The sequence below is a fragment of the Sulfitobacter sp. 1A15299 genome (assembly GCF_043556915.1).
Lineage (GTDB): Bacteria > Pseudomonadota > Alphaproteobacteria > Rhodobacterales > Rhodobacteraceae > Sulfitobacter.
Genome location: NZ_JBIFFJ010000006.1, coordinates 1 through 54,633, shown reverse-complemented (window position 1 = coordinate 54,633; position 54,633 = coordinate 1). Strand labels below are relative to the sequence as shown.

54 protein-coding genes, 1 tRNA gene, 1 pseudogene and 1 riboswitch (1 of these 57 only partly in view) are annotated in these 54,633 nt (G+C 63.6%); of the genes and pseudogenes, 35 read left to right on the top strand and 21 right to left on the bottom strand.

The window, feature by feature from the left end:
- The 3 genes from ACGYK7_RS09485 to metK all read left to right on the top strand — a co-directional run.
- Positions 1–519: the 3' portion of a hemolysin family protein gene (locus tag ACGYK7_RS09485; RefSeq protein WP_067261410.1), read on the top strand. The gene continues 384 nt to the left of window position 1, outside the view; 519 of the gene's 903 nt are visible here — the last part of the coding sequence; its start codon lies off the left edge, out of view; it ends in the stop codon at positions 517–519.
- The gene (gene lnt / locus ACGYK7_RS09480) at positions 516–2,015 is read left to right on the top strand and encodes an apolipoprotein N-acyltransferase (protein ID WP_394401447.1); all 1,500 of its coding nucleotides are present in this window, start codon (positions 516–518) and stop codon (positions 2,013–2,015) included. Before ACGYK7_RS09485 ends, lnt begins: the two co-directional genes overlap by 4 nt.
- A gap of 31 nt (positions 2,016–2,046) precedes the next feature.
- Positions 2,047–2,095, top strand: a riboswitch (SAM-SAH riboswitch).
- Positions 2,096–2,099: 4 nt separating this feature from the next.
- Positions 2,100–3,281 (top strand): methionine adenosyltransferase, encoded by a 1,182-nt coding sequence (gene metK, locus ACGYK7_RS09475; RefSeq protein ID WP_394401444.1) that lies wholly within the window; start codon positions 2,100–2,102, stop codon positions 3,279–3,281.
- 46 nt (positions 3,282–3,327) lie between these two features.
- On the opposite strand, the gene ACGYK7_RS09470 is transcribed toward metK, so the two are convergent.
- From ACGYK7_RS09470 to trmB, 4 genes are all read right to left on the bottom strand, one after another.
- Positions 3,328–3,954, bottom strand: coding sequence for a (d)CMP kinase (locus tag ACGYK7_RS09470; RefSeq protein ID WP_394401441.1), 627 nt, complete (start codon positions 3,952–3,954; stop codon positions 3,328–3,330).
- Entirely contained in the window at positions 3,951–4,454 is a 504-nt protein-coding gene (locus ACGYK7_RS09465) for a hypothetical protein (RefSeq protein WP_394401439.1), read from the bottom strand. The genes ACGYK7_RS09470 and ACGYK7_RS09465 overlap by 4 nt, the downstream gene beginning before the upstream one ends.
- On the bottom strand, positions 4,451–5,803 hold the full coding sequence (gene aroA / locus ACGYK7_RS09460) for a 3-phosphoshikimate 1-carboxyvinyltransferase (protein WP_394401436.1): 1,353 nt from the start codon (positions 5,801–5,803) through the stop codon (positions 4,451–4,453). The genes ACGYK7_RS09465 and aroA overlap by 4 nt, the downstream gene beginning before the upstream one ends.
- A 95-nt stretch (positions 5,804–5,898) precedes the next feature.
- Complete coding sequence (trmB, locus tag ACGYK7_RS09455) at positions 5,899–6,600, bottom strand: tRNA (guanosine(46)-N7)-methyltransferase TrmB (protein WP_394401434.1); 702 nt, start codon at positions 6,598–6,600, stop codon at positions 5,899–5,901.
- A 131-nt stretch (positions 6,601–6,731) separates the two neighbouring features.
- Between trmB and ACGYK7_RS09450 the strand changes: the two genes are divergently transcribed.
- The 5 genes and pseudogenes from ACGYK7_RS09450 to ACGYK7_RS09430 all read left to right on the top strand — a co-directional run bounded on the left by ACGYK7_RS09450 (position 6,732) and on the right by ACGYK7_RS09430 (position 11,152).
- Entirely contained in the window at positions 6,732–7,484 is a 753-nt protein-coding gene (locus ACGYK7_RS09450) for a response regulator (protein ID WP_394401431.1), read from the top strand.
- A 397-nt stretch (positions 7,485–7,881) separates the two neighbouring features.
- Positions 7,882–9,576, top strand: a pseudogene (rpsA, locus tag ACGYK7_RS09445) (30S ribosomal protein S1); the annotation flags it as partial.
- Positions 9,577–9,860: 284 nt separating this feature from the next.
- Positions 9,861–10,145, top strand: coding sequence for an integration host factor subunit beta (gene ihfB, locus ACGYK7_RS09440; protein WP_067261426.1), 285 nt, complete (start codon positions 9,861–9,863; stop codon positions 10,143–10,145).
- Positions 10,145–10,495, top strand: coding sequence for a lipopolysaccharide assembly protein LapA domain-containing protein (locus tag ACGYK7_RS09435; protein WP_067261428.1), 351 nt, complete (start codon positions 10,145–10,147; stop codon positions 10,493–10,495). The genes ihfB and ACGYK7_RS09435 overlap by 1 nt, the downstream gene beginning before the upstream one ends.
- Positions 10,496–10,504: 9 nt before the next feature.
- Positions 10,505–11,152, top strand: a complete 648-nt coding sequence (locus ACGYK7_RS09430; protein ID WP_394401428.1) for a phosphoribosylanthranilate isomerase — start codon at positions 10,505–10,507, stop codon at positions 11,150–11,152.
- Between the two features lie 76 nt (positions 11,153–11,228).
- On the opposite strand, the gene ACGYK7_RS09425 is transcribed toward ACGYK7_RS09430, so the two are convergent.
- The 5 genes from ACGYK7_RS09425 to ACGYK7_RS09405 form a co-directional block, all read right to left on the bottom strand.
- Positions 11,229–12,725, bottom strand: coding sequence for a phosphomannomutase/phosphoglucomutase (locus tag ACGYK7_RS09425; RefSeq protein WP_394401425.1), 1,497 nt, complete (start codon positions 12,723–12,725; stop codon positions 11,229–11,231).
- Positions 12,726–12,752: 27 nt separating this feature from the next.
- Positions 12,753–13,586 carry a 3-deoxy-8-phosphooctulonate synthase gene (kdsA, locus tag ACGYK7_RS09420; protein ID WP_394401422.1) on the bottom strand — a complete coding sequence of 278 codons (834 nt, stop codon included), beginning with the start codon at positions 13,584–13,586 and terminating at the stop codon, positions 12,753–12,755.
- A complete protein-coding gene (locus ACGYK7_RS09415) occupies positions 13,583–15,319 on the bottom strand; it encodes a capsule biosynthesis protein (protein ID WP_394401419.1) in 1,737 nt (578 codons plus the stop codon). Before ACGYK7_RS09415 ends, kdsA begins: the two co-directional genes overlap by 4 nt.
- Positions 15,297–15,956: an ABC transporter ATP-binding protein gene (locus tag ACGYK7_RS09410; RefSeq protein WP_067261436.1), complete on the bottom strand. Its 660-nt coding sequence runs from the start codon at positions 15,954–15,956 to the stop codon at positions 15,297–15,299. Before ACGYK7_RS09410 ends, ACGYK7_RS09415 begins: the two co-directional genes overlap by 23 nt.
- A gap of 230 nt (positions 15,957–16,186) precedes the next feature.
- Positions 16,187–16,780: an acyl-homoserine-lactone synthase gene (locus ACGYK7_RS09405; RefSeq protein WP_394401641.1), complete on the bottom strand. Its 594-nt coding sequence runs from the start codon at positions 16,778–16,780 to the stop codon at positions 16,187–16,189.
- Positions 16,781–17,203: 423 nt separating this feature from the next.
- Between ACGYK7_RS09405 and ACGYK7_RS09400 the strand changes: the two genes are divergently transcribed.
- Positions 17,204–18,679, top strand: a complete 1,476-nt coding sequence (locus ACGYK7_RS09400; protein WP_276154003.1) for a cell wall metabolism sensor histidine kinase WalK — start codon at positions 17,204–17,206, stop codon at positions 18,677–18,679.
- A 129-nt stretch (positions 18,680–18,808) separates the two neighbouring features.
- Here ACGYK7_RS09400 and ACGYK7_RS09395 read toward each other — a convergent pair whose 3' ends face one another.
- Together ACGYK7_RS09395 and ACGYK7_RS09390 are read right to left on the bottom strand one after the other, a co-directional pair.
- A complete protein-coding gene (locus ACGYK7_RS09395; protein WP_394401417.1) occupies positions 18,809–19,840 on the bottom strand; it encodes a permease in 1,032 nt (343 codons plus the stop codon).
- On the bottom strand, positions 19,833–20,174 hold the full coding sequence (locus ACGYK7_RS09390) for an ArsR/SmtB family transcription factor (RefSeq protein ID WP_394401415.1): 342 nt from the start codon (positions 20,172–20,174) through the stop codon (positions 19,833–19,835). Before ACGYK7_RS09390 ends, ACGYK7_RS09395 begins: the two co-directional genes overlap by 8 nt.
- 109 nt (positions 20,175–20,283) lie before the next feature.
- Between ACGYK7_RS09390 and ACGYK7_RS09385 the strand changes: the two genes are divergently transcribed.
- Complete coding sequence (locus ACGYK7_RS09385; protein ID WP_394401413.1) at positions 20,284–20,883, top strand: uracil-DNA glycosylase family protein; 600 nt, start codon at positions 20,284–20,286, stop codon at positions 20,881–20,883.
- Entirely contained in the window at positions 20,864–21,670 is an 807-nt protein-coding gene (locus ACGYK7_RS09380; RefSeq protein WP_394401410.1) for an SseB family protein, read from the top strand. Before ACGYK7_RS09385 ends, ACGYK7_RS09380 begins: the two co-directional genes overlap by 20 nt.
- A gap of 74 nt (positions 21,671–21,744) precedes the next feature.
- On the opposite strand, the gene ACGYK7_RS09375 is transcribed toward ACGYK7_RS09380, so the two are convergent.
- Positions 21,745–22,362 (bottom strand): GcrA family cell cycle regulator, encoded by a 618-nt coding sequence (locus tag ACGYK7_RS09375; protein ID WP_394401407.1) that lies wholly within the window; start codon positions 22,360–22,362, stop codon positions 21,745–21,747.
- Positions 22,363–22,728: 366 nt separating this feature from the next.
- Between ACGYK7_RS09375 and ACGYK7_RS09370 the strand changes: the two genes are divergently transcribed.
- The 3 genes from ACGYK7_RS09370 to ACGYK7_RS09360 all read left to right on the top strand — a co-directional run bounded on the left by ACGYK7_RS09370 (position 22,729) and on the right by ACGYK7_RS09360 (position 25,913).
- Complete coding sequence (locus ACGYK7_RS09370) at positions 22,729–23,904, top strand: aspartate aminotransferase family protein (RefSeq protein WP_394401404.1); 1,176 nt, start codon at positions 22,729–22,731, stop codon at positions 23,902–23,904.
- Between the two features lie 72 nt (positions 23,905–23,976).
- Entirely contained in the window at positions 23,977–24,882 is a 906-nt protein-coding gene (gene argF, locus ACGYK7_RS09365) for an ornithine carbamoyltransferase (RefSeq protein ID WP_394401401.1), read from the top strand.
- Positions 24,879–25,913: a 2-dehydropantoate 2-reductase gene (locus ACGYK7_RS09360; protein ID WP_394401399.1), complete on the top strand. Its 1,035-nt coding sequence runs from the start codon at positions 24,879–24,881 to the stop codon at positions 25,911–25,913. Before argF ends, ACGYK7_RS09360 begins: the two co-directional genes overlap by 4 nt.
- 19 nt (positions 25,914–25,932) lie before the next feature.
- On the opposite strand, the gene ACGYK7_RS09355 is transcribed toward ACGYK7_RS09360, so the two are convergent.
- Entirely contained in the window at positions 25,933–27,414 is a 1,482-nt protein-coding gene (locus tag ACGYK7_RS09355; protein ID WP_394401396.1) for an inorganic phosphate transporter, read from the bottom strand.
- A gap of 160 nt (positions 27,415–27,574) precedes the next feature.
- A complete protein-coding gene (locus ACGYK7_RS09350) occupies positions 27,575–28,003 on the bottom strand; it encodes an NUDIX hydrolase (protein ID WP_231886276.1) in 429 nt (142 codons plus the stop codon).
- 169 nt (positions 28,004–28,172) lie between these two features.
- On the opposite strand from ACGYK7_RS09350, the gene gndA reads away from it, so the two are divergent.
- Positions 28,173–29,621: an NADP-dependent phosphogluconate dehydrogenase gene (gene gndA, locus ACGYK7_RS09345; RefSeq protein WP_394401638.1), complete on the top strand. Its 1,449-nt coding sequence runs from the start codon at positions 28,173–28,175 to the stop codon at positions 29,619–29,621.
- Between the two features lie 147 nt (positions 29,622–29,768).
- Here the strand turns inward: gndA and truA are convergent, their stop codons facing one another.
- A complete protein-coding gene (gene truA / locus ACGYK7_RS09340; RefSeq protein WP_394401392.1) occupies positions 29,769–30,542 on the bottom strand; it encodes a tRNA pseudouridine(38-40) synthase TruA in 774 nt (257 codons plus the stop codon).
- 89 nt (positions 30,543–30,631) lie between these two features.
- Here truA and ACGYK7_RS09335 point away from each other — a divergent pair, with 89 nt between their 5' ends.
- Genes ACGYK7_RS09335 through ACGYK7_RS09325 form a run of 3 tightly spaced genes read left to right on the top strand, consistent with a single transcriptional unit; the run spans position 30,632 to position 33,524 of the window.
- Positions 30,632–32,059 (top strand): YcjX family protein, encoded by a 1,428-nt coding sequence (locus ACGYK7_RS09335; protein ID WP_394401389.1) that lies wholly within the window; start codon positions 30,632–30,634, stop codon positions 32,057–32,059.
- Complete coding sequence (locus ACGYK7_RS09330; protein WP_394401386.1) at positions 32,056–32,520, top strand: GNAT family N-acetyltransferase; 465 nt, start codon at positions 32,056–32,058, stop codon at positions 32,518–32,520. Before ACGYK7_RS09335 ends, ACGYK7_RS09330 begins: the two co-directional genes overlap by 4 nt.
- Complete coding sequence (locus ACGYK7_RS09325; protein WP_394401383.1) at positions 32,520–33,524, top strand: YcjF family protein; 1,005 nt, start codon at positions 32,520–32,522, stop codon at positions 33,522–33,524. The genes ACGYK7_RS09330 and ACGYK7_RS09325 overlap by 1 nt, the downstream gene beginning before the upstream one ends.
- Before the next feature lie 4 nt (positions 33,525–33,528).
- On the opposite strand, the gene ACGYK7_RS09320 is transcribed toward ACGYK7_RS09325, so the two are convergent.
- On the bottom strand, positions 33,529–34,308 hold the full coding sequence (locus ACGYK7_RS09320; protein ID WP_394401380.1) for a sulfotransferase family protein: 780 nt from the start codon (positions 34,306–34,308) through the stop codon (positions 33,529–33,531).
- 148 nt (positions 34,309–34,456) lie between these two features.
- Here ACGYK7_RS09320 and ACGYK7_RS09315 point away from each other — a divergent pair, with 148 nt between their 5' ends.
- Genes ACGYK7_RS09315 through ACGYK7_RS09300 form a run of 4 tightly spaced genes read left to right on the top strand, consistent with a single transcriptional unit; the run spans position 34,457 to position 39,732 of the window.
- Positions 34,457–36,508, top strand: a complete 2,052-nt coding sequence (locus tag ACGYK7_RS09315) for an HAD-IIB family hydrolase (RefSeq protein WP_394401377.1) — start codon at positions 34,457–34,459, stop codon at positions 36,506–36,508.
- A complete protein-coding gene (locus ACGYK7_RS09310) occupies positions 36,505–37,662 on the top strand; it encodes a glycosyltransferase (protein ID WP_394401374.1) in 1,158 nt (385 codons plus the stop codon). The genes ACGYK7_RS09315 and ACGYK7_RS09310 overlap by 4 nt, the downstream gene beginning before the upstream one ends.
- Positions 37,634–38,578, top strand: coding sequence for a glycosyltransferase family 2 protein (locus ACGYK7_RS09305; protein ID WP_394401372.1), 945 nt, complete (start codon positions 37,634–37,636; stop codon positions 38,576–38,578). The genes ACGYK7_RS09310 and ACGYK7_RS09305 overlap by 29 nt, the downstream gene beginning before the upstream one ends.
- Positions 38,575–39,732, top strand: a complete 1,158-nt coding sequence (locus ACGYK7_RS09300) for a glycosyltransferase (protein ID WP_394401370.1) — start codon at positions 38,575–38,577, stop codon at positions 39,730–39,732. Before ACGYK7_RS09305 ends, ACGYK7_RS09300 begins: the two co-directional genes overlap by 4 nt.
- Here ACGYK7_RS09300 and ACGYK7_RS09295 read toward each other — a convergent pair.
- Complete coding sequence (locus tag ACGYK7_RS09295; RefSeq protein ID WP_394401367.1) at positions 39,729–40,478, bottom strand: Crp/Fnr family transcriptional regulator; 750 nt, start codon at positions 40,476–40,478, stop codon at positions 39,729–39,731. The genes ACGYK7_RS09300 and ACGYK7_RS09295 overlap by 4 nt on opposite strands.
- A gap of 372 nt (positions 40,479–40,850) precedes the next feature.
- Here ACGYK7_RS09295 and ileS point away from each other — a divergent pair, with 372 nt between their 5' ends.
- Complete coding sequence (ileS, locus tag ACGYK7_RS09290) at positions 40,851–43,772, top strand: isoleucine--tRNA ligase (RefSeq protein ID WP_394401365.1); 2,922 nt, start codon at positions 40,851–40,853, stop codon at positions 43,770–43,772.
- A 258-nt stretch (positions 43,773–44,030) separates the two neighbouring features.
- Entirely contained in the window at positions 44,031–44,486 is a 456-nt protein-coding gene (locus ACGYK7_RS09285) for a methylated-DNA--[protein]-cysteine S-methyltransferase (protein ID WP_394401363.1), read from the top strand.
- Between the two features lie 15 nt (positions 44,487–44,501).
- Here the strand turns inward: ACGYK7_RS09285 and ACGYK7_RS09280 are convergent, their stop codons facing one another.
- Positions 44,502–45,197: a CDP-alcohol phosphatidyltransferase family protein gene (locus ACGYK7_RS09280; RefSeq protein WP_394401360.1), complete on the bottom strand. Its 696-nt coding sequence runs from the start codon at positions 45,195–45,197 to the stop codon at positions 44,502–44,504.
- Positions 45,198–45,466: 269 nt separating this feature from the next.
- Here ACGYK7_RS09280 and rpmB point away from each other — a divergent pair, with 269 nt between their 5' ends.
- Positions 45,467–45,766: a 50S ribosomal protein L28 gene (gene rpmB, locus ACGYK7_RS09275; RefSeq protein ID WP_067268014.1), complete on the top strand. Its 300-nt coding sequence runs from the start codon at positions 45,467–45,469 to the stop codon at positions 45,764–45,766.
- Between the two features lie 255 nt (positions 45,767–46,021).
- Complete coding sequence (locus ACGYK7_RS09270) at positions 46,022–47,662, top strand: BCCT family transporter (protein WP_394401357.1); 1,641 nt, start codon at positions 46,022–46,024, stop codon at positions 47,660–47,662.
- Positions 47,663–47,683: 21 nt separating this feature from the next.
- Here ACGYK7_RS09270 and ACGYK7_RS09265 read toward each other — a convergent pair whose 3' ends face one another.
- Positions 47,684–48,382 (bottom strand): NAD-dependent deacylase, encoded by a 699-nt coding sequence (locus ACGYK7_RS09265; RefSeq protein ID WP_394401354.1) that lies wholly within the window; start codon positions 48,380–48,382, stop codon positions 47,684–47,686.
- A 7-nt stretch (positions 48,383–48,389) separates the two neighbouring features.
- Positions 48,390–49,385, bottom strand: coding sequence for a LysR family transcriptional regulator (locus tag ACGYK7_RS09260; RefSeq protein ID WP_394401350.1), 996 nt, complete (start codon positions 49,383–49,385; stop codon positions 48,390–48,392).
- A 163-nt stretch (positions 49,386–49,548) separates the two neighbouring features.
- Here ACGYK7_RS09260 and ACGYK7_RS09255 point away from each other — a divergent pair, with 163 nt between their 5' ends.
- The 7 genes from ACGYK7_RS09255 (at position 49,549) to ACGYK7_RS09225 (ending at position 53,097) form a co-directional block, all read left to right on the top strand.
- Positions 49,549–50,424 (top strand): carbon-nitrogen hydrolase family protein, encoded by an 876-nt coding sequence (locus ACGYK7_RS09255; RefSeq protein ID WP_394401347.1) that lies wholly within the window; start codon positions 49,549–49,551, stop codon positions 50,422–50,424.
- Positions 50,425–50,505: 81 nt separating this feature from the next.
- Entirely contained in the window at positions 50,506–50,724 is a 219-nt protein-coding gene (gene infA / locus ACGYK7_RS09250; RefSeq protein WP_005978431.1) for a translation initiation factor IF-1, read from the top strand.
- Between the two features lie 89 nt (positions 50,725–50,813).
- Complete coding sequence (locus tag ACGYK7_RS09245; RefSeq protein ID WP_394401344.1) at positions 50,814–51,392, top strand: Maf family protein; 579 nt, start codon at positions 50,814–50,816, stop codon at positions 51,390–51,392.
- On the top strand, positions 51,389–52,423 hold the full coding sequence (locus tag ACGYK7_RS09240; protein WP_394401342.1) for a ribonuclease E/G: 1,035 nt from the start codon (positions 51,389–51,391) through the stop codon (positions 52,421–52,423). The genes ACGYK7_RS09245 and ACGYK7_RS09240 overlap by 4 nt, the downstream gene beginning before the upstream one ends.
- Positions 52,420–52,611, top strand: coding sequence for a DNA gyrase inhibitor YacG (locus ACGYK7_RS09235; protein ID WP_394401340.1), 192 nt, complete (start codon positions 52,420–52,422; stop codon positions 52,609–52,611). The genes ACGYK7_RS09240 and ACGYK7_RS09235 overlap by 4 nt, the downstream gene beginning before the upstream one ends.
- Positions 52,612–52,726: 115 nt before the next feature.
- A tRNA-Phe gene (locus ACGYK7_RS09230) sits at positions 52,727–52,801 on the top strand.
- Between the two features lie 122 nt (positions 52,802–52,923).
- Entirely contained in the window at positions 52,924–53,097 is a 174-nt protein-coding gene (locus ACGYK7_RS09225; RefSeq protein WP_394401338.1) for a CsbD family protein, read from the top strand.
- A gap of 60 nt (positions 53,098–53,157) precedes the next feature.
- Here ACGYK7_RS09225 and ACGYK7_RS09220 read toward each other — a convergent pair whose 3' ends face one another.
- Complete coding sequence (locus ACGYK7_RS09220) at positions 53,158–53,316, bottom strand: YqaE/Pmp3 family membrane protein (RefSeq protein WP_394401336.1); 159 nt, start codon at positions 53,314–53,316, stop codon at positions 53,158–53,160.
- Between the two features lie 167 nt (positions 53,317–53,483).
- Between ACGYK7_RS09220 and ACGYK7_RS09215 the strand changes: the two genes are divergently transcribed.
- Both ACGYK7_RS09215 and ACGYK7_RS09210 read left to right on the top strand, forming a co-directional pair.
- Positions 53,484–54,236, top strand: coding sequence for a mechanosensitive ion channel family protein (locus tag ACGYK7_RS09215; protein ID WP_394401333.1), 753 nt, complete (start codon positions 53,484–53,486; stop codon positions 54,234–54,236).
- Positions 54,184–54,363, top strand: coding sequence for a hypothetical protein (locus ACGYK7_RS09210; protein ID WP_394401330.1), 180 nt, complete (start codon positions 54,184–54,186; stop codon positions 54,361–54,363). The genes ACGYK7_RS09215 and ACGYK7_RS09210 overlap by 53 nt, the downstream gene beginning before the upstream one ends.
- Positions 54,364–54,633: the final 270 nt, after the last annotated feature.

The following is a 54,633-nucleotide window of genomic DNA, read 5'->3' as shown; positions in this document are numbered from 1 at the left end:
CTAAACCACGGTTTCAACGGCAAAAACACCAAGTTTGATCTGCGCACTCTGCTGCGGCCCTTGGTCTATGTGCCGCCGTCGATGACCATCGGCGTGCTGCTGACCAAGATGCAGGCCGAGCGGCGGCATATGGCCCTGGTGATCGACGAATATGGCGGTGTCGACGGGCTCGTGACCATTGAAGACCTGATCGAACAGGTCATCGGTGAGATCGAAGACGAACATGACGTGGACGAGGGCACCTATTGGACGGTCGAAAAGCCCGGCACCTATCTCGCGCTTGCCAAGACCCCGCTGGGGGATTTCGAGGCTGAGATTGGCCATTCCCTGACCGACCATGAGACCGTCGACGAAGAAGAGATCGACACGCTCGGCGGCTTGGTCTTTATGCTGTCGGGCCGCGTGCCCGCGCGGGGCGAGGTGGTCTTGCACCCCGATGGTCCGGAGTTCGAGGTGATCGACGCCGACCCGCGCCGCATCAAACGGCTGCGGGTCCGCACCCAAGGGGCCGGGGGATGAGGCAACGGCTGGCGATGCGGGGCCGGATGTTGCTGGCCCCCCTCGCCGGGGCCATCGCAGCCTTCGGGCAAGCGCCTTATGAGCTGCCTATTCTGCTCTTTGCCGGGCTGGTGGCGGCGTTTTGGCTGTTTCGGGCGCAATCCGGCGGGCCGATGCGCGCGGCGCTTTTGGGCTGGGGCTTTGGCTTTGGCTATTTTCTGCATGCGCTGCAATGGATCGTTTCGCCCTTCATGGTCGATGTGGCGCGGCATGGGTGGATGGCGCCTTTTGCGCTGATCCTGCTGGCTGCTGGCATGGCGCTGTTCTGGGGGCTGGCCTTTGGCCTTGCCCGTTGGATCGCGCCGAAACGCGGGCTGGCGCTGGCGCTGACTTGGGCGGCGGTGGAACTGCTCCGCGCCTATGTCTTCACCGGCTTCCCATGGGCCATGCCCGCTCAAGCATTGGTTGGCGTGATGGCGGGGCAGGGGCTCGCCTGGGTCGGCCCCTATGCGCTGAACCTCTGGCTATTCGCCATCGCCGCGATCTTGCTGCTGCGTGGCCCTTTGAGCCTGCGATTGGGGCAGGGGGTGCTGGCCTTCTCGACGGTGCTGCTGTTGCTGCTGCCCCCGCAAGCGCCGCCTGCGGTGCTGACCGAGAATGTGGTGCGTTTGGTGCAACCCAATGCCGCGCAGCGGGATAAGTGGAACCCCGATACCTTCGAATTCTATTTCTCCCGCCAACTCGACTATACCGCCGCCGCGCCGCAAGACGAAGGCGCCGCCCCCGATCTGGTGATCTGGCCCGAGACCGCGATCCCCTGGTCGCTGGACATGGCCGGAAGCGCCTTGGATGAGATCGGCGCGGCCTCGGACGTGCCGGTGGTGCTGGGCGTGCAGCGCCGGTCGAACATGCGCTATTTCAACTCCCTTGTTGTGTTGGACGAAGGCGGCGCGGTCGATCAGCTTTATGACAAACATCACCTCGTGCCCTTTGGCGAATACATGCCCTTGGGGGATCTGATGGGGCGTTTCGGGATCCACGGCCTCGCCGCGCAGGAGGGGAACGGCTTTTCCAGCGGCCCGGGCGCGCAGGTTTTGGAACTGGGGCCGCTCGGCGCCGCATTGCCGTTGATCTGCTACGAGGCCGTCTTTGCCCATGATGTGAACGCCGCTCCGGCCCGGCCCGCCTTCCTGATGCAGGTGACCAATGACGCTTGGTTCGGCAAGGCCGCAGGCCCACGCCAGCATCTGGCCCAAGCGCGGATGCGCGCGATCGAACAGGGGCTGCCCATGGCCCGCGCGGCCAATACCGGCATCTCGGCGATGATCGACCCGCAGGGGCGGGTGATCGCGTCGCTGCCGCTCAATTCCGCAGGCTTCATCGACGCGCCGCTGCCGGCGCCGCTGGCGCCCACGCTCTACAGCCGCAGCGGTGATTTGCCTTTGACGCTGCTGCTGGCGCTCTGCCTTGGCGGGCTTGCCGTGGCCCGCCGTCGCAGCCCGGGGAATGCCGATTGACCATCCACCAGCGGTTGTCTAAGCCGTTGGGAGAGCACCACAACGGCTTCCTGACGTGGTGCGTAATTTTTATTGGAGCACTACATGTCCCGTCAGAACTATACTTTCACTTCGGAATCCGTTTCCGAGGGGCACCCGGATAAGGTCTGCGACCGGATTTCCGATGCCATCCTCGACGCTTTCATCAGCGAGGAACCCGAAGCGCGGGTCGCCGCCGAAACCTTTGCCACCACCAACCGCGTCGTGATCGGGGGCGAGGTCGGGCTGGCCAACAAGGCCAAGCTCGATGAATATCTGGCGGGTGTCGAGGATATCGCCCGCGCCTGCATCAAAGACATCGGTTACGAGCAGGATGAGTTCCACCACGCGACATGTGAGATCACCAATCTGCTGCACCCGCAGTCCGCGCATATCGCTCAAGGCGTCGATGCCGCCGATGGCAAGGAAGAGGGCGCAGGCGATCAGGGCATCATGTTCGGTTTTGCCACCGATGAGACGCCCGAGTTGATGCCCGCACCGATCCACTACGCCCATGCGATCCTGCGCCGTCTGGCCGAGGTGCGCAAAGACGGGACCGAGCCGACCCTGCGGCCCGATGCGAAAAGCCAGCTTTCGGTGCGTTACGAGAACGGCAAGCCGGTCGGCGTAAGCTCCATCGTGCTGTCGACCCAGCATGAGAGCGAAAGCCAGACCAGCGCCGATATCCGCCAGATCGTGGAGCCCTATATTCGCGAGGTTCTGCCCGAGGGGTGGATCGACGCCGACACCGTCTGGCACGTGAACCCCACCGGCGTTTTCGTGATCGGCGGGCCGGATGGCGACGCGGGCCTCACGGGGCGCAAGATCATCGTCGACACCTATGGCGGGGCCGCACCGCATGGCGGCGGGGCGTTCTCGGGCAAAGACCCGACCAAGGTCGACCGTTCGGCGGCCTATGTGGCGCGCTATCTGGCCAAGAACGTTGTGGCGGCGGGGCTGGCGAACAAATGCACCATCCAACTTAGCTATGCGATTGGGGTGAGCGAGCCGCTGTCGATCTATTGCGACACCCATGGCACCGGTGACGTCCATGACGCGGCGATCGAAAAAGCGATCCGGCAGATCATTGACCTGACCCCGCGCGGCATTCGTGAGCATTTGCAATTGAACAAGCCGATCTACCAGCGCACGGCGGCCTATGGCCACTTTGGCCGCGCGCCCGACGCGGATGGCGGTTTCAGCTGGGAACGCCGCGATCTGGTCGATCAGTTGAAAGCGGCTGTGTAAGGATTGAGGGGGTGGGCGACAGCGCCCACCTTTTTCGCGGCGGAGGTCAGCCCCGTTTCGCCTCGACCAAGGCCACGGCGGCGGCCACTGCATCTTCAATCGCCATTTCCGTCGTGTCGATCTGCTTGGCGTCCTCAGCAGGTTTCAGCGGCGCTTGGTCCCGGCTCATGTCGCGCAGGTCGCGCTGGCGTACATCCTCCAACACGTCTTCATAGCTGGTCTCGATCCCCTTGCCCGACAGTTCGGCGAAACGGCGCTGTGCGCGCACTTCGGGGCTGGCGGTGATGAAGAGTTTGACCGGCGCGTCGGGGCAGATCACCGTGCCGATGTCGCGCCCGTCGAGCACCGCACCACCTGCGCGGGTGGCAAAGCTGCGCTGGAACCGCACAAGGGCGGCACGCACCGCAGGGATCACGGCCACTTTGCTGGCCTCTTGCGCTACCTCGGGGCTGCGCAGGCTGGGGTCTTCCAAATCGACGGGGGCGAGGGTCCGGGCCGCTTCCTCGGGGTCCATCCCGGTGAGGGTCTTGGCCGCGACCGCGCGGTACAAAAGCCCGGTGTCGAGATGCGCGAAGCCGAAATGCGCCGCCACCGCCTTGGCCACGGTGCCTTTGCCCGCCGCCGCGGGGCCGTCGATGGCAACGGTGATGCCGTTGGCTCTGTTATCTGTCATTGCAAATTCCTTTTGTTCCGGGCCCGCAGGCCAAGCAGCAGGGCCGCCGTGAAACAGCCCGCCAGTATCACCCATTTCGCCACTGTGAACAGGCTCGCCGTTGCGACGGCCTGTGCGGTGATCCGGTCCGGCCCCAATTCGACCAGCCGTCCGATCAGCATGTTTTCGGTGTAATCCGCCCCCAGATACAGCGCCACGGCCAGCGTCAGCCCCAGCCGCAGCCCGCCCGCCGACCAGCGCCGGAACCACAGCAGCAAGGCCAGTGCCAGAAGGGCGGGGACGGCGGTGTCGGCCAGCCGGAACTGGCCGAGATACAGCGCCGTCTGCGCGGGGCTGAGAGCGGCCAGATAGGCGCGCGCCTCGGTCAGATCATAGCCCAGAAGCCGCCCGTCCAAAACGCCCATGCCCGCCGCGCGCAGATGTGTCTCGGCAAAGCCCGCGAGGGCTGCAAAGGCCAGTGCAGCGCAAAGGCTGAGCCAGATCAGCCGGTCGCCTGTCACGCAAGCAACCGTTCGACCTGCGCACCCAAGGAGGCCATCAGCGGCTCGAAAATCGGGAAGGAGGTGGCGATGGGGCCGCCATCATCCACCTGCACGGGCTGTTGCGCGACCATGCCAAGGATCAGGAACGACATGGCGATGCGGTGGTCGAGATGGCTCTGACAGGTCGCACCCCCGGGGATATTGCCATGGCCCAGCCCTTTGACGGTCCACCAATCGGGCCCGTCCTCGACCGCGACCCCATTGGCGCGCAGCCCGCTGGCCATGGCCTCGATCCGGTCGCTTTCCTTGACGCGCAGTTCCTTGACGCCGCGCATCACGGTCTCGCCCGTGGCGCAGGCCGCCACGACCGAGAGCACGGGGTATTCGTCGATCATGCTGGCAGCCCGTTCGGGCGGCACTTCGATGCCCTTGAGGTTGGGCGAGAACTTTGCACGCAGGTCGGCCACGGGCTCGCCGCCCTCGGTACGTTCGTTTTCATACGTCAGATCCGCGCCCATTTCGCGCAGGGTGGTGAACAGCCCCGCGCGGGTCGGGTTCAGGCCGATGCCCGGCACCAGCACGTCCGAGCCGGGCACGATCAGTGCGGCGCAGACGGGGAAGGCGGCGGAGGAGGGGTCGCGCGGCACGTCGATATGCTGCGGCTTCAACTCTGGCTGGCCGGTCAGGGTGATGACGCGTCCTTCGTCAATCTCTTCGACCGTGATCTCGGCACCAAATCCTGCCAGCATCCGCTCTGTATGGTCGCGGGTGGCCTCGGCCTCGATCACCACGGTTTTGCCCGGCGCATTCAGCCCCGCCAGCAGCACCGCGGATTTCACCTGCGCCGAAGGCACGGGCACGGTGTAGCGCACCGGCACGGGCTCGGCCGCGCCCACGAGTGTCATCGGCAGGCGGCCCCCGGCGCGGCCCACCGATTGCGTGCCGAACAGCGCCAGCGGATCGGTCACCCGCGCCATCGGGCGGCTGTTGAGGCTGGCATCGCCCGTGAAGGTCACCGAGATCGGAGAGGTCGCCATCGCGCCCATCAACAGCCGCACGCCAGTGCCGGAATTGCCGCAGTCGATCACATTGTCCGGCTCGGCAAAGCCGCCGACACCCACGCCGTGCACGGAATAGGAGCCGCCGCCGTGGTCGACCACCTCGGCTCCGAAAGCGCGCATGGCTTTGGCGGTGTCGAGCACGTCTTGCCCTTCCAAAAGCCCGGTGATCGTGGTTTCGCCCACGGCCATGGCGCCAAGGATCAGGCTGCGGTGCGAGATCGACTTGTCGCCGGGCACTTCGGCGGTGCCGCTAAGCGGCCCGCAGGCGCGCGATGACATGGGAATGGGGCTGCCGTGACTGGACATGAGGTACCTCTGATCTGCTCAAGGTTCCTATTATCGCAGGCGGGCGGCAGCGTCCATCGCCGCGCGTGCGATGGCTGGCGATCAAGCGGCGCGGTTCAGTGTTTGCGGAAGGTCAGGTAATGCGGCGTGCGCCCTTCGCGCAGCGCCTTTTGCTCATAGCGGGTCGAAATCCAATCATCCCAAGGCGCGCGCCAATCGTCCGGCCCTTCGGCCAGCCAGTCAAACCCATGCTGCGGCACCTGTTCGAGCGTCTGGCGAACGTAATCCTCGATATCCGTCGCAACGCGGAAGATCGCGCCGGGTTTCAACACGCGGGCCAGCGGCTCAAGATGCTCGGGCGTGACGAAACGGCGGCGGTGGTGGCGGGTTTTCGGCCAAGGATCGGGATAGAGCAGGAACGCCCGGTCGATGGAGGCTTCGGGCAGCACATCGAACATATCGCGCACGTCACCGGGGTGAATGGCGAGGTTGTCCACGCCCGCGCGTCGGATTTTGCCCAGCAACATCGCGACGCCGTTGATATAGGGCTCGCAGCCGATGATGCCCACATCGGGGTTCTGCCCGGCCTGATGCACCAGATGCTCACCACCGCCAAAGCCGATTTCCAGCCAGACCTTGCGCCCGCCAAACAGCGTATCAAGGTCGAGGGGCTTGCGGTCGGGATTGCTCTCCCAATCGACGGCCCCCGGCGACAACGCGTCGAGGTCTTCGTCGATATAGGTCTTTTGCGACTTCTTCAGGGCCTTGCCTTTGAGGCGGCCATAGAAGTTGCGGCGGGGGCGTGTTGTATCACTCATGGCGGCTCATGTAGCGGCCCCGCCGCGCCACCGCAACATTCCTCTTTCAGAGCGGCGCGGGAATAGAGGGCGGTTAACCGTTTGTTAGGCTCCATGGGTCTAAATGCCCAGGCAAAGCAGGGGGACGGCTGATGAGCGTGGCAAAACGCGGAAGCGGTGCAGGCAATAGGGCGGATGGCGCGGCGAAACCTGTTGCGGCGGCGCGTATTCTGATCGTGGATGACCAGCGCTTTGACCGGATGCGGATCAAGCGGCTCTGCGGCGGGCTGGACTTTCCTGTCTCCCTGACGGAGGCAGAGAGCCTTGCCGCCCTTGGCCAGCAATTGGATGAGGGGGCGTTCGATTTGATCCTGTTGGACTATACCCTGCCCGATGGGGATGGTTTGCTGGGTTTGCAAATGATCCGCGCCCACCCGCGCAACGGCGGTGTCGCCACGGTGATGATCACCGGGACAGAGCAGAGCGAGGTCGCGATCGAAGCGCTGCGCGGCGGCTGTAGTGACTATATCGCAAAGGATGAACTGTCTCAAAGCACGCTGAGGCGTTCCGCCTTTCACGCGCTTCACAAGACCGCGCTGCAACTGGGCGTGGCCACGCAGGAACAAAGACGGTGTGAATTGCAAAGCGTTTTGCGGCGGTTCACCGAGGAATGCGCGCGGGATATCAAGCCGATGGTGACCGACAGCATGCACGCCCTTTCGGCCTTGGACCGGTCGAACCCCGCCGCCGTGGCGGAGGTGCTGACCAAGATCGACGACACCTTTCTGCGCCTTTGGGAGTTCGTTGAGGATTTGGCCAGCTATCAGGGCAGTGACCTTGCCGAAGGGGATCTGGCCAATCCGCCGAAACCCACGCCGGGGCTGGGCGCGGGCTGGGGCGGGTAAGCGGCAGGCTTACCGCGGCGGGGGGCGGTACAGATCGCTCAGAAAAGGGTGCAGCGCGGCGCTCGGCCTGATCCGTTGTGCTGCCCTCTTTCCCCGGGCACGCTACGGAACCCTTGCCCGGCAGAACCCCGCATATTCCCCGGCCAACACGCCATAGCCCTTGCAGGAGCGGCAAAATTCGCCTATACGCGCCCTGTCTAAGGGGCGGTTACAGCTTCGGGCGCGATATAACGGGCAGGGTCGGTACCAACCGGCCCTCTTTTGTTTGCGTTCGGCTGCGGGTCAACCGCTGTGCTTGATGTCGGAGCTTTTCTGACAAGAACGGCACGGTGCCACCACAACGACCAATTGCAACTCCAGACCGGCGGAGACAACCGCGCGGCCAGAAACATTTGATAAGGATACGAAAAGCTACATGACCAAAGCAATGGACGAATTCGAAGCGCTTCTTAACGAAAGCTTTGAAATGGACACGCCCCAAGAGGGCACAGTCGTCAAAGGCAAGGTGATCGCTGTCGAAGCGGGCCAAGCCATCATCGACGTCGGCTACAAAATGGAAGGCCGCGTTGAGCTGAAAGAATTTGCTGATCCCGGCGAATCCCCCAAAATCGAAGTTGGCGACGAAGTCGAAGTTTTCCTTCGCCAAGTCGAAAACGCGCGTGGCGAAGCTGTCATCAGCCGCGAAATGGCCCGCCGTGAGGAAGCCTGGGATCGTCTGGAAAAAGCCTATGCCGCAGAAGAGCGTGTCGAAGGCGCGATCTTTGGCCGTGTCAAAGGTGGCTTCACCGTCGACCTCGGCGGCGCAGTTGCATTCCTGCCGGGCTCGCAGGTTGACGTGCGCCCCGTGCGCGACGCAGGCCCGCTCATGGGTCTCAAGCAGCCGTTCCAAATCCTCAAGATGGACCGCCGTCGTGGCAACATCGTTGTATCGCGCCGTGCGATCCTCGAAGAGTCCCGCGCCGAACAGCGTGCCGAAGTCATTGGCAACCTGACCGAAGGTCAGACCGTCGATGGTGTGGTCAAAAACATCACCGAATACGGTGCCTTTGTTGACCTCGGCGGTGTTGACGGCCTGCTGCACGTCACCGACATGGCATGGCGCCGCGTGAACCACCCCTCCGAGATCCTGTCGATCGGCGAGACCATCAAGGTTCAGGTCATCAAGATCAACAAAGAGACCCACCGCATCAGCCTCGGCATGAAGCAGCTGCAGGAAGATCCGTGGGATCTGGTCGGCGCGAAATACCCGCTGGGTTCCGTGCACAGCGGCCGCGTGACCAACATCACCGACTACGGCGCATTCGTCGAGCTGGAGCCCGGTGTCGAAGGTCTGGTCCACGTCTCCGAGATGTCTTGGACCAAGAAGAACGTGCACCCCGGCAAGATCGTGTCCACGAGCCAAGAAGTCGAAGTCATGGTTCTGGAAATCGACAGCGCCAAGCGTCGCGTTTCCCTTGGTCTCAAGCAGACCATGCGCAACCCATGGGAAGTCTTCGCTGAGACCCATCCCGAGGGCACCGAAGTCGAAGGCGAAGTCAAGAACATCACCGAATTCGGTCTGTTCGTTGGCCTGCCCGGCGACATCGACGGCATGGTTCACCTGTCGGACCTCAGCTGGGACCAGCGCGGCGAGGAAGCGATCCAAGACTACCGCAAGGGTGACGTGGTTCAGGCCGTCGTCTCCGAAGTGGACGTCGAGAAAGAGCGCATCTCGCTCTCGATCAAGAACGTCGGCGGTGACAAGTTCGCCGAAGCCGTGGGCGGCGTGAAGCGCGGCTCGATCGTGACCGTGACCGTGACCTCCATCGAAGATGGCGGCATCGAAGTCGAATACGAAGGCATGAAGAGCTTCATCCGTCGTTCCGACCTCAGCCGTGACCGTGCCGAACAGCGCCCTGAGCGTTTCTCGGTCGGTGACAAGGTCGACGTGCGCATCACCAACGTTGACGCGAAAGCACACCGTCTTGGCGTCTCCATCAAGGCACGCGAGATCGCGGAAGAGAAAGAGGCGGTACAGCAGTACGGTTCTTCCGACTCCGGCGCGAGCTTGGGCGACATCCTTGGTGCGGCGCTGAAAGGCGACGACGAGTAAGCATATTCCGCGTTGAATATGTGACCTTAGCGAAGGCCCCGCATGGCGACATGCGGGGCCTTTTGCTGTTCCGGGGGCGCGGTCGAATCGCGAAGCGGGTTTTGCCCGTCGTGCCCAATCCCCGCGCGCCGCGGCCTTCAGCGCCGAAAGGCGGCGGAAAAAAGTTGAAAAAACAGGGGTTTCGCTGCGAAAAATCTATCGCGGCGCTGGCGGAACACCTTCCCGTGTGGGGCGTTATTTCCTATAGTCGGGTAAGACATCAATAAATTCTCGGGGGACGTGCCATGATCCGGTCGGAACTGATCCAGAAGATCGCTGACGACAATCCGCATCTTTATCAGCGTGATGTTGAGCGGATCGTAAACACGGTCTTTGATGAGATCACGGGCGCCATGGCGCGTGGGGACCGGGTCGAACTGCGCGGCTTCGGTGCTTTTTCCGTTAAGAAACGCGATGCCCGCGTGGGGCGCAACCCGCGCACGGGTGAGACGGTGAATGTCGAAGAAAAGCACGTGCCCTTCTTCAAGACGGGCAAGCTGTTGCGTGACCGGCTGAACGGGAAAAGCTGATGCGTTACATTCGTTATGCTTGCATCGCGCTTTTCGCGATTGCACTGGTTTCCGTTGCTTTGGCGAACCGGAATATCGTGACACTTCAAGTGCTTCCGACCGAGATTTCAGGTTGGTTTGCCGTGAACCCCTCTATCGAACTGCCGCTCTTTATCGTGATCCTTGGCGGGATCATCGTAGGGCTTTTGGTGGGTTTCGTTTGGGAGTGGATCCGCGAACACGGCCACCGCGCCGAACTGGCGCGGCAAGCGCGTGAGCGTCGTCGGTTGGAGCGAGAGGTGATCCGCCTCAAGGAAGAGAAGCATCAGGGCAAGGATGAGGTGCTGGCGCTGCTCGACGAAGCAGGCTAAACCCCACCCATGCCTGAGAACGTTAACGTAAAAATCTGCGGTTTGACCGACCCTGCCGATGTGCCCGCTGCCCTCTTGGCGGGCGCACGCACGCTGGGGTTCGTTTTTTTCCAAAAATCCCCCCGCCATCTGTCGCTGGAAGCCGCGGCCCATATGACCGAAGCCGTGCCTGACGGGATTTGCAAGGTCGCGCTGACCGTCAATGCCGACGATGCGGCGCTGGATGCGTTGCTGGCGGCGGTGCCCTTTCTGGACATGCTACAGCTGCATGGCAGCGAAAGCCCCGCGCGGGTGGCCGAGGTCAAGGCGCGCTATGGGCTGCCGGTGATGAAGGCTGTGGGCGTGGCGGATCGCGATGATTTGGCGCTGCTGAACGACTATGTCACCGTCGCGGATCAACTTCTGGTGGATGCCAAACCGCCAAAGGATGCGGTGCTGCCGGGCGGCAATGGGCTGGCCTTTGACTGGCGACTGATCGCCGGGCGGCGTTGGCCCAGGCCTTGGATGCTCGCCGGCGGTCTGAACGCCGAGAATGTGGCGGAGGCGATTGCTCTGACCGGGGCGCGGCAGGTCGATGTCTCTTCCGGGGTCGAAAGCGCGCCGGGGGTGAAAGATGCCGAGCGCATTCGCGCCTTCTGCGAGGCGGCGCTGAAATAACCCTCTTTAGTTAAAAGAAAAAAAGGCCCGGTGGCGATGCCCCGGGCCTTTGTCGTTCTGGTGCCAAAATTGGCGATCAGATCGATTGATCGTAATCGCCCACATCCGGCTCGGTGCGGATCACCGCGTCGATATCGGCGAAGATCGCGCGCATTTCCGCGTCGGATTCGGGGCTCTCGCAGACCACGACAAGGTTCGGCGTGTTGGAGGAGGCCCGCACGAGGCCCCAGCCGCCGTTGTCCAGCATGACGCGCGCGCCGTTGACTGTAATGACCTCGGCAATCGCGCGGCCACCGATCTTCTCCCCGGCATCGGCCTTGGCGACAAGCTTTTCCACAATCCGGTCGAGGATGTCGTATTTCTCGGTGTCCGAAGCATAGGGCGACATGGTGGGCGTCGAATAGGTCTGGGGCAGGGCGCGGCGCAGGTCCGACATGGATTTGTCGGGGTTGCGGTCCATCAGCTTACAGATTTCCACCGCCACGCGCATGCCACAGTCATAGCCCCGGCCAATTGGCTCGGCCAAGAAGTAGTGACCGGACTTTTCGAAGCCCGCCAGCGCGCCCAGTTCTTTGACCCGACGTTTCATGTGGCTATGGCCGGTTTTCCAATAGTCCGCCTTGGCCCCGTGTTTCTGCAATTCAGGGTCCGAGGCAAAGAGACCGGTGGATTTCACATCGGCGACGAAGGTGCTGTTTGGGTGCAGCTTGGCCAGATCACGGGCCATGATGACGCCCATCTTATCGGCAAAAATCTCTTCGCCCTCGTTATCTACCACGCCGCAGCGGTCGCCGTCCCCGTCGAAACCAAGCGCCAGATCGGCACCGGAGGCGCGGACGCTGTTGGCCATGTCATGCAGCATTTCCATGGCTTCGGGGTTCGGGTTGTAATGGGGGAAGGTGTAGTCGAGCGTGTTGTGGCTATCGACGACTTCGACCCCCAAGCGGCGGAAGAGTTCGGGCGCGAAAGCCGAGGCGGTGCCATTGCCGGTGGCGCAGACGACCTTGAGTTTGCGTGTCATTTTGAAGTCACCGACAAGGTCATCCAGATAGGCTTCGCGCACGCCGTCGACGAACTCATAACCCCCGCCCGGACGCCGTTCACCACGGCCATTCAACACGATGTCGCGCAGCTCGGCCATCTCGTCCGGGCCGTGGGTGAGGGGGCGCTGAAAGCCCATTTTGACGCCGGTCCAGCCGTTCGGGTTGTGGCTCGCCGTGACCATGGCAACGGCAGGGGCATCGAGGTGGAACTGGGCGAAATAGGCCATTGGGGAAAGCGCCGGGCCGATATCCTTGACCGTGATCCCGGCCTGCATCAGCCCCAGCATCAGCGCGTTTTTGATCGAGAGCGAATAGTCGCGATAGTCATTGCCCACGGCGATCACCGGTTCGATCCCGCGCGCATGCATCTGCGTGCCAAGGCCGAGGCCAAGGGCGGTGATGCCGGGCAGGTTGATGTCGTCGGGGTATTTCCAACGCGCGTCATATTCGCGAAAGCCTGTCGGGGTGATCATCGCATCGCGCAGAAATTCCCAAGTGTTCGGGGTCACGGTGGAGGCCGGTTTACTCACGTCAAATACTCGCTTTTAAGAATAAATTTAGAAAGTCAGCGGATGGCTTTTCGCCAGCGCGTCGAATTGCATCAACAGGTTGATCAGCCCCGGCATCTGATCGAGGTAGATCATATTGGGCCCGTCACTGGGCGCGCGGTCGGGGTCTTCGTGGGTTTCCATGAAGATCGCCGCCACACCGATGGCAGCCGCGGCGCGGGCCATGACAGGGGCAAACTCACGCTGACCGCCCGAAGAGCCGCCCTTGCCGCCCGGCTGGGCGACGGAGTGGGTCGCGTCCATCACCACCGGATAGCCGGTCTGAGCCATCTGCGGCAGGCTGCGCATGTCGGCAACCAACGTGTTGTAGCCAAAGGTCGTGCCGCGTTCGGTCAGCAGGATGTTCTTGTTGCCCGTGCTTTCGATCTTGTCGACGATGTTCTGCATTTCCCAAGGGGCGAGGAACTGCCCCTTCTTCACGTTCACCGCCTTTCCCGTCTCCCCGGCGGCGAGCAGCAGGTCGGTTTGGCGGCAGAGGAAGGCGGGGATTTGCAGCACGTCGACCACGTCACCGGCCTGCGCGCATTGCGCCTCGTTATGCACATCCGTCAGCACCGGCACGTCATTGGCGCGGGCGACAGATTGCAGGACTTGCAGCCCCTTCTCGATGCCCAGCCCGCGCTTGCCCGAAAGGGAGGTGCGGTTGGCCTTGTCATAGCTGCCCTTGAAGATGAACTGCGCGCCTGCGGCGTCACAGGCTTCTTTCAGAACCCCCGCGACCATCTGCGCGTGGTCTTCGCTCTCCAACTGGCAGGGGCCAGCGATCACGGTGAGGGGACGATCATTGCCGACGGTCAGATTGCCGATGCGCAGCTGGGTCATGAGGTTACCTGTTCTCTTAGAATGGACGCTGTCAGGGACAACATCAGGTAGATGCCTGCAAAGATAAGGAAAGCCAATATCGTGTTTTCGAACTTGCGGGGGTAGGTCGCCTCGTCCGGGGCGACGGGGTTGACCGCCACGGTGAGGTAGCGGACCTGCCGCCCAGCCTCGGTTCGGGCCTGTTCCATTGCGGTTTGCGCGCTTTGCAGCACCATGTCGGCAGAGGCCAGATCGGCCTGCGCAAGCTGTGCGGCGACCGCCTGTTGCGCCAGCGAGTTTTCGCCTTCACTGGCGGCGGTCATCCGCTCGCGCAGTTTGGTAAGCTGCTCGCGCAGCCTTCGCACATCACCGCGCGCACCATCGACCTTGGCTTGGTTCGGGCGCTGGTTGTCGAGCAGGGCGGCGAGTTCGAGTTCCTTTTCGATCAGCAGGGTCTCGTAATTGGTGATCTGTGTGCGGATCGAGGCGATCATCGCCTCGGGGTCGACGTTGTTGTCGACCTGCAATTTGATCAGCGCCTCCTGCGCTGCACGGCGGTTTTCCAACGCCGTTTCATAGCCCTCAAGCGCGTCGCGCATCCCGTCTTCGCGCTTTTGCTTGCTCAGGTTGTTCACACGCTCTTCGGCATAGGTGAGCAGACGTTTCGAGAATTGTTCCGAGACCTCGGGATCGGCGGCGATCACCTCCATCCGGATCACGCCTTCGGTCGGGTCGTAACCGATTTTGACGTTTTTCTTGTAGGTCTTATAGGCTTCTTCGTTGCTGGGGTCTTCGGAAAGCCGTTGGATGGGGTCGATCTCAGGATCGGCGAAATGGGCGCGAAACCCTGCGTCTTCGTCGAGCCGCAGCATCGCGTCTTTCGATTGCAGATAGGCCTGCGTGGCGATGCTGTCGGCGCTATTGGCGAATTGCGTGGGCAGCAGCCCGCCAAAGGGGCTGGAACCGCCGCCACCTTCGTTCTGAATGATCAGAAATTGGCTTTCGGTGGCATACATCGGCGTGGCGATTTTGTAGAAATAGTAACCCGCGGCAATAGTCGGCAGCATGACGAAAAAGGCGAGCCGGACCAGCAGCATGGCCGCTTTGCGGCGGCGGCGGCGGGTGATGTCGCGCTGAATGTCCGAGATCTCGCGCTGGCGGCGTTCGGCGGGGCTGACATCGGTCGAGGGCAGGCCGCGCGGGCCGCGGGGCGTGGTCTGGGGCAGTTGCACCTTTGGATCGCCGGGCTGGCCGCGGGTGGCGGGCAGACCGCTGCCCGCCGGATCGCCCGACTGCGGCACCACGAGTTCCAGCATGTTGGACCGCTGAAACGGGTCGACCCCCTTGGCCCGCAAAAGGCGCACCGCGTCGAAATCCGAGGTCGGCGCCAACCCGTGTTTCTGCGCCACGCGGCGCGCCATGCGCAATTGGCGGCCCGTCAGCCCCTCGCGGCGGATCGCGTCGATATCCTGCTCGGCCGAAACTTCATTGGCGGAGGACACCTCGCCCGAGCGGGCGCTCTCGGAATGGGGGGCTTTGCCGCTGCGCGCGGCATGTTCCAGGGCTTCCTTGCTGTGCGAGGGCTCTACCTCGGTCGCATCCGCGACGGCGCGCAGTTTGGCCTTGCGCGCGGCCTTTTCGGCGTCGCTCTGGGCGGCCTGCGCCTTCTCGGCGCTGCTCGGCGCGGCGCTGCCGCTGGAGGGGGGCGGCGCCTTGCGGATGCGGAATTTTCTAGCCTTGGGTTTCGTAGTCATAGAGCTGTTTCGCTTCTTCCAAGGTGTCGAACATATGTAGCTTGCCATCCAGAAGGACAGCGGCGGAGCGGGCAAATTTCTCAAGCGTATGGGCCTGATGCGAGACGATGATGATCGTCGTGGTGCGCAGCCGTTCTTTCAGAATATCGCCCGCCTTGCGGTTGAATTCCACGTCTGTCGTGCCGGGCATGCCTTCGTCAATCAGATAGATATCAAAATCCAGCGCCAACATCAGCGCGAAAGAGAAGCGCGCCCGCATCCCGGCGGAATAGGTGCCGAGCGGCTGATCGAAATACTCCCCCAGACCGCAGAGCCAGCGGCAAAAGCTTTCCACGTAATCGGGGTCGAGCCCATAGAGCCGCGCGATATAGCGGGCGTTCTCCATGGCAGAAACCTTATTGACCACGCCGCCCATAAATCCCAATGGAAACGAGATGTTACAGCCGCGCCTGATCTCTCCTTCGTCGGGTTTTTCCAGCCCCGCCATCATGTTGATCAGGGTCGTTTTGCCGGTGCCGTTGGGGGCCAGAATGCCCAAAGAGTTGCCAAGCTCCACGCGAAAAGACACCCGGTCAAGAATGACCTTGTGCTGCGATCCCGTCCAAAAGGACTTGGACACATTTTCAAATTCCAGCATTCGCTGCTCCGGTTGGTGCTAAGCGGGGCGTCGCGGCGCCTCTGGCATCAGAGGTATCATAACCGTTTATTCACGGAATTTGACCACAATATGTCGAAACGCAGGCGTTCACTGGGACAGGCCGCCGCGCAGGGCCGTGCAGCGGCGGTAAAAACTGTTGCCCGCAGGGCGGGAATCCTGCGGGGTTAGGGGCATGGCGGCAGGGCATGTCGCCCCGCGCCCGCGCGGGGTCAGTGCAGCGTGTGGGTGCTCTCGGTCGGGGCCATCTCGCCGATGTAGCTGACGTTCATCAAGGCCGCCTGCGTGCGGTCACCGTCGATGTTTTGCACCGGGCCGACGGGCACGGCGCTCATCAGCCCAAGCCGGGTCATCCAGCGGCTGAAGGTGGCGGGCACGATGCCCAGAACATGGCTTGCGCCCATGGCATAGGCCGCGCCGGCCATTTGGTTCATCAGCATACGCTGCACGGCGATGCGGCGCTGCGCGGGGACCGCGCTGGTCAGGAAAAGACGCGTCGCTTCCCAGATGTCGTCACGCGCGGGGGCTTTGAAGAACAGCACATCCTGCGGAATGTCCGGCAGCATCCCCAGTTGCGCGTCGCGCAGCATATAGCTGTATTGCGCGCAGGTCGAAGTGGTGGGCATCAGGCGCACGCCGCCCATGACCTCGCCATATTCGTGCAGAACGATCCAGCGGGCGCGGGGCGTGTCGTATTGGTCAAACTCCATCCCATCAACCTGAGGGAGATCCCATTGCTTGTCGTCGATGAAGATTCGGCGCCGCGCCCGGAGGAAATTAACGAACAATTCCCCATGCTGGTGCATGTTCAAAAATGACAAAGTTGTGGCACGCATATAGGGGTTGGCCCGCGCAAGGGCTTCGGGGCTATAGGGGTCAGTCTCTGTCGATTTGCTGCCAAGCAGCTTTCGCGGAAAGCGGTTATTCTTTACTTCCAACGCCTTAGCGTCCTGTGGGGTCAGTTCGGGAAGAACATCCTGCCAAGATTTTCCACTGAAGCTCCGTCCTTGCAGACTCATGTTGGACCTCAAAAATTCGCTGTAAAAATACCTCTTATCAAGAGGCTAACCTCTAGTTGCATGAAATGGCCATACTTATGTCCCATTTCCGGGTATAGAAAGGAAGATGATCGCGTCTAACATGTGCTTCGATGCCGAAATGCAACATGTTAAGAGCGTTTGTCGGCAGAATGCCGGCATTCGAGCAGCCGACCGAAGAAAACGAGAGCGATGTCGCAGGAAAAAGTAACATACGGCCCGATTCATACGCCGCATCTGGCAGACGCGACAAAGGTGCAGCAGATGCGGGACTACTCCCAAGTCGGCGTCAACCTGTTTTGGCAGCGGCAGATGATCTTTGCGGCGGCCATTTGCTTATCTGCGTTCTACTATGATCTGTGGCTGTCGATCTCGACCGTAATCCTGATCGCGATTTCCGAGACTTTCGACTATCTGCTTTTCCTGCGCATCACCCGCTGGCGGGGGCGCAGCCCACGTTTGGCGCGTTTGTTCATGAACCGGATCTATATCGGCACGGTGCTGAGCGCCGGGGTGATCAGCTATTTCGCTCTTGGGATTGCGCTGCAGCAGGGGGCGACGACGCATTTCCTGCCGCTGTTCTTCCTTTTCGCGGCGGCGCTATTCGCCTCGATGAACAACCATCATATCCTGCCGGTGTTGATGCTGCGGCTTGCGATCTATGGTGTGACATTCCTTTTCATCCCGATCTGGGACATCGTGCGCACGGGGGCAAGCATCGAATCCGAGCTTTGGACCCAGTTGTTCACCGTGGTCTTCGTGCTCTATTTCATCGTCGATTGCTCTCGCATCTTTTTGAAAATGTACCGCACCAACCTGCGCCAACTCGAAGAGTTGAAGGTCGAGCATGAGAAAACCAAAATCGCCTTTAAGGTGAAGACCGAGTTCGTCTCGACCATCAGCCATGAGCTGCGCACGCCGATGACCTCGATCAAAGGGTCGCTCGACATGGCCTGCGCCGGAGTTTTGGGCGAGATGACCCCGCAGATGGAGAAGGTTCTGAAGATCGCGCAGCGCAATTCGGCGCGGCTGACGTCGATCATTAACGAGATTCTCGACCTGCAGAAGTTTGAGGCGGGCAAGGTCAGCTTTGATATCGAGCCGCTTGAAGTGCAGACCATCATCGAAGACGCGATCGAGCTGAACCAGTCCTTTGCGGGTAACCTTGGCGTGACGCTGCGCTATGCCAAACCGTCGGAGCCTGCGGGGATCGCCACCGACGAAAAGCGGCTGCAACAGGTGATGTCCAACCTTCTGTCGAACGCGGCCAAATTCTCGCCCGCAGGGTCGACGGTCAAGGTGACCTCGGTCAACCTCGGCGACAAGGTGCGGATCAGCGTGATCGACGAGGGGATCGGCCTTGCCGAATCCGAGCGCGAGAAGGTCTTTGACGAATTCTCGCAGATCGACTCCTCTGACCAGCGGGCCGTGGGCGGCACCGGGCTGGGGATGAACATCTCCAAACGGATCATCGAAGCCTTGGGTGGGCAGATCGACTATTTCAAGAACGACGGCCCCGGCACGACCTTCTATATTGATATGCCCTTGGGCAACGGTACGGGGAAGGAACTGGCCCATGGGATGCACGTCAAGGACATGGTGAATGGTGAGGGGCCGATTGGGGATGAGACCTCCGAGAAACCTCGCGGGGAGCGCGCGGCGGCCTAAGTCAGGCGCGTTTCGCTGCCCCGGCCTCTCGGCGCGGGCGACATCGGCCTTCGCCCCAGTGACAATCTCAAACGGAAAAGGGGGCGGCATTTCTACCGCCCCCGCATTCGGATCGTCCGTTCGACGCGGTCACGCCACCAATTGCCAGATCACACCCGCAAAGATCGCCCCGACGAAGGCAAAGCCGATATAGGCGGCGAAAACATGCGGTTTCACCAGTGCCCAGACCGCGACAGCCGCTGGAATGCAGCTTACCCCGCCCGCCACGACAAAGGACATGGCCGCGCCTTGGGTCATCCCTTGCGCCAGCAGCGCGTCGATCAGGGGCACGGCGGCATAGCCGTTCAGGTAGGCCGGTGCGCCCACGAATGCGCCCAGAATGATCGGCATGATCCCGGTGCCGCCCAAGACATTGGCGATCCATTCGGCGGGCACATAGGTCAGCATGAGGGCTTCGACCACATAGGCGAGGGTCAGCCATTTGACGAGGAACAGCGCATTGGTCAGCGCCGTGTCGGCAAAGCTCGCGCGGCGCTCGGCCTCTTGCCAGAACTTCCAGACCGGCGCGCCGGAGAAGGGTTTGGCCGAAGAACAGCAGCTGCTTTTCGGGGGCTGGGGGCGCAGGGGGTCATTGAAAATCGGCGTGCGGGACAAGGCCATGACGGTGAAGCCCCCGAACATGCCCACGCCAAGCGCCGCGATGGTTTTCGCCAAGGCGAAGTCGAAGCCGAGCGTGCCCGAGGTGATCGCGAACATCGCCGGGTCCATCAGCGGGGAGGCCAGCCAAAAGGCCATCACCGCGCCGAGCGGGGCACCGACCGCCAGCAGCGCGGCGATGAAGGGGATCACCTCGCAACTGCAAAAGGGGGACAGGCCGCCAAGCGCCGCCGCCATTATCACCATCCGCGCCGGGTTGCCCTCAAACGCGCGGGCAAGCAGGCTCTCCGCCCCGCTGGCTTTGAGATAGGCCACCGCCAGCACCGCGAAGGCGATGAAGGGGGCGGTGTGCAAAAGCGCCTCAGCCGCGAAGATGACCGTCGGCAGGACCTGCGGTGGATCCAGCAGCGCGATCAGCGCCAAGAGCGCCAATGTGATGCCCCAAGCGCCTTTCAGAATGGCCAGGCGGTGCAGTGCGGGGAGGGTTTGGGTGGTATCAGCCATGGTTATGCTCCGTGCAGCCTTCGATTGCGTCCGCGCAGCATTCGGTCAGCAGGAAATTCGCCAGCGCCTGCACTTCTTCATAAGCGACGGCGGCGCAGATGGTGCTTCGGCCTTGTTTTTCCTGTTTCACCAGACCGGCAGAGGCCAAGAGTTTCAGGTGATGTGTCAGGGTCGAGCCGGTAACGCCGGTGCGTTCGCCCAGCGTGCCGATGTTCAGCCCCTCTGTTCCGGCGCGCACCAACGTGCGCAGCACCAGAAGGCGTTGTTCCGATCCAAGCGCCGCAAAGCTGCTGGCGGCGAGGGTGAGGGCGGGGGTTGCGGATTTTTGTTTCATGCTTCTAGAAATATCGAAACGTCAGCGCGATGCAAGTTTTATTTCGATAATTATCGAAATTAAGGCCCGCGGCCCTTTATCTTTTGGCCCTACCGCTTATCTCCTGCTCATGAAGGATATCCGAGATGATCTGGCGGCCTGCCGCCTTTGTGCCGAGCGCTTCGCGGTGACCGCCACCCAGCATCGCCCGCGGCCCATCGTCTGGTTCAAACCCGGCGCGCGGCTGCTGATCGCCAGCCAAGCGCCCGGCAAACGGGTGCATGAGGCGGGCAAGCCGTTCTGGGATATGTCCGGCACCCGTCTGCGCGACTGGCTGGGGCTGGATGAGGCGACATTCTATGACCGCGACAGGGTCGCGATCGTGCCGATGGGCTTTTGCTTTCCGGGCTATGACGCCAAGGGCAGTGACCTGCCACCGCCGCGTATCTGTGCGCAGACTTGGCGCAAACCGGTGCTGGAGATGCTGCCCGATCTGCGGCTCACGGTGCTGATCGGGGCCTATGCGATGAAGTATCACCTGCCCGGATTTCGCAATGTGACCGAAGCCGTGGCGGGCTGGCGAGATCACCCGCCGGGGGTCTTTGCCTTGCCTCATCCGTCGTGGCGCAATACCGGGTGGTTGAACAAGAATCCCTGGTTCGCGGAAGAGGTCTTGCCCCGTCTGCGCACCGCCGTGTCCGAGGTGATGAATGACCGACCGCCAAACTGACCCCAAGACCGAGCCGACCCCGCTCGACCAAGCCCATGCCGCGATGACCTCCGCCCCCGACGACGATACGGCGCGGCTACGGTTTTACGAGCGTATCGCGGATGTCGAACTGTTCATGCTGCTTGAGGATGAGCCGCAGGGCGATCAAATCAGCCCCGTGCTGCTCGACGACAGCTACGTCATGGTCTTCGACCGTGCGGCGCGGCTCTCGGCCCATGTGGGGGAGGCGTCTCCTTACGTGGCGCTGTCGGGCCGTGCGATTGCCGCGATGTTGGAGGGGCAGCCCTTGGGCATGGCGGTCAATATCGGTGTGGCTCCGTCCGAGATCCTGCTGCCTGCCGAGGCGATGGACTGGCTGCGCAGCACATTGGCCCATGCGCCGGGCGAGGTGGAGGCAGGCATCGACCGCCTGTTCCCGCCGCAGGGGCTGCCTGAGACGCTGATCGCCGCGATTGACGCAAAGCTTGCCACGGCCACGGGCATGGCGGCAGGGGCTTTCCTTGTCGGCGTCGAATACAGCGGCGGCGGGCGGGGGCATCTGCTGGCCTTCGTCGGGGCGATCCCCCGGGCGCAAGACGCGCTGGTGCGCGCGGCGTCCGAGGCGCTGACCTTTTCGGGGATCGAGGCCGGGGCGATGGATGTCGGCTTCTTCGGCCCCAATGATGCGGTGGTCGAGAAGCTGGCCCGCGTCGGCCTGCGTTTTGACCTACCGCAGATGGAGCCTTTGCAAAACACGCCTCGGATGGCCCCGGGCAGCGATCCGGCGAAACCGCCGAAACTGCGCTGATCTTAACCTCTGGCAAGAAAAAGGCGGGCAGGGCATTTAAGCCCGCCCGCCTTTCTTATTCCATCCCGCCCGCTTTAGCGACGACGGTCGCGCCGGGCGCTCATCGGTTGGAAGGCGACGCCGACATGGGCTTCGCAATAGGGTTTGCCCTGCTGCACGGGCAGGCCGCAGAACCAGAAATCATCGGTCGCCGGGTCGCCCACGGGCCATTTGCAAGTGCGTTCGGTCAGCTCCATCAGGCCGATCTTCTTGGCCTTCTTCTCGACTTCGCTGACCTTGGCCAGCGCCTCTGGGCTGATCTCATTCGCCGACGGCTGCGGTGGCAGGGGTTGGCCTGCGGGGATGATCTGCTTGCGCGCGGGCAGGTTGGGTTTGGGCGCCGGGGCTGCGGCGGGCTCTTCGGCTTCGGGCGCGGGGGCGGCCTCGGCCTCCGGCTCGGGCGCGGCTTTGGCGGCGGGCTTTGCCTTGGCCTCGGCCTTGGGGGCTGCGGGCTTGGCCTTGGGCTCCGGCTTGGCCGTCGCTGCCGCGGCGGCGGGCGCGCCTGCGGTGCGGTTCGACAGGCCCAGACGGTGCACCTTGCCGATCACGGCGTTGCGCGTCACCCCACCCAGTTCCTTCGCGATCTGGCTGGCGGACTGGCCTTCGCCCCACATCTTTTTCAGTGTCTCTACGCGCTCATCAGTCCAGGACATACGGGGTTCCCCAGTTAAAAAGCGGCCCCTTAGCCCGGACCGCTTTGTCAGTGTATCGGCCCCTATTTTATCTTCTGGGGCCGCAGGTGCAAGCGCCGATGCCCTCCGGGGGCGGGGCGTTGCGATTGGGGCTTTACGTGGGGGATGCAGGGCGGCTATGCAAGAGCCATGATCAAATCCGCCACATATTCCATCCGACGACGCTTCGTCCGATAACATGGTGCCCCCTCGTTGGGGGGCGGCGTGATGGCCTGATCTCGCAGCATGTGTGCTGCATCCTTTCAAAAACAAGCAAATCCCATTGACCCTGCGCCAGCCCCATGCCCTTTTACCGGCGTGACACGGCCCTCTTTCAAGGACAAACAGATGATCCCTTCCGTTCTGCCAACCTATAATCGCGCCCCTTTGACCTTCGTCAAAGGCGAAGGCACTTGGCTGATCGAGGCGGATGGGCGACGTTTCCTCGACCTTGGCGCGGGGATTGCGGTGAACGCCCTTGGCCATGCGCATCCGGCGCTGGTAAAGGCGCTGACCGATCAGGCGCAGGCCTTGTGGCATACGTCGAACCTCTACCACATCCCGCAGCAAGAGGCGCTGGCCGACCGGCTGGTGGCCGAGACCTTTGCCGACACCGCCTTCTTTTGCAACTCGGGGACCGAGGCCTGCGAATTGGCGGTGAAGATGGCGCGCAAGTATTTCTATGAGGCGGGCCAGCCCGAGCGGGTCGAGATCATCGCCTTCAACGGGGCCTTTCACGGCCGCTCTTCCGCCGGGATCGCGGCGGCGGGGTCTGAGAAGATGACCAAAGGCTTCGGCCCGACGCTGCCGGGTTTCGTGCATCTCGACCTTGGCGACAGCGCCGCGCTTGAGGCCGCCATCACCGACAAGACTGCCGCCATAATGGTCGAGCCGGTACAGGGCGAGGGCGGTATCCGCGCGGTGCCGGATGCCGAGTTGCAACAGATGCGTGCGCTGTGCGACGCCCACGGGCTTTTGCTGATTTGCGATGAGGTGCAATGCGGCGTAGGCCGGACCGGGCGGCTTTTTGCCCATGAATGGGCCGGGATCACCCCCGATATCATGATGGTCGCCAAGGGCATCGGCGGGGGCTTTCCGCTGGGCGCGGTGCTGGCCACGGAGAAAGCGGCCTCGGGCATGACCGCAGGCACCCATGGCTCGACCTATGGCGGCAACCCGCTGGGCTGTGCCGTGGGTTGCGCCGTGCTGGACGTGGTGGCCGACGCGGCCTTTCTGGCCGAGGTGAGCCGCAAGGCGGGGCTGCTGCGCCAACGTCTCGAAGGGCTGGTGGCCGAGCATCCGGTGGTCTTTGAAGAGGTGCGCGGCGCGGGGCTGATGCTGGGGCTGAAATGCAAAGTGGCGAATGCCGATGTGGTTGCCTCGGGCTATGCCCATGAGCTGATCACCGTGCCCGCCGCCGACAATGTGATCCGCCTGCTGCCGCCGCTGACCATTTCCGACGATGAGATTGCCGAGGCGGTGACCCGGCTCGACGCCATCGCGCGTGACCTGACCCCGGCCTGAGCGCCATTCACCGCCATCATTCCTCGGGCTTTCAAGGCCGTGGCCTTGGACCCCGCAAGACAGAGACGACAGATGAACCATTTCCTCGATATCCACCAAACCGCCCCTGCCGATCTGCGGCAGATCATCGACAATGCCGCTGCCATGAAAGCCGCGCGCAATGGCCGCCCGCGCGGCGCGCCGGATGATGACCAGCCACTGAAGGATCACATGGTTGCGCTGATCTTTGAGAAGCCCTCGACCCGGACACGTGTCTCCTTCGACGTGGGCGTGCGTCAGATGGGCGGGCAGACGATGGTGCTTTCGGGCGCCGATATGCAGCTCGGCCATGGCGAGACCATTGCCGACACCGCCCGCGTGCTGTCGCGCTATGTCGATATGATCATGATCCGCACTTTTGAGGAGCAGACCCTGCTGGAGATGGCGGAATATGCCTCCGTTCCGGTGATCAACGGGCTGACCAACCGCACGCATCCCTGCCAGATCATGGCCGACATCCAGACCTTTGAGGAACACCGCGGCCCGATCAAAGGCCGCAAGGTGGTTTGGTCGGGCGACGGCAACAATGTCTTTGCCAGTTTCGCCCATGCGGCCAAGCAGTTCGACTTCGATCTTGTCTTCACCGGGCCGGAGCCGCTCGACCCCGAGCGCGCGCTCGACGGGCTTTATACCACCGAGCGCGACCCGCAGAAGGCCGTGGAGGGCGCTGATCTGGTGGTCACCGACACATGGGTCAGCATGCATGATCCGCAGTCGGCGCGCGAGCGGCGGCACAACCAGTTGCGCGGCTATCAGGTTAACGATGCGCTGATGGCACTGGCCAAACCGGATGCGCTCTTCATGCATTGCCTGCCCGCGCACCGCGATGACGAGGCGACAAGCTCGGTCATGGACGGGCCGCATTCGGTGATCTTTGACGAGGCCGAAAACCGTCTGCACGCGCAGAAAGCCGTCATGCGCTGGTGTCTGGGCGCATGAGCGACGGCCCCCGCATCGTTGTTGCGGGCGCGGGGGCGGTGGGCTGCTTTGTCGGCGGGCTGCTGGCCGGAGCGGGCCATGCCGTGACCCTGCTGGCGCGGCCCCGCATTCAGGCCGAAATCCGCACCCATGGGCTGACCCTCACCGATTTCGGCGGCATGGCGCGTTACCTTTCGGCGGATGATCTGAGCCTTGGGGGGGATGAGACCTGTCTGCGCGATGCCGATATCGTGCTGGTCACAGTCAAATCGCGCGATACCGAAGACATGGCCCGGCTGATCGCCCGCCACAGCGCGCCGGGCGTGCAGGTCATCAGCCTGCAAAACGGCATGGGCAACCGCGCGGCCTTGGCCCGGCACCTGCCGCAGCATGATCTGCGGGCGGGGCTGGTGCCGTTCAACGTCGTGGCGATGGGGCAGGGCTGCTACCACCGGGCAAGCGCGGGCGATCTGGTGATCGAGGCGGGCCCGGCTGATCTGGCCGCGCGCCTGTCGCTGCCGGACCTAAAGGTAGAGGAGCACGCCAATATCACCGCCCTGCAATGGGGCAAGTTTCTGATGAACCTCAACAACGCGCTGAATGCGCTGAGCGGCCTGCCGCTCCAAGCGCAGTTGCAGGATCGGGCGTGGCGGCGTCTGATGGCCGATCAATGGGCCGAGGCGCTGGCGGTCTTGCGTGCCGGCAAGATCCGCCCCGTCCTGACCTCGCCGATCCCAGCCCGACTGGTGCCGACGCTCCTGCGTCTGCCGACGCCGATTTTCACCCGCGTCGCCGCGGCGATGTTGCAGATCGACCCGCAGGCGCGGACCTCCATGGCGCAAGACCTCGCCGCGCGCCGCCCGACGGAGATCGACGCGCTTCAGGGGGAGGTGCAGCGCCGCGCAAGGGCGCTTGGCCGGGCGACGCCGGTGACGGATATGGTGCTGCGGGTCATGGGCTGGGCAGAGCTCGCAGGCGAAGGGCTGCCGCATTTGCCGGTCGCCGCCCTGCGGGCCGAAATGGCGGCAGGGCAGGACCGACAAGAGGGGTGAGGCGCGCCCGCGCCTGACCTTAGTTCACAAAGGCGTTCAACACCCAAAAGACGATGCCAGAGAGCAGCGCCGCTGCGGGCACGGTGATCACCCAAGCCGCGACAATGGTCATGAAATGCGAGCGGCGCACCAGCTTGCGGCGGCGGCGCTCTTCCTTGGCGATGCGCTTGACCTCTCCGGTCTTGGCCCCGATCCGGCGCAGGCGGCGCTCCATATGCCACTCGCGGTAAAAGCCCACGCCAAAGACCCCGCCCACGGCGATATGGGTGGAGGACACGGGCAGGCCCAGCCACGATGCCACGATCACCGTGATCGCAGCCGAAAGCGCCACGCAATAGGCGCGCATCGGGTTCAGCTTGGTGATCTGGCTGCCGACCATGCGGATCAGTTTCGGCCCGAAGAGGAACAGGCCGAAGGAAATGCCGAAGGCGCCGATGATCATCACCCAGGTGGGGATGCTTACCTTATCCTCGAAACCGCCGAACTCGGTCGCATGGACGATCGCCGCCAGCGGACCCACCGCATTGGCCACGTCATTGGCCCCATGGGCAAAGCTGAGCAGGGCGGCAGAGAGCACCAGCGGCAGGCCAAAGAGCGTCTTGACCGAACGGTTGCGGTTCTCCATCCCTTCCGAGGCGCGGCGGATCAGCGGGGCGGAGATGGCATAGACCACCAGCCCCGTCACCAGCCCGATGATCAGGGCGACCGGCATGTCGATGCTGATGATCTTTTTCAACCCCTTCAGCGCCAGATAGGCGGCAAAGACCCCGGCCATCAGCCCCACCAGCACCGGCACCCAGGTGCGCGAAGCGGCGATCTTGTCATCTTGATAGAGGATGCGCGCTTTGATGAAGGCCAGGAACATCGCCGCCACGGCACCGCCCAACACGGGCGAGATCACCCAGCTTGCGGCGATCATGCTCATCGAGCTCCAGTTCACCGCGCCAAGGCCCGCTGCCGCGATGCCAGCCCCCATGACACCGCCGACGACCGAATGGGTGGTCGAGACCGGCGCGCCGACCCATGTGGCAAGGTTGACCCAGAGCGCGGAGGAGATCAGCGCCGCCATCATCGCCCAGATGAAAATACGCGTATCCGCCACGCTCGACGGGTCGATGATGCCCTTGGAAATGGTCGAGACGACATCGCCCCCCGCCAGCAAGGCCCCGGCGGATTCGCACAAGGCCGCAATGACAATCGCGCCGCCCATGGTCAGCGCATTGGCCCCCACAGCGGGGCCCATGTTGTTGGCCACGTCATTCGCGCCGATGTTCACCGCCATATAGGCGCCAAAGACCGCCGCCGCGATCACGACAAAGCTGGAGGGTTGATGCCCAAAGAATACTGCCGCAACGGCACCTGCCACCACGATAAAGGCCAGCGCGATGCCCGGCGCCACGAGGGGGCGGGCGACATAGGTCGCGGCCAGTTCGACTTGCGAAATGCGGTTGAGGTCTTTGTCCAGCGTCTTCCACTGGCTGCCCTGCGGTTCCGTTGCCATTCCTGTATGATCTCCGATCCTAACGTTCAGCGGGGGGTGACATAAGGCTACCGAGGGCGCAAGTCACCCTGTCACAAAATTGTAACATCCCGAAACGGGCAGGGGCGGCAATGGGGCAGGAGGGACAGGGCACCGGACAGCGGCCCGGTGCCGAAGGGGCTTAATGGAAGGCGGATAAGATTGCTTTAAGATCAGGCTCATCCACGAGTTCCGACGCCTCTTGCGGGGTGAACCACGCGCGTTTGCGCATGCCCGCTTCGGGGTATTCCTCGCTCAGATCGCGAACGCGGGTGAGATAGACCTGTGTGGTCACGGGCACGGTCAAGCCTTCGCCGAGACCCTTGTCATAGTCGAAAATGCCCATCGGATCGGATTCGATATCCGCTTTGGTCACGCCGGCCTCTTCCCATGCTTCCTGCAAGGCGGCACCGGCGCCGTCGAGCCCGTCGATCGGCCAGCCCTTGGGCAAAATCCAGCGGCCCGTGTCTCGGCTGGTGATCAGCAGAACCTTTTTGCCCGCCTCGGTGTCGCGGTAGCACAGGGCGGCAACCTGCACCCGGCGGGGACGTTTGAAAATAGGAAGGACCATATCCTCCCATGCGCGTCTAAATACTTGTGTCATTACAGAACTATGCCTCGGTCGGGTGTTTTTCTTGTTATCCCCGCATTATATAGTCTTCCCGAACGCAAATCAAACTGCAGCGCGCCGGATCGGCGGGCTTGGCAGTATGACCGGCTAGAAATGAGGCATGATCGTTATGGCAACTGGCACGCAGGCGGACGGACGCGCGGCACAGGGCGCAGGCGCCGATATCGGGGTATACGGGCTGGGCACCATGGGCTCGGCACTGGCGCTGAACTTGGCCGACAGTGGCTTTACCGTCGCCGTCAGCAACCGAGAGGCCGACTGGATCGCGCCGTTCCTTGACGAGGCCGGACCGCTGGCCGAGCGCCTGATCGGGACCGAGCGGCTTGAGGATTTCGTCGCCGCCATCGCCCGCCCGCGCAGCATTCTTTTCATGATCCCCTCCGGCGCGCCGGTCGATGGGATGATTGAGGCGATCAAACCGCTGCTGGACGAGGGCGACACTTTGATCGACGGCGGCAACGCCGATTTCCACGACACCCGCCGCCGCAGTGCCGAACTTGAAGGCACGGGGCTGCATTTCGTCGGCATGGGCGTGTCGGGTGGTGAGGCCGGGGCGCGCAATGGCCCGTCGATGATGGTCGGCGGCAGCGCGCATTCTTGGACCCAGTTCAAACCGATGGCCGAGAAGATTGCCGCGCAATTCGAGGGCACGCCTTGCGTGGCGCATCTCGGCCCCGATGGGGCGGGGCATTTCGTCAAAACGGTGCATAACGGCATCGAATATGCCGACATGCAGATGATCGCCGAAGTCTATGGCCTGCTGCGCGATGCGGGCGGGCAGGGCGCGGTGGAGATTGGCAACCTCTTTGCCGAGTGGCGCAAGGGGCCGCTGAACTCCTACCTGATCGAAGTCTCGGCCGCCGCGCTTTTGTCGGTCGACACCCAGACCGGCACGCCGATGGTCGATGTGATCCGCGATCAGGCCGGGCAAAAGGGCACCGGGCGCTGGACCTTGATCGAAGCGCTCAAGATGGGACAATCGGCCAATACCATCGAAGCCGCCGTCGGCGCGCGCGGATGGTCGAGCGAGAAGGCCGTGCGCGAAATGGCCGAACCGCTGCTGCCCGAAGGCGTGCAGGACGCGCCGCTGCCCGAGGTCGCGGATCTGGAGATGGCCCTTTTGGCGGGTCGGATCATCGGCCACGCGCAGGGCTTTCGTATTCTTTCGGCGGCGTCAGAGGAGTTTGACTGGTCGCTTGACATGGCGCGGATCTCCGAGATTTGGCGGGCAGGCTGCATCATCCGCTCGGCGCTCTTGGACGCGTTCGCCGATGCCTTCCGGGGTGAGTTGCCCGGCGGGCATCTGATCCTTGCCCCCGCTATGCGCAAACGCTTGGAAGAGAGCATTCCGGCCCTACGCCGGGTGGTGGCGGCGGGCGCATTGTTGGGCGTGGCGCTGCCCGCGCTGTCGGCGGCGCTGGCGTGGTACGACAGCATGCGCCGGGCGCGCGGCACGGCGAATATGATCCAAGCGCAGCGCGATTTCTTTGGTGCGCATGGGTTTGAGCGGATCAGCGAAGAGGGCAAGTTCCACGGGACGTGGACGCCTCTGCCGTAAGAGGGCCCATAAGTCCGGCAACAAGTCGAAAGCGCTAGACAATCGCCCGCCCGGTCGGGGAGGCGATTTAGCTATGGGCGGAACACGACTAAAAGCGCACCCATGGTTGCGCAGGATCACCACCCCGCGGGCAGGCGATGGTCCTCGTCACACCACAGCGAACGGGTCCACCGGATAGCTCACATGCGCCAGATATAGCCCCTGCGGCGGGCAGACCGGCCCGCAGGCGGCCCGGTCCTTTGCCGCGAGTGCTGCACCCATATCCGCCACGCTCCAAGACCCCGCGCCGACCCGCTCCAGCGACCCCACGAAGCTGCGCACCTGATTGTGCAGGAAGGACCGCGCGCGCACGTCGAAATGATACTCCGTCCCGGCCATGGTCTCGACCGGCGAGATCTGGAGCCGGTCGAGCGTTTTCACCGGGCTTTCCGCCTGACAGACTGTCGAGCGGAAGGTGGTGAAATCGTGTTTGCCCACCAAAAGATCCGCCGCCGCCTGCATGGCCGCGACATCTAGGCGGTGTTTGATCTGCCAGACCAGCCCCGCTTGATGCACCGCCGGGGCACGGCGGCTGAGGATGCGGAAGTGGTAGCGCCGCTCAAGCGCCGAAAAGCGGGCGTGAAAATCCTCGGGCGCCAGCACGCAATCGGTGATCGCGATGGGCTGCGGCTTAAGGTGATAGTTCAGCGCCTCGCCCAGCCGGAAGGGCGACCAATCGCGGGCCATGTCGCAATGCGCAACCTGCGCCAGCCCATGCACCCCGGTATCGGTGCGCCCGGCGGCGGCGATGGTGTGGTCACCGGGTTCCAGCTTGGCCAAAGCGGCTTCGATCGCGCCTTGCACTGTGGGCTGGTCAACCTGACGCTGCCAGCCGTTGAAGGGCGCGCCGTGGTATTCGATTTTCAGGGCATATCTGGGCATGACCGGGGCCTTAGCGCGGGCGGGCGCTTCTGGCAATCCCCGGCTGCCGACCCTATGTTGAGGCCAAAGAAAGAAGGACGGGCGCAGCTTTGGGTATCACAGGCATTGCCGACGGGATTTGGCGGCAGTTTGAGAATGTCACCGACACGGTGGGCGAGACGTTTTTCGAGCCGGTGATCCGGCTTGGGGTCACGGGGCTTGCGCGTTCGGGCAAGACGGTTTTCATCACCTCGCTGGTGGCCAACCTGCTGGACCGAGGCCGGATGCCGGGGCTGCTCGCGGCCTCCGAGGGGCGGATTGAGGCGGCGTTTCTGCAGCCCCAGCCCGACGATACCGTGCCCCGGTTCGAGTATGAGACCCACCTCGCCGCGCTGACCGGAAAGACGCCCCATTGGCCAGAAAGCACGCGGGCGATTTCGGAACTGCGGCTCTCGCTCAAGGTGCGGCCCAATGGTTTGCTGGCAGGTCTGCAAGGGCCACGCACCCTGCATCTGGATATCGTGGATTACCCCGGCGAATGGCTGCTGGATCTGGCGCTGATGGATGTCACCTATGCCGAATGGTCGGCGCAAGTCATTGAACGCATCGCCGCGCGTGAAGAGGCGGCGGGCTACCGCGCGCTGGCCGAGCAGACCGACCCCCATGCCGAGTTGGAGGAGACCACCGCCCGCAGGCTTGCCGACAGCTTTGCCGACTATCTGCAAACCGCCCGCGCCAAGGGCTATTCCGACTGCACGCCGGGGCGGTTCCTGCTCCCCGGTGATCTCGCCGGATCGCCGGTGCTGACCTTTGCGCCGCTGCCGGGATCGGAAGGCGCGCCGCGCAAATCGCTGATCCGCGAAATGGCGCGGCGGTTCGAGGCCTATAAGAAACAGGTGGTGCAGCCCTTCTTCCGCGATCACTTTTCGCGGATCGACCGGCAGGTGGTGCTGGTTGACGCGCTTGGCGCGATCCACCAAGGGCCGCAGGCGGTCGAAGACCTGCGCGGCGCCATGGCCGATATTCTGGGCGCGTTCCGGCCGGGAACGAACAACTTTCTGACCACCCTCTTGCGGGGCAAACGGGTTGAGAAAATCCTCTTTGCCGCGACCAAGGCCGACCATCTGCACCACAGCCAGCATCCCCGGCTGAGCGGTATCATGCAGGCGCTGATCCGCGAGGCGCGGGACCGGGCGCAATATGCGGGCGCGGGCACGCGGGCCATGGCCATCGCCAGCCTGCGCGCCACGACCGAAGACGTGATGACCCATGGGGGAGAGCCGCTTGACGTGGTGCGCGGGACGCTCTTGAACGAGGATGAGACGCGCGGGCGGCGAGCGGCCTTCTATCCCGGTGAACTCCCCGAAGACCCGGCCCATCTCCTGACCCCCGCGCGGCAGGGCGCGCAGGAATGGCTGGGGGCGGATTATCAGATCATGCGCTTTGCCCCGGCAGTGTTGGACCTGCGCCCCGGCGACGGGCCGCCGCATATCCGGCTCGACCGCGCGGCGGAATTCCTGATTGGGGATCGGCTGTGAGCGCGGTTGTGACACGCTCCGCCACCCTGCGCCCGGCGCAGCCGCTCGACGCGGGGGCCGTGGGCGGCATCATGAGCGATTTCGCCCGTTACACCGCTTGGTTGCCGCGCATTCATACCGGCGCCGAGGATATCGCCCATGCCGATGCGATGATCGCCCGGGGCTGGGTCACTGTGGCCGAGCGGGAGGGCCGCGTCGCCGGTTTCGCGGCTTGTCAGCGCGGCGCATTGGATGCGCTTTTCGTGGCGCGATCGGCCCGGGGGCAGGGCATCGGCTCGGCCCTTTTGGGCGCGTTAAAGACGCGGCATAAGTCACTGACCTGTTGGACCTTTCAAGCCAATGCGCAGGCCATCGCCTTCTACCGCCAACACGGGTTCGCCGAGACCGGACGCGGCGATGGCAGTGCCAATGACGAAGGGCTGCCCGATTTGACATTGCACTGGCAAAGGGAGGCCGCCTGATGGCCCGCGGACCGATCCTGTTCGACCTCGAAGAAGACGCCAAGCCACAGCCCTCGGTCGCCGATGCGCCCGCCGTGCCCGAGTTGGACGTCGAGGCTCCGCCGCCCAAGGGCCAAGCGATGCAGATCGCCGCCCGGCTTGCCGCGCGCAAACCGTCGCGCTTGGTGCGGCTGTTCTGGGCGCTGGCGGGGGCATTGGTCACGGCGCTGGTTTCGATCGCGGCTTGGACCTTCGTGACAGACCTGATGGCGCGCTACCCGCTGCTCGGCTGGGCGATGACGCTGCTGATCGGGGCGTTTCTGCTGGTCCTCTTGTTGCTGTCGCTGCGCGAAATGGCGGCCTTTGGACGGCTCGCGCGGCTCGACGGGCTGCGCCATGACGCGGGTCAAGCGCTGGCGCAGGGGGATCTGACCGCCGCGCGCAGTGTCACGGACCGGCTTGAGGCGCTTTACAAGCACCGCGAGGATACCCGCTGGGGCCGCGACCGGCTGACGGAGCTGCGCGGCGACCAATTCGATGCCGAAGCGCTTCTGGGGCTGGCCGAGAGCGAGGTTCTGGCCCCGCTGGACCGTGCCGCCACGCGTGAGGTCGAGGCCGCTGCCCGGCAGGTCGCCGCCGTCACCGCGCTGGTGCCTCTGGCGCTGGCAGATGTCGCCGCCGCCCTCAGCAGCAACCTGCGGATGATCCGACGCATCGCGGAAATCTACGGCGGGCGGTCGGGTTTTTTCGGCTCGTGGCGGCTGACCCGGGCGGTGCTGTCGCATCTGGTGGCGACGGGGGCCGTGGCCGTGGGGGATGATCTGATAGAGCCGCTCTTGGGCGGGTCCATCGTCGCCAAGCTGAGCCGCCGTTTCGGCGAGGGGCTGGTGAACGGGGCGCTGACCGCCCGCGTTGGCGTGGCCGCGATCGAGGTTTGCCGCCCGCTGCCCTTTGCCCGCGAAAAACGCCCCGGCGTGCGGGGCATCATCAAACGCGCGCTGACCGGCGTGCTGGGCGACGGTTAACCGGTCAGGCCGCGTCGACCGCCTCCCGCACCGCGCGCAGGGGGTGCTGGATCAGGCCGGGCCAAGGGGCGACCTGCAAGCCGGGGGCGTAGCCCCACTGCGCAGCCTCGCCCGCCTGTGCCGTCGTCATCTGCGTGGCCCCGGCGTAGGTCCGGTTTCCATCGGCGATACCTTCGGGCAATGCCGCCTCGGGCAGGTCGACGAAACGCGCGATCCGGCGCAGGGCGCGGGGGGCATCGGCGACGATATCCTCGTATCGTAGGACCATCACCGCATGCAGATAGGGCAGGTCATCCAGCATCTGCGCCTGCGCCGCGATCCAGTGGTCGATCAACGCCTGCGCCGGCGCATCGACCCATGACACGACCGAGGCGGCGACAGCCTCGGGGTGGCGCAGGACGACGATGAATTGCGACATGGGAAAGAGTTGTTGCATCAGCCGCATGCGGGTCAGGTTCACCGGCGATTTCTCGACCCGCCAATGCAGGTTCGGGGCAAACCACGGCGCCCAATCCTGCGTCAGCCGGGTCTTCGTCTCCAAACTGTTGAGCGGATGCGCCTCGGTCAGATGTTCCTCTGGGTTGGTCGCGAAATGCATGGGCCGCCCGGATTGCGCCGTATGGGGGATGGCCCCTTGCAGATAGACCCCCTCATTTTCGGGCGCTGCCGATCCGGTGATGCCGCCCGCGCCGGGCAGGGCATTGGCCAGGCGATTGACCAGCGAGGTGCCAGAGCGGTGCAGCCCGCCGATGAACAGGTAGCGCGGGGGGATTTCTGTGGGCATCGGGGTGGCTCTGATTGAGGAGAGAGGCGGGGTTCAGTGGCAGGCACCTAGGGCGGTCATGCCCCCTGTCCACAAATGTATGCATTAACATTTGTTATCGGAACGGATGGGCCGTGAGGGGGTCACCCCTGCATAAGGAGATCCATACATGTTCATTTGTCACATTGCCCTCGGGGGCTGCCTCACGGCGCCATCTGTTAACTACGGTGTGACTGAAGACACCGGCGGTCACATCGCCTATATCTTGGGGGCGGCCCACGCGCAGTCGGCGCGGGGGGATGTGGATGCGGTGCAGATCGTGACCCGCGCATTCGATGAACCGACCCTTGGTGCCGTACACGCCCAGACCGATCAGCAAGTTAGCCGTGGCCTGTCGATCCGGCGGCTTTGGACAGCGGAGCGGGGATATCTCAGCAAGGAAAACCTCGCCGCGGAGATTCCCGCGCTGGTCGAGGTGTTTTTAGAGGATCTGGCGCGGGCCAAACGGCTGCCGGATGTGATCCACGCGCATTTCGCCGATGCGGCGCAATTGGCGCTGGCAGCACGGGCGCGTTTCGGCATGCCGGTAATCTATACCCCGCATTCGCTGGCCCTGAGCAAATCGGGGGCCGAGGTGGACGCCGCCCGCGTCGCGGCGGAACGGCGCGCGCTGTTGGAGGCGGATGCGGTGGTGCTTTCTTCCCGCGATGAGGCCGAGGTGCAGGTCGCAGCCTATGGGGCGGATGCGCAGGCGCGGGTGCACCGCGTCTCTCCGGGCGTGTCGCTGCGCCGCCCGACTGAGGCCGGGGCAGGCCGTGCGCTCTTGGCTGATCGGTTGAGCGACCCCGACCGCCCCACGCTGCTCGCCGTGGCGCGCCCCGTGGCCCGCAAAAACCTTACGACCTTGGCGCGGGTCTATGCGCAAAGCCCCGCTTTGCAGGCGCGGGCGAACCTTGTGATCCTTGCCGGTCAGCATGGCGATGCGCTTCAGGCGAATGCAGAGGCGCGCGCGGAGCTGTCCCGCCTGCGAGAGACGTTGGAGGTGCCGAAGCTGCGTGGCAAAGTGGCGCTGCCGCCGCGCCATACGCAGGGCGATGTGGCCGCCCTCTATGACCGCGCGGCGCAAACCGGCGGGGTCTTCGTCAACCTCGCACTGCATGAGCCCTTTGGCCTGACCATGTTGGAGGCGGCATCGCATGGCCTGCCGGTGGTGGCCACGCGCGAAGGCGGGCCTGCCGATATCGTGGCGGACCTTGGCCATGGTCTCTGTGTGCCGCCTTGCGATGATACGGCCATCGAGACGGCCCTGTTGAAGCTGTTGGACGATCGCGCATTCTGGGCCGCGGCATCGGAAGCCGGGCGCGCTCATGTCGGGCGCTACGACTGGTCGAAATGGGCCGAGGAAGTGCAGCACATCTGCGAGGATATCCGCCACGCCGCGCCGATGACAACGCCCGCGCCGGTGCTGCTGGCCAGCGATATCGACAACACGCTGACGGGCTGCGCCCCATCCGCGGCCCTGTTCAACGCATGGATCGCCCGCGACCGCCCGCTTTTTGCCGTGGCCACGGGGCGCAGCCTGCCCGAGGCGCGCCGCATCCTGCGCGATTGGAACCTGCCCGCCCCGCGTGTCTTTATCACCTCTGTCGGGACCGAGGTCTATCTTCCCGATGCCGAGGGGCGGCTTTGTCTGGATGAGCGTTTCGCCCAAAAGCTCGACACCGGGTGGGACCGTGCCCGAGTGGAGCGGGCGCTGAAGGACTTCGGCTTTAACTGGCAAGCGCCGGTTGAGCAGCGGCGGTGGAAGCTTAGCGGTTTCGGCGACACGCGCACCGCGCGCCGGTTGGAGCGGCATTTGGCCCGGCGTGGTGCGGCGGCACAGATCGTCGCCTCGCATGGGCGGCTGATCGATGTTCTACCCTTGGCGGCGGGCAAGGGGCCTGCGGTCTGTGCCGCCGCGCGGCGGTTGGGCATGCCGATGGACCGGGTCGTGGTGGCCGGGGACAGCGGCAATGATTTCGACATGTTGCAGGCGGTGGAGGATGGCCCGGGCCGGGGCATCTTGGTGGGCAATGCGATGGATGGGCTGCGCGAACGTCTGAGTGGCAGACGGCTCTACCACGCGCGCGCGGCGCACGCCGCCGGTGTCTTGGAGGGGCTCGAGACCTTTGGCTTCGCCCTCAACGCGATGGAACCGCCCGTGAAGATGGTGGCGCAATGACGCGGCCCATCGGTTACTTCGTCCACCATCAAGGCCGGGGCCATGCGGAGCGCTGCGCCGCCGTGGTCAACGCGCTGCCCGAAAGCCAGCCGGTGACTGTCTTCTGCGCGAAACCGGACATTTTCCCCGCCTTCACCCGGGCGGTGGAGGTCATCACCCTGCCATCGCTTTTCGAGGCGACAGGGGCCGAGGACATCAACGACACCACCAGCGCTCCGGATACGGTGCATTGCGCGCCGCTTGGCTGGCCCGGCATTCGGCAGGCCATGGCGCAACTGGCCGCTTGGTTTGCCAGCGCCAATCCGGTGCTGATGATCAGCGATGTCTCGGCAGAGGTGGCGCAGCTTGCGCGGATCTGTTCGGTGCCGCATGTAAAGGTGCTGCAACACGGCCAGCGTGGTGATCCGGGGCATCAGGCGGCCTATGATGGGGCGGTCGGTCTGCTTTGCCCCGCCGCCAAGGCGCTGGCGCAGCCGGACTGGCCCGCGCGGCATATGGCCAAGACGCATTTCGCCGGAGGCTTGGGCGTCGATGTGAAACGCCCCGATCCGGCGCGGCGTGCCAAGTTGCGAGAAAGGCTTGGCGTCGGGCCAGAGCAGCGCATGGTGCTGGTCATGTCGGGCGGGGGCGGCACGGGGTTCGCCTCTGCGCCTTTCGGCATCGCGGCGCGGGCAATGCCTGAGACGGCCTTCATCACCATCGGGCGCATGGCGCGCGATTGGCACGCCACCGAACCCGCCAACCTGCGCCATCACGGATGGGTCGAGAACGCGGCGGATTATCTGGCGGCTGCGGATATGGTCGTGGCTTCGACCGGGAACACCACCTGCCACCAGATCCTTGCGGCAGAGACCCCGTGGCTCGCCGTCCCGGAGTGGCGCTATTTCGACGAACAGGTCGAAAAGGCCGAGGCGTTGGCGCGGGCGGGGGCGGCGCATCACCTGCCGCATTTCCCCTCGTCCGCCGCAGCGTGGCGCCGCGCGATCCAAACTACCTTCGATGCCCATGACCCGGCCTTGCAACGGGCCTTGGTCAACGAGGATGCCGCGACAGAGACGGCCAATTGGCTGATCGGCCTTACCGACCAGCTGCTATCAGAAACAACTAAAGATACCGGAGACTTACATGACGTCGTTCACCCCATCCGTGCCTGAGAATACCACAGTTAGCGCGCTGACGCTTGCGCGCGGGCGGGCGGCGCATCTGCGCAATGTGATCCTTGGCCTGACCCGTCAGACCCGGCAGCCGGATGAACTGGTGATCGGGGTCATGCAGGACAGGCTTTACGACGACCTGCCGCAGACCGATTTCCCGATCCGGCAGGTTCAGGTGACAGGCAAAGAGCTCCCGCTGTCGCGCGCGCGCAATACCGTCGCGGCAGAGGCCACGGGCGACTGTCTGGTCTTCCTCGACGTGGATTGCATTCCGGCGCCGGAACTGATCGCCGATTATATGGGCTATGCGGTGCCGGGCAACGGGCTGATCATGGGCGAGGTCAACTACCTCCCGGCGGGAACCGCCACCGAAGGTTGGAATTATCCCAAACTGGAGGCCGTGGCCGTGCGCCATTCCGACCGTCAGGGGCCGCCCGCCGAAGGCTTGAAACGCTGCAATGACTACCGCTGTTTCTGGTCGCTCAACTTTGCCATCCACCGCGAAGATTGGGACCGCTCCGGCGGGTTTGACGAGCGATACACCGGCTATGGGGGGGAGGATACGGACTTTGGCCGAGAGTTGGACGAACGCGGCGTGCCGATCCATTGGGCGAAGGGCGCGAAGGTGTTTCACCAGCACCACCCGCATTGCATGCCGCCGATCCACCACATCCCCTCGATCCTGCGCAATACAGAGATTTTCGCCGACAAATGGGGCCACCGGACCATGAACCATTGGCTCACCGCCTTTCGCCTGATGGGGCTGGTGGGGACGGATGGCGATGCATTGGTGCAGCTGCGTGAACCGGATGCAGATGACTTCGCGCTTTGCGAGCAGCAGTCGGACCAGCCTTACGCCAATACCGCGCGGGTGCTGCGCTATCTGCGCGGCGAAGAGCGGATTGCGGCGGAATGACCCTAGGCATCGCCATCGTCGGCCATATTCGCCATCCCATCGCCGCCCCCTTCAAGGGCGGGATGGAGGCGTTTACCCACGGGCTAGCCCGGATCCTGGCCGGTCGCGGCCATGAGGTGACCCTATTGGCCAGCGGGGACAGTGCTGCGAGCCTGCCGCCGGGGGTGAAGCTGCTGCCGGTCTGTGACGCGCATTACGACGCGCGTTTTCCATGGCATGACTTTCACGGCACCGATGCGCTGAACGACCATCTCGACGCCTGCTATGCCCGCGCCGCGCGGCTCTTGCTGGAGGGCGGCTTTGACGTGGTGCACAATAACGCGTTGCACCGCTTCCTGCCGCGCCTGTCGCGGGCGGAGCGCCTGCCAATGGTGACCTCGCTGCATATCCCGCCCTTCAAAGTGCTGCACGGCGCGCTGACGGATGGGGCGGCGCCTTGGCATCTGTCCTCCGTCGTCTCGGCCCGACAGCGGGGCATCTGGTGGCCCGAGGGCGCGCCCGAGACGGCGCATGTGGTGCACAACGGGATCGACCTTGACGAATGGCCTCAAGGCGGGGCGGGGGATGGCAGCGCCGTTTGGGCCGGGCGGATCACCCCGACCAAGGGCACCCATCTGGCGGCAGAGGCGGCGCAGATCGCCGGGGTGCCCCTGCGCATCTATGGGGTGGTCGAGCATCAGGATTACTTTAACGATATGGTAAGACCGCATCTTTATGGCGATGTGGCCTATGTCGGGCATCTGGAAACGGCGGCGCTTGGGGCGGCCTATGGGCGGGCCTCGGTGGCGCTCTTCACTCCGCAGTGGGAGGAACCTTTTGGCCTTGCTGCGGTGGAGGCGATGGCGACGGGGCTGCCTGTCGCCGCGACCCCGCATGGCGCGGTTGAGGAGGTGCTTGGCGAGGCGGGTGTCATCGCGGTAGAGGATAGCGCGGATGCCTTGGCGGGTGCTTTGTTGCGCGCGCGCGATATCGCCGCCGAAGTGCCCCGCGCCCGTGTGGCACGGCTCTTTGATGCGCAGGCGATGGTGACGAAGTTCGAACGGCTCTACCATGCCGCCCGGGCGCAAAAGGGTGTTGCCCTGCCGCGTAAAACCTACCCGGCGATTGCCTTGCAGGTGGAACATGCGCCGCAGCCTCTAGCAGAGGCGGGTTAAAGCGCCGCTTCCGCTTGGGGCATATAGAGGTAGGCAGGCTCGAACTGGCCGACCTTATGCAGCCCCGCACGGTCGTGGATCAGCAGCTTGCCGCCCGTCACGGCACAACAGCCATGTTCGCGCAGCTCGCGCAGGGTGCGGCTGACATGGACCGAGGTGAGGCCGGTGGCATCGGCGATATCGGTCTGGCGCAGGTTGAAGGGCAGGCTTTGACGCTCCATTCCATAGGCGGCGGTCATGCGGGCGTCGAATTCGCTCAGGAAATTCGCCACCCGCGCCAGCGCGCGCATGGCGCTGTTGCGCATCACCCAATGGCGATGGATGGAGGCATCGACCAAGGTCATTAGCCAGAGTTTCCGCGCCATCTCGACATCGCCATTAAGCAATTCGCGCAGCGGCTCGTGCGAGATGATGGCGACCCGTGTATCGGTCAGCGAGATGACATCGTGGTCGAGTTGTTTCAGCGGAAAGGCGTGCAGATCGACAAACTCCCCGGGGAATTGGAGGGCGACGAAGGTGCTGCGGGCGCGCTGTCCGCGTGGCACGCTGCGCGCGATCAACCCATCCAGCAACAGCAGGCTGTGATGCAGTAAATCGCCCCGTCGGCTGACCACGCTTCCGGCCGTGAAATGCTTGTGTTGGGTCATCAGCGGGGCAAGTTTGGCCCATTGCGCGCCGCTCAGGTGGTCTACCATGCCCGCAGGCTTCACGGACATGTCGTGATAAAAGGTGTCTTTAATCGTCACACGCAGGTCTTTCCGCCCATTAAAAATAACGCGGTAGCCACGATGCAGGGTCCGCGTGAATTCAGCTCTGTCGAATGCCCTATGATGCTGTTTTCGCCGAAAAATTCAAGCGAAGGCCGGGGATCATAAAAAATGTTAAGTTCGGCGGCCTGCGTTTTAGGTAGCGTTTTCCACCCTGATTGTCGCGCCTCTTCCGGGGCTTGTCGGGGCAGGGGGGGCTGTTTATAAGCGGGCGCATGACACGCCTCACCGCGATCATTATTCGAATTATATTCCCGGCGCTCTGAGCAATTGAGACGCCGGGCCGAGGTGCTTGAGCCATTCGCACCGACCGAGATCGAAACACCCCCAAATGCCTGAAGGACGCCCCCCATGTGCGCCGAGACCCCCGACTACAAAGCCACGCTGAACCTGCCCAAGACCGATTTCCCCATGCGCGCCGGACTGCCCAAGCGCGAGCCCGGCTGGCTGGAGCGGTGGGAGAAGATCGGCGTCTATGATCGCCTGCGCGAGAAAGAGGGGCGCAAGCCCTTCACGCTGCATGATGGTCCGCCTTACGCGAACGGCAACCTGCACATCGGCCATGCGCTGAACAAGACGATCAAGGACATGATCGTGCGCAGCCATCAGATGATGGGCTATGACGCGCGCTACATCCCCGGCTGGGATTGCCACGGCCTGCCGATCGAGTGGAAGATCGAGGAGCAATACCGCAAGAAGGGCCGCGACAAGGATCAGGTGCCGATCAACGAGTTCCGCGCCGAGTGCCGCGACTTCGCCGCCAAATGGGTCGATGTGCAGCGCGAGGAATTCAAGCGCCTCGGCATCACCGGCAATTGGGAAAACCCCTACCTCACCATGGATTTCCACGCCGAGCGGGTGATCGCCGAGGAATTCATGAAGTTCCTGATGAACGGCACGCTCTACCAAGGTTCCAAGCCCGTGATGTGGTCGCCGGTCGAGAAGACCGCGCTGGCCGAGGCGGAGGTCGAGTACCACGACAAGGAAAGCTTTACCGTCTGGGTGAAGTTCAACGTCGTCGGCACCGACAGCGATCTCGACGGCGCCAAGGTGGTGATCTGGACCACCACGCCTTGGACCATGCCCTCGAACAAGGCCGTGGTCTATGGCGAGGGGATCTCCTATGGCCTTTACGAGGTCACCGCCACGCCGGACGAATGCTGGGCCAATGTGGGCGACCGTTACCTTCTGGCCGACGATCTGGCCGCCGATGTGCTGGGCCGCGCACGGCTCGAAGATGGCATGTGGCAGCGTGTGCGCGGCGTCGACAATGACGAACTGGCCAAGGTCTCGCTCCAGCACCCCTTTGCGGGGGCCGAGGGCGCGAATGGCGAATGGGACGATCTCCGGGACTTCCGCGCCGCCGAATTCGTGACCTCGGACGAGGGCACCGGCTTTGTGCATTGCGCGCCGTCCCACGGTCTGGAGGAATACGAGCTTTACCGCGACCTCGGCATGTTGCCGCAGGTCATCACCTACAACGTGATGGAGGATGGCCGCTTCCGCGACGATCTGCCCTTCTTCGGCGGCAAGGCGATCCTCAAGCCGAACGGCAAGGAAGGCAACGCCAACAGCGCCATCATCGACAAGCTCGTCGAGGTCGGCGGCCTGCTCGCGCGCGGCAAGATCAAGCACAGCTACCCGCATTCCTGGCGCTCCAAGGCGCCGGTGATCTACCGCAACACGCCGCAGTGGTTCGCCGCCATCGACAAGAAAGTGGGCGACGGGCTGGACCAGAACGGCGAGACCATCCGCGAACGCGCGCTGACCTGCATCGACACAGTCAACTGGGTGCCGAAATCCGGCCGCAACCGGCTCTATTCCATGATGGAGGCGCGGCCCGACTGGGTGCTGAGCCGCCAGCGCGCCTGGGGTGTGCCGCTGACCTGTTTCGTGCGCAAGGGCGTGGCGCCGACGGATGAGAACTTCCTGCTGCGCAATGAAGAGGTGAACCAGCGCATCGTGGAGGCCTTCGAGGCCGAAGGCGCGGATGCCTGGTATGCGGAAGGTGCCAAGGAGCGCTTCCTCGAGGGCATCGTCGACCCGGCGGCGTTCGATCAGGTAACCGACATCCTCGACGTGTGGTTCGACAGCGGCTCGACCCATGCCTTCACCCTGCGCGACCGTGAGGACGGGACCGAAGACGGCATCGCCGATGTCTACATGGAGGGCACCGACCAGCATCGCGGCTGGTTCCATTCCTCGCTGCTGCAATCTGTCGGCACCACGGGCCGCGCGCCCTATCGCAACGTGGTGACCCATGGTTTCACGCTGGATGCCAAGGGCATGAAGATGTCCAAGTCGATCGGCAACACCATCGTGCCCGAGAAGATCGTGCAGCAGTATGGCGCGGATATCCTGCGGCTCTGGGTGGCGCAGACCGACTATACCGCCGACCAGCGGATCGGGGATGAGATCCTGAAAGGCGTGGCCGACAGCTATCGCCGCCTGCGCAACACCATGCGCTACATGCTGGGCGCGCTGAGTGACTTTTCCGAGGCGGACCGCGTCGACCCGGCTGAGATGCCGGAACTGGAGCGGTGGGTGCTGCACCGGGTGGCGGAACTCGACAAGGTGGTGCGTGACGGTTTCGCGCGTTTCGACTTCCAGGGCGTGTTCCAAGCGGTCTTCACCTTTGCCACGGTCGATCTTTCGGCCTTCTACTTCGATATCCGCAAGGACGCGCTTTATTGCGATGGCGACACCCTGCGCCGCCGTGCCGCGCGCACGGTGCTGGATATCCTCTTCCACCGTCTGACCACATGGCTGGCGCCGGTGCTGGTCTTCACCATGGAAGAAGTCTGGTTGGAGCGCTTCCCGGGCGACGATTCCTCGGTGCATCTGGTCGACATGCCCGAGACGCCCGAAGCATGGCTGAACCCGGAACTCGCGGCGAAATGGGCCAAGGTCCGCGCCGCACGCCGCGTGGTGACCGCAGCGCTCGAGGTGCAGCGGACAGAGAAGGTGATCGGCGCGTCGCTTGAGGCGGCACCGGTGGTACATGTCGAGGACGCGGCGCAGCGGGAGGCGTTGGAGAGCGTGTCCTTCGAAGATGTCAGCATCACCTCCGACATCACCGTGACCGGCGATCCGGCGCCGGCCGAGGCGTTCCGCATGCCCGAGACCGATGGCGTGGCCGTGGTCTTTGAAAAGGCCGAGGGCGCGAAATGCGAGCGCTGCTGGAAGGTGCTGCCGGATGTCGGCACGCATGAATACCCCGGTGTCTGCGGGCGCTGTGATGAGGCTGTGCGCGAGGCGTTGGTGGAAGCCTGAGGGTTTCTAAGAGAGTGATCGAACGGGCGTCGGGGAACCGGCGCCCGTTCTTGTTTGTCAGGTCGCCAATGCCCCGCCCGTGGGCACCACGGGCATCGCCATCCCTCCCCCCGGAGGGCGATTTTGCGGCGTTTGCGCAATTCGCCCCTTTAGCGTCTCTTGCAAGTCCACACCCGCCAGATCGGGCGTATCGCCCCCAGGGAGGGCGATGCCCTCAGCGCTCTTTCGCAGGCGTGATTTCTGACGCAGAATGGGGCGATGAAACAAGCCTCCCTCTCCACGCCCTTCGGCGATCTGACCGTCACTGAAGAAGACGGCGCGATCACGGTGCTCGGCTGGGGGCAGGCGGCGGGGCAAGACCGCTCGGAATTGCTCGACACCGCTTTGAGGCAGATTAACGAATATGCGACAGGCCAGCGTCAGCGCTTTGACCTGCCGCTGCGCGTCACCGGCAGTGACTTCCAACGCGCGGTCTGCGCCGCCATCGCGGCCATTCCCTTCGGTCACACCCGCACCTACGGCGAGATTGCCCGTGATCTCGCCGTGCCCGCGCAAGCCGTGGGCGGGGCCTGTGGCGGCAATCCGATCCCAATCCTGATCCCCTGTCACCGCGTTATGGGGGCCAAGGGGCTTACTGGTTTCAGCGGCGCGGGTGGGGTGGAGACCAAGGTCGCCCTGCTGCGCCATGAAGGCGCGGCGGGGCTGTTGATTTGAGGGACTAAGGCGGGTTCAGTCGTCGCCCGACGGGATCAACTGCTGCGCGGCGCCGGCGCAGATCAGGTAGACAGAGGTGATCACCAGACCCCAATGCGCCCAGCTTTCGGGGTGGAAGTTCACCCAAGCGGACCAGCCCGCAAAGAAGGTCCATGCCAGCGCCATGGGCAGCGTCACGGGACGCCAACGCTCAGTCCGAACGGGGTGGACGAATTTGATCGGCAGAAACATCGCCGCGGCAAGGATGGTGACCACGATCAGGCTGACCCACCATTGGGGCTGCAAGGCAAAGAGCACCAGCACCAGCATGTTCCAGCAGCCGGGGAAACCTTTAAAGGAATTGTCCTTTGTTTTCATCCGCGTGTCAGAGAAATACATGACGCTGGCGAAGGTGATGATAATGATCATCGCCCAGCCGCTCCAGCCATCCATCAGTCCCGAGGTGAAAAGCGCGAAGGCCGGGATGAAGACGTAAGTCAGATAGTCGATGATCAGATCCATCAAGACGCCATCGAACTCGGGCGCGTTGGTCTTCACGTCATATTTGCGCGCCAATGGCCCGTCGATCCCATCAACGAAAAAGGCGATCACCAGCCACAGGAACATGAGGTCCCATTTCTCTTCCACGGCGGCAAGCATGGCGAGCATCGCCAGCACCGCTCCGGTGGCAGTGAAAAGGTGAACGAAGAGGGCGCGCATCTGTATGGTCATGCGTCTGCATCGCAAATCCGTCGGAGGGATGCAAAGGAAACTCTGGCGTCGATGGCAAAAACCAGCGTAGCGGGGGCAGGGCGTGGCAGCTGCGCTTGACGCGATTGGCGGCGGGTGCAGGAAATATGGCCAAGTCCCGCGCACCGGGTTGACGGCTACCGCGATTCCCCTTAAAGCCAGCGAACCAATTCAGGGTCGGCTCTGCGCGGCCCCCACGTTATGTGTGTTTCCGGATCGCTGGAAAGACACAACAGCAAAAGGATGAACCCATGTCGCGCCGTTGCGAATTGACCGGAAAAGGCCCGATGACGGGCAACAACGTAAGCCACGCCAACAACCGTACACGCCGTCGGTTCCTGCCGAACCTCAACGACGTGTCGTTGCAGTCCGAAGCATTGGGCCGCGCGTTCAAGCTGCGCATCTCTGCCGCAGCTCTGCGCAGCGTTGACCACCGCGGTGGTCTGGACAAGTTCCTGGCGAAAGCCAAGGACGTTGAACTGTCCGACAACGCGTTGAAAATCAAAAAGGCCATCGCGAAATCCAGCGCGACCGCCGATGTGCTGAGCTAAGGCTTACCGCATAGAGATTGGGGCCTCGATCCGAAAGGATTGGGGCCTTTTTCGTTTTGGGCTTAGGAATTTGTTAGGGTTTTCTGCTTATCGGAAGATGGGGCCGTGGCGGCCCGGGGTAATTTTCTTGCGTAGGGGCATGTTTTTATTCGGGAAACCTTGGAGCGGCGCGCTAATTGATCTTCCGGCAATTGTTGTTCTGGCCATGCTACCTGCCGAGCGGGGGTCAGACAGTGCATCAAGAGGGGAGGATTCATGACTGACCCCACACCCGGCACGCCCAGTTCCACTACGCCACCCGACACGAACGAGATCGAGACGGACTTTGAGGTTGGCCAAGACAATATCGACGGCACCCTGGGGCCCTTGGGTTTTGACATTCACAACCCGGTTTTCATGGTCTCCGGCCTGACGGCGGTGGCCTTTGTGCTGCTGACCATGCTCTTTCCCGATCAGGCCGGGGTGGTCTTCCTCGCGGTTCGTGATTTTGCCACCACCAAGCTGGATTGGCTGTTCATGATCATCGTGAACATCTTCGTTCTGTTCTGCATCGCGCTGATTTTCCTGCCGATTTCGAAGGTCCGGCTTGGCGGGCAAGAGGCCGTGCCGGAGTATTCCTATCTGGCGTGGTTCGCCATGCTTTTTGCCGCGGGCATGGGCATCGGCCTGTTGTTCTTTGGCGTGCTCGAACCGGTGTATCATATGAACGTCTCCGGCCCGCTGGGGGTGCCCCTGCCGATTGCCGAGGATGGCTCGATCATTCCCGAGAATGTAGAGGCTGCCCGCGCCATGGGCCTTGCGGCGACCTTTTATCACTGGGGTCTGCACGGTTGGGCGGTCTATGCGATCATGGCGCTGGCCTTGGCGCTCTTTACCTATAACAAGGGGCTGCCCTTTTCGATCCGGTCCTGCTTCTACCCGCTGCTGGGTGACCGGGTCTGGGGCTGGCCGGGGCATATCATTGATATTTTGGCGGTTTTCGCGACGCTCTTTGGTCTTGCCACATCGCTGGGCCTTGGCGCGCAGCAGGCCAATGCGGGGTTCAACTTCGCCTTCGGGCTTGAGATTTCGACCAATGTGCAGGTGATCATCATCCTGATGGTGACCGCCGTGGCGCTGGTGTCGGTCTGGCGCGGGCTGGATGGCGGGGTGAAGATCCTGTCGGAGGTGAACATGATCGTGGCGGTCCTGTTCTTCCTCTTCGTGCTTTTCGTCGGGCCTACACTGGTGGGGCTGGACGGGTTCTGGACCGGTCTGCTGGCCTATACGCAAGAGATCATCCCGCTCTCCAATCCCTTCGGTCGCGAGGATGATTCCTACCGCGAAGGGTGGACAGCATTCTATTGGGCGTGGTGGGTCTCTTGGGCGCCTTTCGTTGGCATGTTCATCGCGCGGGTCTCGCGCGGGCGCACGGTGCGGGAGTTCATCATCTGCGTGTTGCTGATCCCGTCGCTGATCATCTTCATCTGGATGGGCGTCTTTGGCGGCATCGCAATCGATCAGATCCTTGCCAGCCCCGAGACATCGCTGGTCAAGGCCAATGTGATCGACAGCTATTCGCCGGAACTGTCGCTGTTCGGAATGCTGAATGAGCTTCCCTTTACCAAGATCGCGTCGACCATCGCGATTCTTCTGGCGCTGGTGTTCTTCGTCACCTCCTCGGATTCGGGGTCGCTGGTTGTCGATACGATCACGGCGGGGGGCAAGATCGACGCCCCGGTGCCGCAGCGCATCTTCTGGTGCATCGTCGAAGGGTTGATCGCCATCGTGCTGCTGATCGGCGGCGGGCTGTCGGCGCTGCAGGCCGGGGTCACCGCGACGGGGGTGCCTTTTGCGATCCTGATGCTGGTGATGTGTTACACGATCTACAAAGGGCTGCGCAGCGAACCGCGCTGACAGCCCGTGGCGCGCCGGTGATTAGCGGCGCGCCCCAAGCACCTCGGCCACCCATTCCGGCACGGTCTGGCTGGCTGGCCCGATGCGATGTTCGGCGAACTGATTGCCCACGGCGGAACGTTCGAGGTTGAACTCAATCGTATGCGCCCCGGCGCGGCGGGCCTCAGCGACGAAACCGGCGGCGGGATAGACATTGCCCGAGGTGCCGATGGCGGCAAAGATATCTGCCTCGGCCAGGTGATCGAAAAGCGCGTCCATCTCATAGGGCATCTCACCGAACCAGACGATATCGGGCCGCGCGGCGGGGGCACCGCAGGCGGGGCAGGGATCACCCGGGGCCATGACCATGGGCGCGGGCCAACGATGATCGCAAGCGGCGCAGAGCGCGCCTTTGAGCGCGCCATGCATATGCATGACCTTTTGCGAACCGCCCTGTTCGTGCAGATCGTCCACGTTCTGGGTGATCACCACCACCTCGCCGTCCAATTCGGCCTCCAGCCGGGCGAGGGCGCGATGCGCGGCGTTGGGGGCCACTTCGGCGGCCTGCGCGCGGCGGGCGTTGTAGAAGTCGAGCACCAGTTTGGGGTTGCGGGCGAAACCTTCGGGCGTGGCCACATCTTCGACCCGGTGCTGCGCCCAGAGGCCATCGGAGGCGCGGAAGGTCTCAAGCCCGCTTTCGGCAGAGATGCCCGCGCCGGTGAGGATCACGATCTTGGTCATGGGGGGATTATTCTCCGATCGGGGCCGTGTCTTCAAGCAGGTGAAAGCCCTCGGCCAGCCAGGGCAATTGCGCGATGGCGGGGGCGATCATATGGGTCTGCATCAACTGCCGCAGGGTTTGAGCAATGTCGCGCGGCACCGGGCCGGACCATTCAGCCCCCGCAAAGAGCGAGATGGTGCGCGCAGGCGGTTGGGCCTGTGCCGCTGCGGGCAGGGGATGCGCGGCGAGGCGGTCGTGGAAGCGCGCGGCGCGCATATAGCCCAAGGGCGTGGTCACCGCCCAGCCGATGCCGCGCGCCACCATGGCCATCAGCGCCAGATGGCTGCCAATCTCAAAACGGGCGGGCAGGTCGTGGCCCTCGGATGCAAGATGCGCCTCGATCTGCCGCGCGATCAACTGATCGGCGGCATAGCGCAGGAAGGGCAGGTCGGTATCGCCGCGCAGCAGGGCGTCGGGGTCGGCGGAGGTGCCCGCGGGGGTGATGAGGATAAAGGGATCGCGGGCCAGCGGGTATTCCAAAACCCCCGCCATCGGCCCGTCGATCTGCGCCGATAGCGCCATATGCAGGCTTTTGTCGCGCAGCGCCTTGGCCAATTCATTGCTGCCTGCGGTGATCATCCGAAAGCGGCATCCGGTCAGGCTGTCGCCAAGGATCGTGGCTAGGCGCGGGGTCAGGTCATCGTCGAAATCGTCGATCACACCGAGGTTCAGCGCCTCCAGATGGGCCAGATCCATCACCGTGACTTCGCTCTGCGCTAGGCGCAATTCGCCGAGCGCCTGCTCGGCGCGGCGCAGAAACATCTGCCCGGCTGGGGTCAGCCGCATGGGGCGGCGGGTGTGGTCGACCAGTTCCGCGCCGATGGCGGCCTCGAGGTTGCGCATCTGCTGGCTGACGGCGGGCTGGCTGAGCCCCGTGGCCTCGGCCGCCTGCGCCACCGACCCGCTTCGCGCCAACGCTTCAAACACTTCGATGCCCCGCAGGGTGATGCCCTTGTTCAGCATATGGTCCCATCTCTTTCGGAACTTGTGAAACCATGGGCAGGTCAGGTCAAGCCTTTGCCCAAGCAAGCGGCAGCCCCTCGGGCGGTTCCATGAAAGCGGTGCTGCCTGTCTTGAAGCCAGCGGCAAAGCTGCGCAGACTGCGCGGAAACTAGGAGCCATTCAAATGAAGATCGCCACAGCCGCCTATCCGCTCGATGTTCTGACATCATGGGCGCAATACGAAGACAAACTGGCCCATTGGGTCGCCGAGGCGGCGGTGCAGGGGGCGGAACTGCTGGTTTTTCCTGAATACGCCGCGATGGAACTGGCCACGCTCGACGGGGCCGAGGTGGCGGGCGATTTGGAACGGTCGCTCTTTGCGGTGTCGGACAAGCTTGAGGAGGCGGACCGGCTGCATGTGAAACTCGCCGCCGCGCATAACGTGCATATCGTGGCAGGCTCCGGCCCCGCCGCGACCGAGAGCCGCCCCGTGAACCGCGCCCGGCTGATCACGCCCGCGGGGCAGGTCGGGGTGCAGGACAAGCAGATCATGACCCGTTTTGAGCGTGAGGAATGGGGCGTGATCGGGGGCAATGCGCTTCAGGTCTTTGACACGGCGATCGGCAAGATTGGGATTCTCATCTGCTATGACAGCGAGTTTCCCCTGCTGGGCCGCGCGCTGGCAGAATGCGATGTGATTTGCGTGCCCAGTGTAACCGAAACGCTCGCGGGCTATTGGCGGGTGCGCATCGGCTCCATGGCACGGGCGCTTGAGAATCAGTGCATTACCGCCATGTCATCGGTCGTCGGCAAGGCCGATTGGTCCGACGCCCTTGGCCAATCCTATGGCGCGGGCGGGATTTTCTGCCCCCCGGATCGGGGCTTCCCGCCCACGGGGATTTTGGGCCTGCGCGAGGTCAACGCCCCCGGCTGGACCGTGGCCGACGCCGATTTGGCGCAGGTCGCCGAGGTGCGCGCGGATGGCATCGTGCTCAACCGAAGGGACTGGCAAGACCAGATTGGCCGCGACGGAAAGGCGATAAACGTCGCTTTGCGCTGAATCCCCCTTGAAAAAGCGCGAAAATGCGCCCATTTAAGCCTGCGCCCTCGTTTTGGAGGGTTTTGTGCTCAAGGAGAGACCATGGCCAAGGAAGATACGCTCGAATTTCCCGGTGTCGTGAAGGAACTCCTGCCTAACGCGACGTTTCGGGTCGAGCTGGAAAACGGCCATGAGATCATCGCGCATACGGCAGGCAAGATGCGGAAAAACCGCATCCGTGTTCTGGCTGGCGACAAGGTTCAGGTGGAAATGACACCCTATGATTTGACCAAGGGTCGGATCAACTATCGCTTCAAGTAAGCGGCACCGCGTTCGCGCGTTGCGCGGCGCAGGCGGGGCCGTGCGCGGCCCCGACCGGGCCGCCGGCCTCAGGCAAAGAGGCCCATAAGATGCAATTCATTCTTGGATCAGGATCGCCGCGCCGGTTGGAGCTTTTGGCCCAGATCGGCGTGACCCCCGATGCCATTCGCGCCCCCGACATTGACGAGACGCCCCATAAGGCCGAACTGCCACGCCCCTATTGCGCCCGTATGGCGCGCGAGAAAGTGGCGGCGGTCCCCGCGGGTGCGGATGACATCGTGCTCTGCGCCGATACCACCGTGGCGCTTGGCCGGCGCATCCTCGGCAAGCCCGAGGATGAGGCCGAGGCCGAAGCCTTTTTGCGGCTGATGTCGGGCCGTCGGCATAAGGTGGTTACCGCCGTCGCCGTCAAGCGGGGCGAGAAGCTGTGGCAGCGCGATGTGCAAAGCAGCGTGAAGATGAAATCCCTGTCTGAGCCCGAGATTCGCCGCTACCTCGCCACCGGCGATTGGCGCGGCAAGGCGGGCGGCTATGGCATTCAGGGCCCCGCGGGCGCGTTGATCCCTTGGATCAGCGGGTCATTCACTGCAATCGTCGGCTTGCCATTGGCCGAGGCTGCGAACCTGCTGCAAGCGGCAGGCTACCCATTTGACGGAAGGACGCCATGAAGGGCCGTACGATCATTCTCGACCATCTCGGTGATATCGAAGCCGCCGCCCTGATGGTGGACGGCAAACTTGACGACTTTCTGATCGACAGCCACGGGCCGCGTGTCGGCACCGTGTACCGCGCGGTTGCGGATCGTCCGGTGAAGGGGCAGGGGGGCATGTTCCTCAAGACCCCCGATGGCGCGGCGTTTCTGCGCCAGATCAAGGGGCTGGCCCCGGGGCAGACGATTCTCGTGCAGGTCTCGGGCCATGCCGAGCCGGGCAAGGCGATCCCGGTGACCAATAAGCTGCTCTTCAAGTCGCGCTATGCCATCGTGACGCCGGATGCGCCGGGGCTGAACATCTCGCGCTCGATCAAGGACGAGGAAGAGCGCGACCGGCTGCTGGAAATCGCCCATGAGGTTGCGGGTGGGGCCGATCTGGGCCTGATCCTGCGGTCCTCCTGCGCTGGTGCCGATGCCGAGGATATCGCCGAGGATATCGCCAATATGCTGAGCTTGGCGGATACCGTGGCCAATGATGACGCGCAGCAGATGGAGGTGCTGAGCGAAGGTGACGGTCCACATCTACTTGCCTGGCGCGACTGGACCGCGCCTGCCGAGGTGGTGACCGAGGCTGGCGGCTTTGACGACCACGGCATTCTGGAAGAGCTCGACCGTGTGGCCTTGGCGCAGGTGCCGCTGGGGGGCGGCGCGTCGATCTTTGTGGAGCCGACGCGCGCGCTGGTGGCCGTTGATGTAAATACCGGCAATGATGCCTCGCTCGCCGCCGGTGTGAAAGCGAATATGGCCTGCGCCAAAGCGCTGCCACGTGCCCTGCGCCTGCGCGGGCTGGGCGGGCAGATCACGCTTGACCTCGCGCCGATGCCCAAGAAGGACCGCCGGACGTTTGAAAGCGCCCTGCGCGCCGCTTTCCGCGCCGACGATGTGGATACGACGCTGGTCGGCTGGACCCCTCTGGGCCATTACGAGTTGCAACGCAAACGCGCCCGCCCGGTTCTGGCGGAGGTGCTAACAGGGGCAGGCCAATGAGCTGCCCGATCTGCAAAGCCGAAACCGTCAAGGCGCATCGCCCCTTCTGCTCGCGCCGCTGCGCCGACATTGATCTGGGCCGCTGGTTCAACGGCAGCTACGCCGTCCCCTCGCGCGACCCCGAAGACGTGGAAGCCGCCATCGACGCCGCCGAAGCGGCACAAGACCACCCCGCAAAGCCCCATTAATACAGGGAAATTTGCGTTTTTTGAAAAGAAGTGGGTTTCAGGGCAAAATGGGGCTGGACACCCCGCGCCACAGGTCCTAGAACCCGCTCACCCGACCTCGAAAGAGGTGACCCGTGCCCGGGTAGCTCAGGGGTAGAGCAGTGGATTGAAAATCCTCGTGTCGGTGGTTCGATTCCGCCCCCGGGCACCATTTTTACCAAATCAGACAGGCCACACCCCTCGCCACTCGAAGCGCGTGATTTCCTGCGCCCGCAACGGAACAGGCGCCGCCTTCCCAACGTTGTCCCGATACCTAGTTAGAGGAGAGCAACCATGGCAAATGACGACCAAGCTAAAGGCAAGGCGAAAGACATCGGTGGCAAGCTGAAAGAAGAAGCTGGCGATGCCACAGGTAACGAAGACCTGAAGCATGAAGGTCAGGCCGATCAGGCCGAGGGCAAGGTGCAAAAGGGCCTCGGCGTCGCCAAGGAAAAACTATCCGACTGATCGCAAAAGCGCGCCTCTTCGCGGAGGCGCGCTTTTTCTATTTGGTGTGCTCCCGTGCGATCATCTTTTGATGATGATATAGAGCGCGTGGATGATCCCGGGCAGATAGCCCAGCAAGGTCAGAAGAATGTTGATCCAGAAATGCTTTCCCAGACCTTCCTGCAAAAACACCCCAAGAGGGGGCAGTAGGATCGCGATGATGATGCGAATGATGTCCATGGTGTCACGCCGCCGGCTGTGCCGAGCTCCTTTATAGGTGGATTACGCCTCGCCCTAAGCTAGCTTTCTGTCATCCGAGGGCCAGCGAACCCCGGGCCGAATGACGCGCAATTAACACTCGCCGCAGCTTTTTGCGGCAATCTAGCAAAAGCCAGAGGAGGGGCAGGGTGGAGCCAGTCAAAATCATGTGGCGCCAGATCATGGAGATGGCGCGGGATACGATCGCGCTTTTGCCGCAGATCGCTGTCGCGACCATCGTATTGATATTGACTTGGGCCATTGCCGCGCTTGGCCGGTCGCTGGTCAGTAGAACACTGTCGCATACCAAGCTGCGCCCAAGCCTTCAGGATCTTTTTACCCTACTCACGTCGATCCTCATCTGGCTCTTTGGCATCATGATCGCGGCCGTGATCGTCTTTCCCGGCCTCACGCCTGCCAGCATTCTGGCGGGGCTCGGCATCGGGTCGGTCGCCATCGGTTTCGCTTTCAAGGACGTCTTCGAGAATTTCCTCGCCGGGATCATCATCCTCTTTCGTCGGGAGATGCGCATGGGGGATCATATCGAATGCGAGGGGATCGAGGGCAAGGTCACCCATATTGCCATCAGGGAAAGCCATATCCGCCAGACGGACGGTCAGCTGGTGATTGTCCCCAATGCGATGCTCTTCAAGAACCCCGTCTATGTGCGCACGGATCAAAAGCACCGTCGGCAAACCGTGATCTGCGGGGTGGCCTATGATGTCGATCTGGGTGAAGCGCGGGCGGTGATCTCCGAGGCCGTCGCGCGCTGCGAAACGGTAGAGCAGGGGGGGGCATCCGATTCAGGTTTTTGCGCAGGAGTTCGGGGAGTCCTCGATCAACTTCGAGGTGACCTGGTGGACGGGCTCGGCCCCGGTCGAACAGCGCCGGTCTCGGGATGAGGTGGTGACCTCGGTGAAGCGGGCGCTGGATGAAGCAGGGCTGGAAATTCCCTTCCCCTATCGCACGCTCACCTTCAAAGAGCCGCTTCCGCTCAGTCGGGCGGAGGAGGACGCAGGGGAGGGGTAAGGCCCGCGCTGCGAGTCGGCGATTTTGCCTTGTGATCCCGTGAATCGCGGTCGTCTTAGGGGCTCGGGGTGAAAGTATCGGATTTGATAGGGCAGGGGAGCCCGACTTTGGCGTGCTAGTTGCGGAAAATTAGCACGCCATTCCAGCAACTTGCCGAAAGGTTCCCCGAAATATCATCTTTTCTCAAATTTCTGCTTGCGGCTTTGCGCCACTCGCCTTAGAACCCCCTTCACCGGCGGCGCTGAGGCGCACGGCGGGGCGCCAGGCGGG

What these genes read in the sequence shown, in the direction of transcription:
- lnt (WP_394401447.1), top strand. Translation starts at nt 516, where the DNA reads ATGAGGCAACGGCTGGCGATGCGGGGCCGGATGTTGCTGGCCCCCCTC.
- metK (WP_394401444.1), top strand. Translation starts at nt 2,100, where the DNA reads ATGTCCCGTCAGAACTATACTTTCACTTCGGAATCCGTTTCCGAGGGG.
- ACGYK7_RS09470 (WP_394401441.1), bottom strand. Translation starts at nt 3,954, where the DNA reads ATGACAGATAACAGAGCCAACGGCATCACCGTTGCCATCGACGGCCCC.
- aroA (WP_394401436.1), bottom strand. Translation starts at nt 5,803, where the DNA reads ATGTCCAGTCACGGCAGCCCCATTCCCATGTCATCGCGCGCCTGCGGG.
- trmB (WP_394401434.1), bottom strand. Translation starts at nt 6,600, where the DNA reads ATGAGTGATACAACACGCCCCCGCCGCAACTTCTATGGCCGCCTCAAA.
- ACGYK7_RS09450 (WP_394401431.1), top strand. Translation starts at nt 6,732, where the DNA reads ATGAGCGTGGCAAAACGCGGAAGCGGTGCAGGCAATAGGGCGGATGGC.
- ihfB (WP_067261426.1), top strand. Translation starts at nt 9,861, where the DNA reads ATGATCCGGTCGGAACTGATCCAGAAGATCGCTGACGACAATCCGCAT.
- ACGYK7_RS09435 (WP_067261428.1), top strand. Translation starts at nt 10,145, where the DNA reads ATGCGTTACATTCGTTATGCTTGCATCGCGCTTTTCGCGATTGCACTG.
- ACGYK7_RS09430 (WP_394401428.1), top strand. Translation starts at nt 10,505, where the DNA reads ATGCCTGAGAACGTTAACGTAAAAATCTGCGGTTTGACCGACCCTGCC.
- kdsA (WP_394401422.1), bottom strand. Translation starts at nt 13,586, where the DNA reads ATGACCCAGCTGCGCATCGGCAATCTGACCGTCGGCAATGATCGTCCC.
- ACGYK7_RS09415 (WP_394401419.1), bottom strand. Translation starts at nt 15,319, where the DNA reads ATGACTACGAAACCCAAGGCTAGAAAATTCCGCATCCGCAAGGCGCCG.
- ACGYK7_RS09410 (WP_067261436.1), bottom strand. Translation starts at nt 15,956, where the DNA reads ATGCTGGAATTTGAAAATGTGTCCAAGTCCTTTTGGACGGGATCGCAG.
- ACGYK7_RS09405 (WP_394401641.1), bottom strand. Translation starts at nt 16,780, where the DNA reads ATGCACCAGCATGGGGAATTGTTCGTTAATTTCCTCCGGGCGCGGCGC.
- ACGYK7_RS09400 (WP_276154003.1), top strand. Translation starts at nt 17,204, where the DNA reads ATGTCGCAGGAAAAAGTAACATACGGCCCGATTCATACGCCGCATCTG.
- ACGYK7_RS09395 (WP_394401417.1), bottom strand. Translation starts at nt 19,840, where the DNA reads ATGGCTGATACCACCCAAACCCTCCCCGCACTGCACCGCCTGGCCATT.
- ACGYK7_RS09390 (WP_394401415.1), bottom strand. Translation starts at nt 20,174, where the DNA reads ATGAAACAAAAATCCGCAACCCCCGCCCTCACCCTCGCCGCCAGCAGC.
- ACGYK7_RS09385 (WP_394401413.1), top strand. Translation starts at nt 20,284, where the DNA reads ATGAAGGATATCCGAGATGATCTGGCGGCCTGCCGCCTTTGTGCCGAG.
- ACGYK7_RS09380 (WP_394401410.1), top strand. Translation starts at nt 20,864, where the DNA reads ATGACCGACCGCCAAACTGACCCCAAGACCGAGCCGACCCCGCTCGAC.
- ACGYK7_RS09375 (WP_394401407.1), bottom strand. Translation starts at nt 22,362, where the DNA reads ATGTCCTGGACTGATGAGCGCGTAGAGACACTGAAAAAGATGTGGGGC.
- ACGYK7_RS09370 (WP_394401404.1), top strand. Translation starts at nt 22,729, where the DNA reads ATGATCCCTTCCGTTCTGCCAACCTATAATCGCGCCCCTTTGACCTTC.
- argF (WP_394401401.1), top strand. Translation starts at nt 23,977, where the DNA reads ATGAACCATTTCCTCGATATCCACCAAACCGCCCCTGCCGATCTGCGG.
- ACGYK7_RS09360 (WP_394401399.1), top strand. Translation starts at nt 24,879, where the DNA reads ATGAGCGACGGCCCCCGCATCGTTGTTGCGGGCGCGGGGGCGGTGGGC.
- ACGYK7_RS09355 (WP_394401396.1), bottom strand. Translation starts at nt 27,414, where the DNA reads ATGGCAACGGAACCGCAGGGCAGCCAGTGGAAGACGCTGGACAAAGAC.
- ACGYK7_RS09350 (WP_231886276.1), bottom strand. Translation starts at nt 28,003, where the DNA reads ATGGTCCTTCCTATTTTCAAACGTCCCCGCCGGGTGCAGGTTGCCGCC.
- gndA (WP_394401638.1), top strand. Translation starts at nt 28,173, where the DNA reads ATGGCAACTGGCACGCAGGCGGACGGACGCGCGGCACAGGGCGCAGGC.
- truA (WP_394401392.1), bottom strand. Translation starts at nt 30,542, where the DNA reads ATGCCCAGATATGCCCTGAAAATCGAATACCACGGCGCGCCCTTCAAC.
- ACGYK7_RS09325 (WP_394401383.1), top strand. Translation starts at nt 32,520, where the DNA reads ATGGCCCGCGGACCGATCCTGTTCGACCTCGAAGAAGACGCCAAGCCA.
- ACGYK7_RS09320 (WP_394401380.1), bottom strand. Translation starts at nt 34,308, where the DNA reads ATGCCCACAGAAATCCCCCCGCGCTACCTGTTCATCGGCGGGCTGCAC.
- ACGYK7_RS09315 (WP_394401377.1), top strand. Translation starts at nt 34,457, where the DNA reads ATGTTCATTTGTCACATTGCCCTCGGGGGCTGCCTCACGGCGCCATCT.
- ACGYK7_RS09310 (WP_394401374.1), top strand. Translation starts at nt 36,505, where the DNA reads ATGACGCGGCCCATCGGTTACTTCGTCCACCATCAAGGCCGGGGCCAT.
- ACGYK7_RS09305 (WP_394401372.1), top strand. Translation starts at nt 37,634, where the DNA reads ATGACGTCGTTCACCCCATCCGTGCCTGAGAATACCACAGTTAGCGCG.
- ACGYK7_RS09300 (WP_394401370.1), top strand. Translation starts at nt 38,575, where the DNA reads ATGACCCTAGGCATCGCCATCGTCGGCCATATTCGCCATCCCATCGCC.
- ileS (WP_394401365.1), top strand. Translation starts at nt 40,851, where the DNA reads ATGTGCGCCGAGACCCCCGACTACAAAGCCACGCTGAACCTGCCCAAG.
- ACGYK7_RS09285 (WP_394401363.1), top strand. Translation starts at nt 44,031, where the DNA reads ATGAAACAAGCCTCCCTCTCCACGCCCTTCGGCGATCTGACCGTCACT.
- ACGYK7_RS09280 (WP_394401360.1), bottom strand. Translation starts at nt 45,197, where the DNA reads ATGACCATACAGATGCGCGCCCTCTTCGTTCACCTTTTCACTGCCACC.
- rpmB (WP_067268014.1), top strand. Translation starts at nt 45,467, where the DNA reads ATGTCGCGCCGTTGCGAATTGACCGGAAAAGGCCCGATGACGGGCAAC.
- ACGYK7_RS09270 (WP_394401357.1), top strand. Translation starts at nt 46,022, where the DNA reads ATGACTGACCCCACACCCGGCACGCCCAGTTCCACTACGCCACCCGAC.
- ACGYK7_RS09265 (WP_394401354.1), bottom strand. Translation starts at nt 48,382, where the DNA reads ATGACCAAGATCGTGATCCTCACCGGCGCGGGCATCTCTGCCGAAAGC.
- ACGYK7_RS09260 (WP_394401350.1), bottom strand. Translation starts at nt 49,385, where the DNA reads ATGCTGAACAAGGGCATCACCCTGCGGGGCATCGAAGTGTTTGAAGCG.
- ACGYK7_RS09255 (WP_394401347.1), top strand. Translation starts at nt 49,549, where the DNA reads ATGAAGATCGCCACAGCCGCCTATCCGCTCGATGTTCTGACATCATGG.
- infA (WP_005978431.1), top strand. Translation starts at nt 50,506, where the DNA reads ATGGCCAAGGAAGATACGCTCGAATTTCCCGGTGTCGTGAAGGAACTC.
- ACGYK7_RS09245 (WP_394401344.1), top strand. Translation starts at nt 50,814, where the DNA reads ATGCAATTCATTCTTGGATCAGGATCGCCGCGCCGGTTGGAGCTTTTG.
- ACGYK7_RS09240 (WP_394401342.1), top strand. Translation starts at nt 51,389, where the DNA reads ATGAAGGGCCGTACGATCATTCTCGACCATCTCGGTGATATCGAAGCC.
- ACGYK7_RS09235 (WP_394401340.1), top strand. Translation starts at nt 52,420, where the DNA reads ATGAGCTGCCCGATCTGCAAAGCCGAAACCGTCAAGGCGCATCGCCCC.
- ACGYK7_RS09225 (WP_394401338.1), top strand. Translation starts at nt 52,924, where the DNA reads ATGGCAAATGACGACCAAGCTAAAGGCAAGGCGAAAGACATCGGTGGC.
- ACGYK7_RS09220 (WP_394401336.1), bottom strand. Translation starts at nt 53,316, where the DNA reads ATGGACATCATTCGCATCATCATCGCGATCCTACTGCCCCCTCTTGGG.